This is a genomic window from Micromonospora sp. C51 (genome assembly GCF_018070435.1).
Taxonomy (GTDB): Bacteria; Actinomycetota; Actinomycetes; order Mycobacteriales; family Micromonosporaceae; genus Micromonospora; species Micromonospora sediminimaris.
Map to the genome: position 1 here is coordinate 1 of NZ_JAGPXQ010000033.1, position 55749 is coordinate 55749.

The 55749-nt window shown below is 70.9% G+C and carries 60 protein-coding genes, 1 tRNA gene and 1 riboswitch (1 of these 62 only partly in view); of the genes, 43 read left to right on the plus strand and 18 right to left on the minus strand.

The features are described 5' to 3' along the window. Positions 1-61: 61 nt before the first annotated feature. Complete coding sequence (locus KBX50_RS24805) at positions 62-859, minus strand: alpha/beta fold hydrolase (RefSeq protein ID WP_210940103.1); 798 nt, start codon at positions 857-859, stop codon at positions 62-64. A gap of 156 nt (positions 860-1015) precedes the next feature. On the opposite strand from KBX50_RS24805, the gene KBX50_RS24810 reads away from it, so the two are divergent. Next, the gene (locus tag KBX50_RS24810; RefSeq protein WP_210940104.1) at positions 1016-1219 is read left to right on the plus strand and encodes a hypothetical protein; all 204 of its coding nucleotides are present in this window, start codon (positions 1016-1018) and stop codon (positions 1217-1219) included. Positions 1220-1340: 121 nt separating this feature from the next. After that, entirely contained in the window at positions 1341-1859 is a 519-nt protein-coding gene (locus KBX50_RS24815) for a hypothetical protein (protein WP_210940105.1), read from the plus strand. 230 nt (positions 1860-2089) lie between these two features. Here the strand turns inward: KBX50_RS24815 and KBX50_RS24820 are convergent, their stop codons facing one another. Continuing rightward, a complete protein-coding gene (locus KBX50_RS24820) occupies positions 2090-2671 on the minus strand; it encodes a hypothetical protein (protein WP_210940106.1) in 582 nt (193 codons plus the stop codon). 538 nt (positions 2672-3209) lie between these two features. Between KBX50_RS24820 and KBX50_RS24825 the strand changes: the two genes are divergently transcribed. From KBX50_RS24825 to KBX50_RS24835, 3 genes are all read left to right on the plus strand, one after another. Further along, positions 3210-3677, plus strand: coding sequence for a hypothetical protein (locus KBX50_RS24825; RefSeq protein WP_210940107.1), 468 nt, complete (start codon positions 3210-3212; stop codon positions 3675-3677). Between the two features lie 2 nt (positions 3678-3679). Continuing rightward, positions 3680-4036: a hypothetical protein gene (locus KBX50_RS24830; protein WP_210940108.1), complete on the plus strand. Its 357-nt coding sequence runs from the start codon at positions 3680-3682 to the stop codon at positions 4034-4036. A 646-nt stretch (positions 4037-4682) separates the two neighbouring features. Then, a complete protein-coding gene (locus KBX50_RS24835; RefSeq protein WP_210940109.1) occupies positions 4683-5249 on the plus strand; it encodes an HD domain-containing protein in 567 nt (188 codons plus the stop codon). Here KBX50_RS24835 and KBX50_RS24840 read toward each other — a convergent pair. Both KBX50_RS24840 and KBX50_RS24845 read right to left on the minus strand, forming a co-directional pair. After that, positions 5237-5707 (minus strand): NUDIX hydrolase, encoded by a 471-nt coding sequence (locus tag KBX50_RS24840; protein ID WP_210940110.1) that lies wholly within the window; start codon positions 5705-5707, stop codon positions 5237-5239. The two genes, KBX50_RS24835 and KBX50_RS24840, sit on opposite strands and share 13 nt — an antisense overlap. A gap of 4 nt (positions 5708-5711) precedes the next feature. Then, positions 5712-6470 carry an XRE family transcriptional regulator gene (locus KBX50_RS24845; protein WP_210940111.1) on the minus strand — a complete coding sequence of 253 codons (759 nt, stop codon included), beginning with the start codon at positions 6468-6470 and terminating at the stop codon, positions 5712-5714. A 179-nt stretch (positions 6471-6649) separates the two neighbouring features. Between KBX50_RS24845 and KBX50_RS24850 the strand changes: the two genes are divergently transcribed. The 14 genes from KBX50_RS24850 to xerC all read left to right on the plus strand — a co-directional run bounded on the left by KBX50_RS24850 (position 6650) and on the right by xerC (position 15631). After that, on the plus strand, positions 6650-6967 hold the full coding sequence (locus KBX50_RS24850; RefSeq protein WP_210940112.1) for a hypothetical protein: 318 nt from the start codon (positions 6650-6652) through the stop codon (positions 6965-6967). Positions 6968-7197: 230 nt separating this feature from the next. After that, on the plus strand, positions 7198-7626 hold the full coding sequence (locus KBX50_RS24855) for a DUF3307 domain-containing protein (RefSeq protein ID WP_210940113.1): 429 nt from the start codon (positions 7198-7200) through the stop codon (positions 7624-7626). A gap of 28 nt (positions 7627-7654) precedes the next feature. Next, on the plus strand, positions 7655-7840 hold the full coding sequence (locus KBX50_RS24860; protein ID WP_210940114.1) for a hypothetical protein: 186 nt from the start codon (positions 7655-7657) through the stop codon (positions 7838-7840). A 105-nt stretch (positions 7841-7945) separates the two neighbouring features. Then, positions 7946-8896: a hypothetical protein gene (locus KBX50_RS24865; RefSeq protein WP_210940115.1), complete on the plus strand. Its 951-nt coding sequence runs from the start codon at positions 7946-7948 to the stop codon at positions 8894-8896. A 90-nt stretch (positions 8897-8986) separates the two neighbouring features. Next, a complete protein-coding gene (locus tag KBX50_RS24870) occupies positions 8987-9856 on the plus strand; it encodes an FtsK/SpoIIIE domain-containing protein (protein ID WP_210940116.1) in 870 nt (289 codons plus the stop codon). Further along, positions 9853-10062: a hypothetical protein gene (locus KBX50_RS24875; RefSeq protein WP_210940117.1), complete on the plus strand. Its 210-nt coding sequence runs from the start codon at positions 9853-9855 to the stop codon at positions 10060-10062. The genes KBX50_RS24870 and KBX50_RS24875 overlap by 4 nt, the downstream gene beginning before the upstream one ends. Before the next feature lie 83 nt (positions 10063-10145). Beyond that, the gene (locus KBX50_RS24880) at positions 10146-10586 is read left to right on the plus strand and encodes a hypothetical protein (protein ID WP_210940118.1); all 441 of its coding nucleotides are present in this window, start codon (positions 10146-10148) and stop codon (positions 10584-10586) included. Beyond that, positions 10583-10882: a hypothetical protein gene (locus KBX50_RS24885; protein WP_210940119.1), complete on the plus strand. Its 300-nt coding sequence runs from the start codon at positions 10583-10585 to the stop codon at positions 10880-10882. The genes KBX50_RS24880 and KBX50_RS24885 overlap by 4 nt, the downstream gene beginning before the upstream one ends. Then, entirely contained in the window at positions 10879-11256 is a 378-nt protein-coding gene (locus KBX50_RS24890; protein WP_210940120.1) for an RRQRL motif-containing zinc-binding protein, read from the plus strand. The genes KBX50_RS24885 and KBX50_RS24890 overlap by 4 nt, the downstream gene beginning before the upstream one ends. A 70-nt stretch (positions 11257-11326) precedes the next feature. Beyond that, entirely contained in the window at positions 11327-12082 is a 756-nt protein-coding gene (locus tag KBX50_RS24895; protein ID WP_210940121.1) for a hypothetical protein, read from the plus strand. Beyond that, entirely contained in the window at positions 12079-12348 is a 270-nt protein-coding gene (locus KBX50_RS24900; RefSeq protein ID WP_210940122.1) for a hypothetical protein, read from the plus strand. The genes KBX50_RS24895 and KBX50_RS24900 overlap by 4 nt, the downstream gene beginning before the upstream one ends. Then, positions 12348-14159 carry a replication initiator gene (locus KBX50_RS24905; RefSeq protein WP_247674380.1) on the plus strand — a complete coding sequence of 604 codons (1812 nt, stop codon included), beginning with the start codon at positions 12348-12350 and terminating at the stop codon, positions 14157-14159. Before KBX50_RS24900 ends, KBX50_RS24905 begins: the two co-directional genes overlap by 1 nt. Positions 14160-14189: 30 nt before the next feature. After that, positions 14190-14390, plus strand: a complete 201-nt coding sequence (locus tag KBX50_RS32975) for an excisionase family DNA-binding protein (RefSeq protein ID WP_247674381.1) — start codon at positions 14190-14192, stop codon at positions 14388-14390. Further along, a complete protein-coding gene (gene xerC / locus KBX50_RS24915; RefSeq protein ID WP_210940123.1) occupies positions 14390-15631 on the plus strand; it encodes a tyrosine recombinase XerC in 1242 nt (413 codons plus the stop codon). Before KBX50_RS32975 ends, xerC begins: the two co-directional genes overlap by 1 nt. Before the next feature lie 64 nt (positions 15632-15695). On the opposite strand, the gene KBX50_RS24920 is transcribed toward xerC, so the two are convergent. The 6 genes from KBX50_RS24920 to KBX50_RS24950 all read right to left on the minus strand — a co-directional run bounded on the left by KBX50_RS24920 (position 15696) and on the right by KBX50_RS24950 (position 20974). Further along, positions 15696-15770: transfer RNA gene (locus tag KBX50_RS24920), tRNA-Val, on the minus strand. A gap of 86 nt (positions 15771-15856) precedes the next feature. Beyond that, on the minus strand, positions 15857-16321 hold the full coding sequence (locus KBX50_RS24925) for a peroxiredoxin (protein ID WP_210940124.1): 465 nt from the start codon (positions 16319-16321) through the stop codon (positions 15857-15859). 53 nt (positions 16322-16374) lie between these two features. Continuing rightward, the gene (locus tag KBX50_RS24930; protein WP_093401300.1) at positions 16375-16812 is read right to left on the minus strand and encodes a DUF3052 domain-containing protein; all 438 of its coding nucleotides are present in this window, start codon (positions 16810-16812) and stop codon (positions 16375-16377) included. 109 nt (positions 16813-16921) lie between these two features. Next, a complete protein-coding gene (locus KBX50_RS24935; protein ID WP_247674387.1) occupies positions 16922-19822 on the minus strand; it encodes a transketolase C-terminal domain-containing protein in 2901 nt (966 codons plus the stop codon). Positions 19823-19859: 37 nt separating this feature from the next. Next, positions 19860-20351, minus strand: coding sequence for a MarR family winged helix-turn-helix transcriptional regulator (locus KBX50_RS24945; protein WP_210940125.1), 492 nt, complete (start codon positions 20349-20351; stop codon positions 19860-19862). A gap of 218 nt (positions 20352-20569) precedes the next feature. After that, the gene (locus KBX50_RS24950) at positions 20570-20974 is read right to left on the minus strand and encodes a YjbQ family protein (protein ID WP_210940126.1); all 405 of its coding nucleotides are present in this window, start codon (positions 20972-20974) and stop codon (positions 20570-20572) included. Between the two features lie 175 nt (positions 20975-21149). Here KBX50_RS24950 and aceE point away from each other — a divergent pair, with 175 nt between their 5' ends. The 3 genes from aceE to KBX50_RS24965 all read left to right on the plus strand — a co-directional run bounded on the left by aceE (position 21150) and on the right by KBX50_RS24965 (position 26404). After that, entirely contained in the window at positions 21150-23894 is a 2745-nt protein-coding gene (aceE, locus tag KBX50_RS24955) for a pyruvate dehydrogenase (acetyl-transferring), homodimeric type (RefSeq protein ID WP_210940127.1), read from the plus strand. 297 nt (positions 23895-24191) lie between these two features. Further along, on the plus strand, positions 24192-25481 hold the full coding sequence (locus tag KBX50_RS24960; RefSeq protein WP_210940128.1) for a choice-of-anchor B family protein: 1290 nt from the start codon (positions 24192-24194) through the stop codon (positions 25479-25481). Continuing rightward, entirely contained in the window at positions 25478-26404 is a 927-nt protein-coding gene (locus KBX50_RS24965; RefSeq protein ID WP_210940129.1) for a hypothetical protein, read from the plus strand. Before KBX50_RS24960 ends, KBX50_RS24965 begins: the two co-directional genes overlap by 4 nt. A 98-nt stretch (positions 26405-26502) precedes the next feature. On the opposite strand, the gene KBX50_RS24970 is transcribed toward KBX50_RS24965, so the two are convergent. Beyond that, a complete protein-coding gene (locus KBX50_RS24970; RefSeq protein WP_093401307.1) occupies positions 26503-26949 on the minus strand; it encodes an SRPBCC family protein in 447 nt (148 codons plus the stop codon). Between the two features lie 185 nt (positions 26950-27134). Between KBX50_RS24970 and KBX50_RS24975 the strand changes: the two genes are divergently transcribed. The 3 genes from KBX50_RS24975 to gltX are packed head-to-tail and all read left to right on the plus strand — an operon-like array spanning position 27135 to position 31209. Further along, entirely contained in the window at positions 27135-28481 is a 1347-nt protein-coding gene (locus KBX50_RS24975; RefSeq protein WP_247674382.1) for a GH1 family beta-glucosidase, read from the plus strand. Continuing rightward, positions 28478-29749, plus strand: a complete 1272-nt coding sequence (locus KBX50_RS24980; RefSeq protein ID WP_210940130.1) for an MFS transporter — start codon at positions 28478-28480, stop codon at positions 29747-29749. Before KBX50_RS24975 ends, KBX50_RS24980 begins: the two co-directional genes overlap by 4 nt. 50 nt (positions 29750-29799) lie before the next feature. Then, positions 29800-31209 (plus strand): glutamate--tRNA ligase, encoded by a 1410-nt coding sequence (gene gltX / locus KBX50_RS24985; RefSeq protein WP_307871062.1) that lies wholly within the window; start codon positions 29800-29802, stop codon positions 31207-31209. Between the two features lie 60 nt (positions 31210-31269). Here gltX and KBX50_RS24990 read toward each other — a convergent pair whose 3' ends face one another. Beyond that, positions 31270-31830 (minus strand): copper resistance protein CopC, encoded by a 561-nt coding sequence (locus KBX50_RS24990; protein ID WP_307871063.1) that lies wholly within the window; start codon positions 31828-31830, stop codon positions 31270-31272. A gap of 276 nt (positions 31831-32106) precedes the next feature. On the opposite strand from KBX50_RS24990, the gene KBX50_RS24995 reads away from it, so the two are divergent. Continuing rightward, a complete protein-coding gene (locus tag KBX50_RS24995; protein WP_210940132.1) occupies positions 32107-32754 on the plus strand; it encodes a hypothetical protein in 648 nt (215 codons plus the stop codon). A gap of 63 nt (positions 32755-32817) precedes the next feature. Here KBX50_RS24995 and KBX50_RS25000 read toward each other — a convergent pair whose 3' ends face one another. Beyond that, positions 32818-33183 (minus strand): hypothetical protein, encoded by a 366-nt coding sequence (locus KBX50_RS25000; protein ID WP_210940133.1) that lies wholly within the window; start codon positions 33181-33183, stop codon positions 32818-32820. A gap of 116 nt (positions 33184-33299) precedes the next feature. On the opposite strand from KBX50_RS25000, the gene KBX50_RS25005 reads away from it, so the two are divergent. The 6 genes from KBX50_RS25005 to KBX50_RS25030 all read left to right on the plus strand — a co-directional run bounded on the left by KBX50_RS25005 (position 33300) and on the right by KBX50_RS25030 (position 38937). Next, complete coding sequence (locus KBX50_RS25005) at positions 33300-34598, plus strand: helix-turn-helix domain-containing protein (RefSeq protein WP_307871064.1); 1299 nt, start codon at positions 33300-33302, stop codon at positions 34596-34598. Positions 34599-34676: 78 nt separating this feature from the next. Further along, positions 34677-35666: an ACP S-malonyltransferase gene (locus KBX50_RS25010; RefSeq protein ID WP_210940134.1), complete on the plus strand. Its 990-nt coding sequence runs from the start codon at positions 34677-34679 to the stop codon at positions 35664-35666. Then, entirely contained in the window at positions 35663-36607 is a 945-nt protein-coding gene (locus tag KBX50_RS25015) for a beta-ketoacyl-ACP synthase III (protein ID WP_210826857.1), read from the plus strand. Before KBX50_RS25010 ends, KBX50_RS25015 begins: the two co-directional genes overlap by 4 nt. An 83-nt stretch (positions 36608-36690) precedes the next feature. Next, positions 36691-36930, plus strand: a complete 240-nt coding sequence (locus KBX50_RS25020) for an acyl carrier protein (RefSeq protein WP_007072348.1) — start codon at positions 36691-36693, stop codon at positions 36928-36930. A 2-nt stretch (positions 36931-36932) separates the two neighbouring features. Continuing rightward, positions 36933-38159, plus strand: coding sequence for a beta-ketoacyl-ACP synthase II (fabF, locus tag KBX50_RS25025; RefSeq protein WP_210940135.1), 1227 nt, complete (start codon positions 36933-36935; stop codon positions 38157-38159). 148 nt (positions 38160-38307) lie between these two features. After that, the gene (locus KBX50_RS25030) at positions 38308-38937 is read left to right on the plus strand and encodes a lipoprotein (RefSeq protein WP_210940136.1); all 630 of its coding nucleotides are present in this window, start codon (positions 38308-38310) and stop codon (positions 38935-38937) included. Between the two features lie 11 nt (positions 38938-38948). Here KBX50_RS25030 and KBX50_RS25035 read toward each other — a convergent pair whose 3' ends face one another. Next, positions 38949-40682 (minus strand): glycoside hydrolase family 3 protein, encoded by a 1734-nt coding sequence (locus KBX50_RS25035; RefSeq protein WP_210940137.1) that lies wholly within the window; start codon positions 40680-40682, stop codon positions 38949-38951. Between the two features lie 61 nt (positions 40683-40743). After that, positions 40744-41235 (minus strand): DUF3145 domain-containing protein, encoded by a 492-nt coding sequence (locus KBX50_RS25040; RefSeq protein WP_210940138.1) that lies wholly within the window; start codon positions 41233-41235, stop codon positions 40744-40746. Between the two features lie 305 nt (positions 41236-41540). On the opposite strand from KBX50_RS25040, the gene KBX50_RS25045 reads away from it, so the two are divergent. Next, positions 41541-41870, plus strand: a complete 330-nt coding sequence (locus tag KBX50_RS25045) for a hypothetical protein (protein WP_093401320.1) — start codon at positions 41541-41543, stop codon at positions 41868-41870. Positions 41871-41946: 76 nt separating this feature from the next. Here KBX50_RS25045 and KBX50_RS25050 read toward each other — a convergent pair whose 3' ends face one another. Continuing rightward, a complete protein-coding gene (locus KBX50_RS25050) occupies positions 41947-42603 on the minus strand; it encodes a carbonic anhydrase (RefSeq protein ID WP_210940139.1) in 657 nt (218 codons plus the stop codon). A 148-nt stretch (positions 42604-42751) separates the two neighbouring features. Between KBX50_RS25050 and KBX50_RS25055 the strand changes: the two genes are divergently transcribed. The 6 genes from KBX50_RS25055 to surE all read left to right on the plus strand — a co-directional run bounded on the left by KBX50_RS25055 (position 42752) and on the right by surE (position 50290). After that, positions 42752-43675, plus strand: coding sequence for an alpha/beta fold hydrolase (locus tag KBX50_RS25055; protein WP_210940140.1), 924 nt, complete (start codon positions 42752-42754; stop codon positions 43673-43675). Between the two features lie 88 nt (positions 43676-43763). Next, positions 43764-45878, plus strand: coding sequence for an AAA family ATPase (locus KBX50_RS25060; protein WP_210940141.1), 2115 nt, complete (start codon positions 43764-43766; stop codon positions 45876-45878). Between the two features lie 91 nt (positions 45879-45969). Beyond that, positions 45970-46887, plus strand: a complete 918-nt coding sequence (locus tag KBX50_RS25065; protein ID WP_210940142.1) for a cation diffusion facilitator family transporter — start codon at positions 45970-45972, stop codon at positions 46885-46887. A 152-nt stretch (positions 46888-47039) separates the two neighbouring features. After that, a riboswitch (cyclic di-AMP (ydaO/yuaA leader) is annotated at positions 47040-47171 on the plus strand. 4 nt (positions 47172-47175) lie between these two features. Next, positions 47176-48279: a hypothetical protein gene (locus KBX50_RS25070; protein ID WP_210940143.1), complete on the plus strand. Its 1104-nt coding sequence runs from the start codon at positions 47176-47178 to the stop codon at positions 48277-48279. Positions 48280-48488: 209 nt separating this feature from the next. Next, positions 48489-49469: a 1-phosphofructokinase family hexose kinase gene (locus KBX50_RS25075; protein ID WP_170863262.1), complete on the plus strand. Its 981-nt coding sequence runs from the start codon at positions 48489-48491 to the stop codon at positions 49467-49469. Then, positions 49466-50290, plus strand: a complete 825-nt coding sequence (gene surE / locus KBX50_RS25080; protein ID WP_210940144.1) for a 5'/3'-nucleotidase SurE — start codon at positions 49466-49468, stop codon at positions 50288-50290. The genes KBX50_RS25075 and surE overlap by 4 nt, the downstream gene beginning before the upstream one ends. A gap of 28 nt (positions 50291-50318) precedes the next feature. Here surE and KBX50_RS25085 read toward each other — a convergent pair whose 3' ends face one another. Beyond that, positions 50319-50684, minus strand: a complete 366-nt coding sequence (locus KBX50_RS25085; RefSeq protein ID WP_093401327.1) for an STAS domain-containing protein — start codon at positions 50682-50684, stop codon at positions 50319-50321. 339 nt (positions 50685-51023) lie between these two features. On the opposite strand from KBX50_RS25085, the gene KBX50_RS25090 reads away from it, so the two are divergent. The 4 genes from KBX50_RS25090 (at position 51024) to KBX50_RS25105 (ending at position 53326) form a co-directional block, all read left to right on the plus strand. Further along, positions 51024-51173, plus strand: coding sequence for a hypothetical protein (locus KBX50_RS25090; protein WP_210940145.1), 150 nt, complete (start codon positions 51024-51026; stop codon positions 51171-51173). Between the two features lie 197 nt (positions 51174-51370). Continuing rightward, positions 51371-51784 (plus strand): hypothetical protein, encoded by a 414-nt coding sequence (locus KBX50_RS25095; RefSeq protein WP_210940146.1) that lies wholly within the window; start codon positions 51371-51373, stop codon positions 51782-51784. A 230-nt stretch (positions 51785-52014) separates the two neighbouring features. Beyond that, positions 52015-52704, plus strand: a complete 690-nt coding sequence (locus KBX50_RS25100) for a BON domain-containing protein (protein WP_210940147.1) — start codon at positions 52015-52017, stop codon at positions 52702-52704. 76 nt (positions 52705-52780) lie between these two features. Next, positions 52781-53326 (plus strand): thioredoxin domain-containing protein, encoded by a 546-nt coding sequence (locus KBX50_RS25105; protein WP_210940157.1) that lies wholly within the window; start codon positions 52781-52783, stop codon positions 53324-53326. A 93-nt stretch (positions 53327-53419) separates the two neighbouring features. Here the strand turns inward: KBX50_RS25105 and KBX50_RS25110 are convergent, their stop codons facing one another. Beyond that, positions 53420-55749: the 3' portion of a LuxR C-terminal-related transcriptional regulator gene (locus tag KBX50_RS25110; protein WP_210940148.1), read on the minus strand. Its footprint extends 448 nt past the window's final position; the window shows 2330 of its 2778 coding nt (coding positions 449-2778); its start codon lies off the right edge, out of view; it ends in the stop codon at positions 53420-53422.

The following is a 55749-nucleotide window of genomic DNA, read 5'->3' on the forward strand; positions in this document are numbered from 1 at the left end:
GATGCCGCAACAGCTCCTTGTCCCGCGGCCCGGCGGGCGGCGGGGGGGGGTTGGTGGGGGGTCAGGTGGGCGGGGTGGACACGTGGGTGAGGAAGGGGAGAATCGCCGCGGGGAGGGCGGGCGAGTCGACGATGTCGTAGTGGGTGAGCCCCGGAAGGACGGCCAGCCGGGCGGCCGGACGATCGGTGCCGTCCCACCCGGCGTCCCGATGGCCGCCACCGAGCAGGCCGAAGAACTCCACCATGTGTGCCGGGCGAACCGAGTCGGCGTCGGCGAAGACCAGCATCGTCGGCGTGGTGATCGCAGCGACCTCCGATGACCAGTCGTAGTCGCGGCGCAGCAGCTCACCGGTCCGGACCCAGAGTCGTGGCCAGTCCTGCGGTCGGGGCGCCACGCGCCGGTAGAGCTGCTCGGGCGGCGTGCCGCGCATTCGCTCGGCGGCCGCCTCGTCGGGCTTGGGCATGCCGGCGAGTACCTCGGGAAACCAGCCCTGCCGCCGACACGGCGCGGAGACCACCACCAGACGGCGGAGCAGCTGCCGGTGCTGCACCGCCAACCGCACGGCGACTCCACCGCCGAGGGAGAAGCCGAGCACCTCGGCCTCGACCAGACCAAGGTGAACGATCAGCGCCGCCACGTCGTCGGCCAGCGACTCGTACCGCAGCGGGCGGCCGGCGTCGGCGGTGCGACCGTGGCCCGGCAGATCGACGCTGACGACCAGGCGACGCCGCGCCAACGCCGGCCGGATCGCGGCGAAGGTCTCCGCCGTGCCGAACCCGCCGTGCAGCAGCACCAGCGGTCGACCTTCGCCCTCCGCCTGGTACCAGAATCGAACGCCGTCGAGCTGCGCGTAGCTCATGCTGTTCCTTCCCTACCCCGACGCGGGACCGGATGCCGCCCCGCCGGATGCCGAGCCGCCCGGCGCCGAGCCGCCGGTGCCCGGGGGCACGACACCGATACGATCAGCGAGTCTCGATGGCCGCAGTAGGTACCCGCCCGGATGAGGTGAGGTGCGGTGGCCGTTGTCGTCGACCTGCTCAACATCACGATCATCCTGCATGGGCTGCTGAAGCTGACCGCCATCACGAACGCGATCCGCTGGATCAGCGAACGGGCCGGGACTACCGACTCGCGTACGACCGGATGCCACCCGCCGACGACGCGGCCAAGCTACGCCTCCTGGTCGAGTGCGGCGGCAACTTCTTCCCGTTCGGCGTGAAAGATCACCGGATCCGGCGGCAATACCTACGTTGGCAGCGACGGTCCTGGCGGTGGCGCGCGGCAGGCGTCGCCTTGCGGACCTGGGCCACGGTCTGTCTCACCGCGCCCGGGCTGGTCGCGTGACCGTCTTCGGCACAGCCGGGCCTGCTTTCTTCCTACCCCGGCCGCCCGGCTCCCGCTGGCTCACTCTCGGCGCCGCACTTGTCGCCGCCGCCATCGTCATCGCGATCTTTTTCGAGGCGCTGACCTGGTATCTGACGGTACGCGGCTACGCCCGCCGGTTCCTCACCACGGGCTTCCACCGAACCCGGGTCGACTCGACCGGAGAGAACCTCGCGGAGCTGCGGGTCTACATCTACCTCGCGGCGTCGATGGTGCTGGCCAACTCCATGCTCGGCCTGACGGCAGCCGTCTCCTTCGGCTCCTACCGGTACCTCGACGGCAACGAGGTCGGCTACGGACCCAGCGCCGTTGCCGCAGCCAGCCTGCACACCGCGTCGAGCATGTCCTTCCTGGGAGAGTCGCCCTTCACCACACACAACTCGGTGGGCAGTCTGATCGGCGTACTCGACCTCGGGTCGGGCGTGATGCTGACCCTGCTGCCGGCGATGCTCAACCTGAACGGACGAGACGAGTAGGTGGTGCGTGGTGGGCGCGGCAGGTTTCGAACCTGCGACCCCTCGCTTGTAAGTTCTGGGCGCTCCGTCCGGCCGGGTCCGCCCAGGTCTGCGACCTCAGGCGGCCGTCCGCGTACTACTGCCGAGATCTGTGCATGTCCGAGCACGTTGCTGTCACCGCTGCTGTCAACCCGCACGAGACGCGGAAGGCGTGCCAGAGGCCATAGAGCAGCCGTCCGAGCGGTCGTATGTCATGAATCCTCGTCAGCGGCTACCCTCAGGGTCGCCTGCATCTCCTTGATGGCCCTGTCCAGTTCCACGACGGCGCGGTTGCCTGGATCGAGCCACCTATGGTGCTCGTTCTGGTGGATGTCCCCTTCAAACCACTCCCAGCGGACTCGTGCGATTGCCTGCACGAGGGCGGCCCAACTCTCACCCACCTCAGGCGCTGCGTACAACCTCACTCGCGCTGTCAAGCGATCCGGATGCTGAAGGTCTGGCATTCCATCGCGGCTCTCGCCGTACTCGTCAGTCGTCACCTCTAACGAGGACTCCTGATTTTGCGTGTACTCAGCGAGGTCAACGTAGAGGGCAGCCCTCCGCTCGCGCTGCCGCGCAAGGCGCTCACGATCGTGCCGGATCTGGTCCAACTCGCGCTCGCGCTCCCAGCGGCGGTCCTCGCGTTTCCTTGTCGCCCGTTGAGTAATCCCAGTGCCGGCCAGGGCCCCGAGGATGCCGAGAGCGCCAGAGGCGAGAGGTACCCAGAGAGCTACTTCGGTCGCGGCCACTCGGCAATATTCGCGTAGCTCGCGGCCGTTGTCGCGGTCGGGCACCAACTCTCAGCTTGGGACGCGCCGGAGGAACCTCCAGCCGTCGCCAAGCTGCGCCAGCAGCAGGGTTGAGTCACGGCCCAAGTATCAGACGTTGAAGCGGAACTCAGATCCGCAATCACGCCACCAGCGGCGATGCTGTCCGACGCCTGCTCGGGGCGGAATCTCCAACTGTCATGGTTCCTCGCTGGTTGACGAGGTTCACGGTGTCTTGTGCCCCACAGGTGCCCCACACCGCCGGGAAGCGGGCCGTCGTCGGAACCCCTAACAGACTGTTGTCGCGCCGTCTGAAACGAAGTCGTGGACTCCACGCGGACGGTGGCTGGTGGCCGGCCGCCGCCTACTCCCACGAACCGTCGCTCTACGGAATCCGGCACAAAGGTCGACTTATCCGTCGCCCACCAGTTCAGCCCTCGCATCGTGGGTGGCTGGCCACGTCGGCGGCAGGGAGCTTCACCAAGGGTGCCGTACACTTCTCGCACCAGCGAAGGTAGCGCAAGGGTTCCCACGGGAGCGGCTAGTGTGGAGTACAGCGAATGACGTGCTCGGTCTCCTCATCGGGGTGGTCGGGTTCACCCTCACCATCTGGCAACTTCGCAGGACCGCGCGAGCCGCCGAGGCTACCCAAAAGGCGGTTGAGCGCACCGAGAATCGCATGGCACTAAATCATCTCTTGGTTCTGCTACCGCAATTCCGCGTTCTTGAATCAGAGCTGGATTTTGCTGTTGCAGACGAGGATCGGAAAATGGCAATGCGAGTACTGGCGTCTTATGCACAGATAGCCAGTCAGGTTGCTGGATTGCTAGATGGTCGTGACGGAGTCGATTCGGTTTTGGTCGAGAGGCTGGGGCGGGCCTCAAGGGATGCGTCATTGACAAAAGCACGCATCATCAATGAACCGGCACGCAACGTCAGACTAATAACCAAAGACTTCCGCAGCGCAACGGCCGATCTCGCTGCCTACATTGGAAGTTTGGCGTCGCGGTTTAGCCTTGAGAGCGGGAGGTAAGGGTGGATTTTTTCAGCGATTCCGAGCTGCTAGACCTCCTGCGTTCGTTGACCAACGTGACGAATCATGGCCAGCTCAGTTGGCATAGAGCTGGCAAGTACGAATTCGAGGCCACAGTCGGAGAAAACCATTTTTACCTCGCCAGTCGAGACAATGACGGGTATGAGCCGTACATACTCATCATTTCGCAAAATGGCGATGAGGTCGAAAGGGTGACACAAGAGGAGCTCGGAGATAATTCAAGTCAACAGCTCTCGGAGCTGTATTCGACGGCCAAACGAAAGACCCTCGGAATCGATAGGGTAGTTAAAAACATCTTGGACTCGTTGAAGCAACTCGAAGAGGAACCTCCTTTCTGACCCGCCAGGGCTGCAAACGGGAGAGAGCGTTCCTACCATCCCGTCTGCCGTCGACCCGCACTTCTGTGGAGCGGGCCGCCGCCCGGCCCGCCACGTCAAGACGGCCTTGACGGCTCGTACGGGCGCTGGTGGGTCGGGCGGTGGTCTGCTCGGCTTGCCCGGGTCGATGGCGGGCGGGATGGCCTACCGCAACCACCCACGGACCGCGAGCCGCCGACGGTGCCCCGGCCATCCTGGAGCCGGAGCGCCCCCGCCGGAGGCGCAGTAGCCGCAACCCCGCGACCGCCAGCTCGCCGACGCGGCCGGATTGCGCTCCCTACGCCGCGCGGGGCTGCCGCGCGGCCCGGCCGGCTGTCGGCCCACGACCCCACCGGGCAACGGCCTGTCGTCATCCGGCGGCCCACCGGGCTTCCGCCCTCCGCGCCAGCTGCCGGGCGTGTTGCGTGGCCGGAGTCGGAGCGCCAGCGGAGCGACGGACGCGCGCCCAGGCGGCGGCGCGTGCGGCCCGTTCAGGGCCGCCTTGAAGACGTACAGAAACTTTGAACCACACCGCCGGCAGCCGGCAGCCGGCAGCCGGCCGGCCTCGTGTGGTCGGCCAGCGGACACGGGATGGTGCGGACCGAGCGCGCTCCGTACCCTGGGCGGCATGGCCGCCCTCGTCGATGCCGCTCGGGAAGTCGCGCGACAGCTGTTGGAGACGCCGTTGCCCCGCCGTTGGAGTCACGTCCAGGCCGTCGCTGCCAAGGCGGACCGGATCAGCGCGGCGGTACCGGTCGAGGATCGTGATGTGCTGGTGGCGTCGGCGTGGTTACACGACGTGGGTTACAGCCCGGACCTGGTCGACACGGGGTTTCACTCCCTCGACGGTGGCCGTTGGCTACGGCGTGAGAGGTACGACGAGCGGATTGCCGCTCTGGTGGCTCACCACTCCTGTGCCTGGCTGGAAGCAGAGGAACGTGGGCTCGGCGAGGTCCTGGCCGCCGAGTTTCCTCGGGAGGAAACCGCGGTGACCGATGCTCTCTGCTTCTCGGACATGACGACCGGGCCGGACGGGCAGGACTTCGAGGTTCTGGAACGGCTGGCGGAGATCCGGTCGCGGTACGGGCCGGAGCACCTGGTGACCCGGTTCATCGGTCGAGCAGAGCCGGAGATGGTCGCCGCCGTGCAGCGGACTCAACGGCGACTGGGTGGCAGCGTTCCTCAACCGATATAGGGCTCGTCGCTTCTTTCGTAGCCGTGGGTGATGCGGAGCAGGGTTGACGGGTGGATGTCGTACGCGGCCAGCTCGTCGCGGGCGACCCACCGGACTTCGCGTGACTCGTCGCTCGGTGTCGGGCTCCCGTTGACGGGTAGGGCGCGGAAGCAGAGCGAGAACTGCTGCCGTACTTCGCCGTCTGAGTAGGCGACCACGTGGCCAGGGTCGGAGTAGACACCGACGATGCCGGTCACCTCCACCGTGATGCCGGTCTCCTCGTGGGTCTCCCGGACCGCTGTCTCTGTGACTGACTCGCCGATCTCCTGCCCACCGCCAGGCAGGGACCACAGCCCGTTGTCGGTGCGCTGGATGAGCAGCACCCGCCCTTGCTCGTCTCGAACGAAGACGGAGACGGCCACGACGATGCTGTTGGCCTTCGGCGCGTTCGGGTCGTGGTAGTGCTCGGTCCTCGCCATGGATCTAGGCTGCCACGTCCCCGACCGGCTGCAACTTCGATGCGCGAACCACTCTGTCGAAGCTGTCGGAGTAGGTGCGGAACAGGTCTCCGCCGTTGAGCTTGCGTAGGTGCATCACGGGTGCGTGTGGTGCCGGGATCCCGAGTACGTGCATGTTTACGAGCATCTCGTCATCGAAGCGATAGATCGAGTTGTACAGCGTCGTGTCGTGGTAGAGCACCTTGACCTTGTCGACGCCTTTTAGCTGGTTGTAATACTGCTCAACCTGGCGGATTTTTGCGGCCATGACTCCGGGGCCGCCCTCCTCGACGCTTCTTCGTTCGATCGCGGCGCTGGTCGGGTCACCGAGCAGGATGGTCACCTCGACCCCATCAATAGCCTTCTGACGCAAGGTGTCGATGAGTCTCGGGTCCTGTTCCACGAGGAACAAGCCTGCATAGGCCAGGACGTCGATTCGCTGCTCGGCCCGTTCGATCAGTTGATGCCACAGGTCGTACGGCACCGATGAACGCCGGGAGTAGAGCCGGACCATCTCGCTCTGGCCGATTCTCGACGCCTTCTCCGGGGTCACTGCCTTCGGCCACAGGTAGGGCACGTCTTGTCGCACTATCGCCGCGATGGCGTGCTGGTGACGAGGGTACGGCGTGCGATCCTGCGTGATCCACCGTTCCACCGTCTTCGGGTCGACGCCGATCCGCTCGGCCACCGCGACCGGGGTGAGGCCGTTTCGCAGGATGGCATCGCGTAGCCGTTCGTTCGCCATCGAACCCTCCTCAAGGGACGACTAGGGACAAGTTCATGCTATCGAAGACGTCCTTTAGTCGTCCAGCTCATCGGATGGGTTGTCTCCTGGAATCGAGGATTCTCATTCCCAGAGAGGCCACGAGCACGAGTCCACCGGGGACAAGCTCAACAACTGGCCGAGACACAGGAGGTCTGTAAGTGAAGCTGTACGTGGACACCAAGGCGAAGCAGGTGACGGTGTCGAAGGACCCGGAGCCGAAGAACGACCAGAACGGCAACCAGCGGTCGGAGAAGGGAACGGGCCGGCTCATGTGGTCCACCCAGGTCTTCGTTCTCGACGAGAACGGCGGTGAGGTCATCACCATCACCACGGCAGGTGAAAAGCCGGGCGTGATGGTGGGGCAGCTCATCGAGGTCGAGCAGTTGGAGGCCATCCCGTGGGCGACCAACGGGCGTAACGGCGTCGCGTTCCGCGCGATCTCGCTGAAGCCGAAGGCTGGTTCGGCGGCCAAGTAAGTCCTTCGCACAGCGTGCTGTGTGAAGCCTGCGGTGTCTCCTGAAGCGGCCTACGGTCCGCTGACCTGATCCACCTCGGTCCGGGAATGTCACTGGCTCCTACATTCCTGGCCCTGGCAACCCATGGTTGCCGTTCTCGAAATGTGGCGCGGGGTCGGTACTGGCTCCTACACCTGCCGGCCCCGCCTGCCCTCCAACCCATTCGCCTCCAATTGTGGGGAGTGGTTGTCATGCTCATTTCCGCTGTCGTGTTCGCCGTCGTCGCGGCGACCTTCTACGCCGGTCACCAGGTGGCCGATCACGTGTTCGGCCAGTCCGACAAGCAGGCCGCGCACAAGGCCGCGCCGGGATGGCACGGCTGGCGTCACCTGCTGGGCCACGTCGTGGCCTATCACGTCGTGGTGGTGGTCATGCTGGCCATCACCATCGCGGCGCTGGATCTGCCCGTCACGATGCTTGGCCTCGCCGCCGGGCTGGGCTTCTCCGTGATCAGTCACGCGATTCTCGACCGGCGCTGGCCGGTGCGGTGGCTGCTGACCCACACCGGAAGCGGTGACTTCGCGGACCGGCAGGCCCCCATCTGCGGGATGTACCTCGCCGATCAGTCCCTCCACGCCGCGTGCCTGTGGGTGTCGTCCCTGCTCATCGCCTGCCTCTGAACCCCTCGACCAGTGAAGGGAGCCCGTGATGGGCCGCACGTACCTGTTCAGCGAGGACAGCAACGGCCGTGTCCGTGAGGTCAAGGTCGACCCGAAGCACCTCGACAAGCAGATCCGCGAGGAACGCGCCGCCGGGCGCATCCCGACCGTCCTCGACGAGGACGAACGCATCCGCTTCGGGCAACTCGCTCAGAAGTTGCGGAGCAACGGCTGACCTTCGGTCAGCGTCTCGGAAATCGAGCGCGGGGCCGGTACTGGCTCCTACACCTGCCGACCCCGGGCTCTCCAACCCATCCACCCCAACCAGGGAGGACGTGTCATGTCCAAGTCTAGCCCTCGCCGCCCCTTCGGCGGGAAGTCAACCGGAACGGTGACGGTCATCGAGGCCCGTGTTCACCGGTCCTGGGCTCGGAACGCCCGGATGGCGTTCGTCCTGACGGCGGTCATCGCCGGCATCTTGGCGGCCGTGGTCGCCTCGTCGTACATGCACCCGATCCTGGCCCTGTTCGTCGCCGTTGCTGTCGGCGTGCCCCTGGGCGGCATTGTGTGGGTGCTGGTCCGGATCTGGCCGGTGATCCGGCTGCTGTGGTGGTGGACCCCGGAAATCATCCTCGCCGGCCTGCTCCTGACCGGCTGGGTCCAACTCGCCGCGAACACCCCGACCCTGGTGACCCTGCTCGTCGTCGCCCTGGTCGTCGGCATCCCGGCCGGCGTGACTCCGATCCGCCGCCGGCTGGTGGCGTGGGGATGGTGCCTCGTCGTTCGGCATCGGCTGCGGGTGTGTTTCGCGCAGTTCATCATCGCCAACCAGTCCGGCAGCCTGCCGCTGATCCTGTGGGCCGTCCCGACCCCGGTCGGGGAACGCGTCTGGGTCTACCTGCGCCCCGGACTGTCGGTCAAGGACCTGGAAGCCAGGTTGGACAAGATCGCCGTGACCTGCCACGCCTCCACCGTGCTCATCGAACGGGCATCGGACGGCAACTCCGCCTACGTGCGGTTCGACATCAAACGCCGGGAGGTGCTGACCGCCAACGTCGGTTCACCGCTGGTCGATGTGATCGACCCGGACACCCCCACCGTCGAGCAGGCACCCCCGGTGGTGCCGACCGCTCTGGACCTGCCGGACGTGCAGGCACCCACCATCACTCTGCCCAAGCAGGGCACGGGTGATCGGAAGTCGGCCAAGCCGGCCGCGACCACGACGGCCAACGGCACCAAGCCTGCGGCCACGTCGGCGGATGCCGACGACGACGTCTCCGACTGGATCTAACCCACCCCATCCACCCAAGGGACGCGGGGAGCCATCACGGCTCGTTCGTGTGGCTTCTCGCGCCCACCTATCGCCCAAGGAGGGCATCCCATGGCTACCGCTACCGCCTCCTCCACTGCGGGAGTTCCGGTGGGGCCTGGCCTGTCGATGTTCGACCCGATCTTTATCGGCATCGACGAGTTCGGCCAGCCCGTCTACATCACCCTCGCCTACCGCAACCTCCTCGCCGGTGGTGAACCCGGCGGAGGTAAATCCGGCCTGCTCAACGCCATCGCCGCTCACGCCGCTCTGTCCGTCGACTCCCGCCTCGTGCTGCTGGACGGCAAGCTCGTCGAGCTTGGCCAGTGGGAGGACTCCGCTGACGCGTTCATCGGCCCCGACATGCCCGCCGCCCTCGACGTCCTGCGCCGGCTCCAGCTGGTGATGAACAACCGCTACGCGTGGCTGCGCGCCCACAACCGCCGCAAGCTCACCGCCGCCGACCGCCTGTCCGTGATTACGGTCCTGGTCGACGAAATCGCCTTCTACTCCGCCACCGTCGGCAGCAAGCAGGAACAGGAAGAGTTCGTCGCTCTCCTGCGTGACCTGGTCGCCCGGGGACGGGCCGCCGGCATTCCGGTGGTGGCCGCGACGCAGCGGCCGTCGTTCGACATCATCCCCACCAGCCTGCGGGACCTGTTCGGCTACCGGGCCGCGTTCCGCTGCACTACCCCCAACTCCTCCAACATCGTGCTGGGCCACGGATGGGCCGAGCAGGGCTACTCGGCAACCGACATCGCCCCGACCAACCAGGGCGCGGCGTACCTCATCGCCGAAGGCGGTGTTCCGCGTCGGATCAAGGTCGCCTACCTCACCGACGCGCAGATCGCCGGCATCGCGGACTACGCCGCCTGGGTCCGCCGACCCGGCACCCCCGTCACCCCTGCCGGCTCTCCCGCTGATTGGGGGATGGCGGCATGACCACCCGCGAACGCGCCTACACCAAGGCGAACAACCAGCGGGCGAACCAGTACACGGAGATCTGGGTCGTCGGCAATCCGGAAGACCTGGCCGTGATGATCCAGGCCGCCCGCGCTACGGGCCGGCTCGTCTACGTCTCCGCCCCACACCTGATGGGCGGCGACGACACCCGACACCGCCGCTACCTGCGGCTCCGCAACCACTAGCAGTCGACAGGACCGGAATCGGCCTCGCAAGCACACCGGTCCTGCCGACCTCCACCAAGCCCTTCTGAAAGGACGTGGCTGCCATGAAGGCTACCCAAAACCCACCCACCGCAGTCCAGGTCACACCCGCTGACCTGCTGCGGATGGCCGCCCTCTACCTACGCCGGCACGGCTGGCACCAGGGCACCTACTACCACCCCACCACCGACACCCCCACCCCGCCGGCCTGCGCCGCCGGGGCCATCGGCATCGCCACCGCCGGCCACACCGTGGAGCACTTCTCCCACCTCGCCCCGGACGCCCTGGGCGACTACCTCGCCGCACTCGCCGCGTTCGTCGACTACCTCGACACCACCGAACCGCTGTTCCTCGTCGACGAAGACGGCTTCGTCATCGACGAACACACCTCCCCCTACTCGTGGAACGACGACCCGGCTCGTACCGCCGAGGACGTCATCGCCGCTCTTGAGACCGCCGCTGACGAGTGGGACCGCCTCCACACCACCGGAGGTGAGAACCGATGAACACCGTCAAGAAGTCCTTGACACCCCGCGTTCCGGCGCACAAGCGACGGGACGTCGTCGAGAACACCGAGTTCGCCGGCTTCGCTCGGCGCATCATCCGCGCCCACGGCCGCCGCGTCGCCACCGGAGACGTCGAAGCGCTGCGCGACCTCGTCAACCTCTCCTCCGCCATCGACGAAGCGATAGCCGATGCCGTGATCGGCCTGCGCCAGTTCGGCTACTCCTGGGCCGAGATCGGCTCCCGCCTCGGCATCTCCCGACAGGCCGCCCAGCAGCGCTGGGGTGATCGGCCGTGACCGACTTCGCCGATCACATCGGCCTGCGGGTCCGCTTCTACGACCCGCTCGGCACCCGCCACGGGTTCCCCACCTTCCCCTATCTGATGGCCCCGACCGGCCTGGCCACTCGCCGTCAACTCCGCGCCGCCGGCCTTCGTCCCGGCGGTAACGACCCGGTGGCCCAGGTCCTCTGGCGACGCGGCAAGCGGGTCGCCTACCTCTATCGCCTCGACCTCGCCGCACCCAAACGCACCGCCACCACCGCCCAACGGGCCGCTATCGCGAAGGCGCTGCGTGCCCGCCGGACCTGCCGGGACTGCGGCCAGGTCAAGCCCTACTACATCCCGCGCCGCTACGGCTGCTGCCTCGACTGCCACGAAGGAGACTCCTGATGGGCGTCTTGATCACCTTCGCCGTCATCCTGCTCACCGGCATCGCCATGGCCTACATGGGCGGTGTCCGATGAACCCTCAACCCACCACCGGCACCCGCATCGAGGGCCTGGTCCTGGTCCTCATCCTGCTCACCGTCGCCGGCTTCGCCGGAGCCGCCTCGTTCACCCACGTCAAGGACTGGACGCTTGCCAACTCTCCGACCGGCACCGGGGAATGGTTCGGCTGGGCCAACGCCGTCATCTCCGAACTCGTCCCCATCGCCTGCCTGCTGACCATCCGCCGACGCCGCCGCGTCGGTGCTCCCATCGGCTACCCACTGTTCCTGCTCATCGCCGCCGCCAGCCTGTCGCTGGCCGCGCAGTTGGCGGTTGCCAAGCCTGGCGTCTCCGGATGGCTCCTGTCCGCCGTCCCCGCCCTGGCCTTCATGGCCCTGGTCAAACTCGTCCTCGCCCCCACCAAGGGCAGCACCACCCCGCCGTCGACGCCGGTCGAGCCGGTCGAGCGGGCCGAACCCATCCACGTTCAGGCCGCCGAACAGGCCACCACCGAACCGCCGGCCGCGATCACCGCATCCGACCCGACACCAGCACCGACCCCGGTCCCTACGGTCGAGCCGCTTCCCACGCCGGAGCCTGTCACCGTGCCGGCTGTCGAGCCGGTCGACGTCCCCACTCACCTGCTGCCGATGGCTCGCTTCTCGGCCGTGCAGCACGAGCAGGCCACCGGACGGCCCATCACCGCCGACGAGCTGGCCGACCGACTCGACATCACCCCCACTACAGCCGGCTACCTGCTGGCCGCTCTCAACGGCGGTGCGCAATGACCATCGTTCTCGTCGACGTCGAGCACGTCACCCACACCTGCCCCGCCGACCCGGAACCACACCCGTTCGACACCCGCCGCACCGTCATCGACGTCATCCCCGGCGGTCCCTGCCGGACACCGGTCACCATCCGCTGCGGCAACGTGACCACCCAAATTGCCTGTCACCGGCATGAGCCGGCCAAGCGCCAGTGCGGCGCCTGCCGCGTCATCGTGCGCGAACGCACCATCACCACCCGCCCCCACACCATCGGGGTTGCGGCTTGATGGCGTCGACGCTGGACCTCACACCCCGCGCTTCGGCCCGGGGTGTGGGCTCGAACGCCGACACCACCCCACCCGTGTACGACTACACCGCCGCCGGCTCCGCCTACCTGCGTGCCACCCGCCCGGACTACTTCGGCTGGCTGGAACACGTCCGCGCCGCCGCCGGCTGCACCCGCCCGATCCGCCTCGCCGGCCAGCTCCTCACCGTCGAGCAGTCCACGGGCCGGGTGCTGGAGCAGCGGCACACCGACGCCATGCCCGACGCCGCCATCTACACCGCCTGCGGCAACCGCCGCGCCACCGTGTGCCCGTCCTGCGCGCACACCTACCAACGCGACGCCTTCCAACTCCTACGCGCCGGCCTCGTCGGTGGGAAGGGTGTGCCGGAGACGGTTGCCGGGCATCCGACGGTGTTCGCCACCTTCACCGCGCCGTCGTTCGGATCGGTTCACGCTCGGGTGGTCAAGCAGCACACCTGCGCCAACCGGCGTCGCTGCGACTGCCGCGCCGAACCGTGCCACCCCCGCCGCAACGCCGGTCTCTGCCCTCACGGCCGGCCGGCTGCGTGCTGGGCTCGGCATGAGGCTGGTGACGCGGTGCTCGGGCATCCGCTGTGCCTGGACTGCTACGACCACGACCACCAGGTCGTCTGGAATATCTTCTCCGGCGAACTCTGGCACCGCACCAAACAAGCCGCGGAACGCTGGCTCGCCAAACTCGCCCGCCGCCGCGGCATCCCCCGCGTCGAAGTCGTCACCGCCTCCGGGAACATCCGCAAGGTTCCTCCGGTGCGGCTCTCGCCGGGCAAGGTGGCGGAGTTGCAGGCACGGGGAGCGGTGCACTTCCACGCCATCGCCCGCCTCGACGGCGTCGACGGCCAGGACCCCGACGCCATCGTGCCCCCACCCGCCGGATTCACCGTCGACGACCTCGTCGACGCGCTCCAGCGCGCCGCTAGGCAGATCGCCTTCCACACCCCGGCGCACCCGGACCGGCCCGAAGGCTGGCCGATCGCCTGGGGCGAGCAGGTCGACCTGGAGCCCATCACCAGCGACGGCGCTGGTGAGGTCACCAGCGACGGCGCTGGTGAGGTCACCGATGGGATGGTGGCCGGTTACCTTGCCAAGTACGCCACCAAAAGCACTGAGGCCACCGGGCATACCTCCACCCGCCTGACCGCCGATTCGATCGGGGACTACGCCGACCCTGACGGCGACCACACCGCCCGCCTCATCGACGCCTGCTGGCGCATCGGCCGACCCACCGGCACCCCCGTGCCCTTGTCTGAGCGGGCTCGTGACGACCGGCCCCGGCCCGGCTTCGTCCCGCGCTGGGAGTGCCCCGACTGCGGCACCCACACCCGCTACGCCGCCTGCCCCACCTGCGTCGCCCACCGTCAAGCCGCCCTTGACACCGCACCCACGAAACCGGCCACCGGCAACCCGTACGCCCGGCTACGCCGATGGGCGCACATGCTCGGCTATGGCGGCCACTTCCTCACCAAAGGCCGCCGCTACTCGGTCACGTTCCAACTTCTGCGCGACACCCGCGTGAGCTTCCGGCGGCACGAGCACCACGACCAGGGCGACGAGCAGACCGGCGCGCTTCGCGTCGTCGAGCACCACGACGACGACACGACCCTGATCGTGGGCACCCTCACCTTCGCCGGTGTCGGCTGGCACACGTCAGGTGACGCCCTGCTCGCCGCCACCGCCGCCGCCATGGCGAGAGAGCGACGCAGCGCCGGGCGCGAAGAACTCGCCCACGAACTCAGCACCGCCCCGGCCGGCACTGCGCCGGCTGCCGCTTGATTTCTGTCCCGTCGCACGAGGAAGGCTCCGTTGGACACCACCCCTACCCCGATCGCTCCTCGCGTGCTGCGCGTCGAGGAAGCCGCCCAAGCGCTCGGCATCGGCCGCTCGCTCGTCTACGACCTGATCCGTTCCGGCCGGCTGCGCTCTTTCAAGGTCGGTAGCCGCCGTCTCATCCCTGCCGCCGCGATCGACGAAACGATAGCCACGCTCATGAAAGAAGCCGCCTGATGTCCAAGAAGCCGAAGCCACGCCAGTCCGCCGCCCGCCGTAACCCGAATGGGGAAGGCTCCATCTATCAGCGTGCCAGTGATGGCCGTTGGGTCGGGCAGGCGTACGTCCTCACCACCGACGGCACCCGCAAGCGCAAGTTCGTCTACGGCGCGACCTGGGAGGATGCTCATGCGAAGCTCATCGAGCTGAAGTCTCGATCTCAGCGCGGAATACCCGTGCCCGACCGCGCCTGGAAAGTCGCCGAATTCCTGCCGTACTGGCTGGCGGCCTACGTCACCGACCTCAAGCCCACCACCGCCCGAGGTTACGAAAGCGCCGTCCGGCTGCACCTGATTCCCGCGCTCGGCACCAAACGCCTCGACACGTTGCAGGTGAAGCACGTCAAGGCGTTCATGGATGAGTTTCGCCGTAAGTGCCTCTGCTGTACGGCTGGGCTCGACGCCACCCGCCGGCCTGACCGGCAGTGCTGCTCGGTTGGCAAGTGCTGCCAGCATTACCCCAGCGCGCGACAGATCCAGTACGTACACGCGGTGCTGCGCAACGCGCTGCAACACGCCATGCGGGAGGAGCTGGTGTCCCGCAACGTCGCCAAGCTGGTTCGCGTCCCGTCGCCGCGCTACAAGGTCGGCAAGGGCCTTTCGGTCGACCAGGTACGCAAGCTCATCGCCGCTACGGAAGGGCACCGCCTGCACGCGCTTTACGTGGTGGCAGCAACCCTCGGGCTTCGGCGCGGTGAGCTGCTCGGGCTGCGCTGGTCAGATCTCGACCTCGACAACGGCACCGTTGCCGTCGATCAGACCGTTCAGCGGGCCGGCGGGAAGTTGCACCTGCAAGACACCAAGACCGAGGAATCGGACGGCATCCTTCCCCTGCCTGACTGGACCTGGGTTGCGCTGCTCGACCATCAGAAGCGCCAGCAGCAGGAACGGGAGCGGCTGGCCGAGGTCTGGCAGGATCACGGCCTGGTCTTCCCCTCCGAGGTCGGCACGCCGATCGAGCCGCGCAACCTCAATCGCCACTTCGCGGCGCTGCGGGTGAAGGCCGGCTGTCCCGATGTGCGGCTACATGATCTGCGGCACACGGTCGTGTCGCTGCTGATGGAGCTGGGCGTACCGCCGCACGTTGTCCAGGCCGTCGCCCGGCACGCGGACGTGAAACTGACTCTGAAGGTCTATTCGCACGCCAACCTTGACGCTATGCGCCAGGCGCTCGGCAAGCTCGATGGCCGGCTCTCGTAACCACCGTTGCTGTCACCGTTGCTGTCACGGCCCGGAGAACTGCTCTCCGGGCCGTTGTTTGTGCTGGTGGGCGCGGCAGGTTTCGAACCTGCGACCCCTCGCTTGTAAGGCGAGTGCTCTCCCGCTGAGCTACGCGCCCGGAACGCCGTACGGCGGGCCGGCGGTTGGCAAGCTTACCCTGCCACCCGCCGGCCCCGGCGGACGCCTCGCGACCGGTGGGCCGGGTCAGGCCGCGGCCTCCGCCAGGGCCTTGCGCCAGCCCTGCTGGTCGCGGGCCTCACCGGGCATGTTCATCTCGGCGAAGCGGACCACGCCGGACCGGTCGATGACGAAGGTGCCCCGGTTGGCGATGCCGGCGACGTCGTTGAAGACGCCGTACGCCTGAGCGACGGCGCCGTGCGGCCAGAAGTCGGACAGCAGGGGGAACTGGTAGCCCTCTTGCTCCGCCCAGATCTTGTGGGCGTACACCGAGTCGACGCTGACGGTCAGCACCTGGACCTCGTCGTTGACGTACTCGTCGACGTTGTCCCGTACCTCGGTCAGCTCACCTTGACACACCCCGGTGAACGCCAGCGGGTAGAAGACCAGCAGGACGGTACGCCGGCCCCGGAAGTCGGAGAGTCGGACCTGCTGGTTGTTCTGGTCCTTCAACTCGAAGTCGGGCGCCTCGACGCCAACCTCGATGGGCATGCGAACTCCTCGGATCGGTTCGGGACGGCCTCGGTCGCTCGCCGTGGCTCGGGCTACTTCTTGCCCTTGGCGCCGCGACGTAGCACGAGTCGGGCACCGCTCCAGTCCTTGCCGGCGTTGACCGTTGACGTCTGCTGGAGACCAGCGGTGGGTGCCGACTCGGCAATCTCGCTCGGCTCGACGTGGCCGTCGCGGCCGGCCTTGGGCGTCAGCAGCCACACGACCCCATTGTCGGCCAGCGGGCCGAGTGCGTCGACGAGTAGCTCGAAGAGATCACCGTCGCCGTCCCGGTACCAGACCAGCACCGCGTCGACCACCTCGTCGGTGTCCTCGTCGACCAGATCTCCACAACGGTCGGTCAGGGCGTCTCGGAGATCGGAGTCGACGTCGTCGTCGTAGCCCATCTCCATGACGACCATCCCCGGCTCGATGCCGAACCGGTCCGCCAGGCTGCGTACCCCGTCAGCAGCCTGACCAGCGGTCGCGCTCACTGTCGCGTGCCTCCTCATCTCGTCCGAGCCGGCGTCTGCTCGACGCCGTCAGGCAAAGTCCACACAGTTGTTCCCTCCTGCGCAAGTGGCGCACCGGGTGGAACGAAATTTACCGTGCCAGCAGCGTACGGGCACCCTGGGTGATGGCCTCCTCGGACACCAGGACCTGTCGGGCGGCCGGGCCCAGCGGCACAAAAGAGTCAACTGCGGCCACCCGGCGTGCCGCACCGACATATCCGGCGTCCACCAGCGCGGCGATCACCCCCTCGCCCACCCCGCCGGACCGGCGTGTCTCGTCCACCACCAGCACCCGGCCGGTCGCGGCGGCCTCCCGGATGAGGTCGGCCACCGGCAGCGGCGCAAGCCAGCGGAGGTCCACGACCCGGCTGCCGATCCCCTCGTCGGCCAGCGCCGACGCCGCCCGCAACGACATTCGTACGCCGTTACCGAAGGTGATGATGGTTACGTCCTCGGCCGAACCGACCCCGTACACGCGGGCCCGTCCCACCGGCACGTGGCCGCCGGCCCAGGCACCTGGATCGGCGTAATCGGCCAGCCACTCACCATCACCGTCGGTGTAGAGGTCGCGGGTGTGGTACAGCGCGATCGGCTCCAGGAACACGCAGACGCTGCCGTCCACCGTCGCGCTCGCCAGACAGGTCCGCAACATCGCCGCCGCGTCGTCCGGCCGCGCCGGCACGGCGATCACCAGGCCCGGCACGTCCCGCAGTACGGCCACCGAGTTGTCGTTGTGGAAGTGCCCGCCGAAGCCCTCCTGGTACGCCAGTCCGGCCACCCGCACCACCATCGGATTGCGCAGTGCGCCCTGCGAGAAGAACCGCATGGTCGCCGCCTCGCCGCGCAGCTGGTCTTCGGCGTTGTGCAGGTACGCCAGGTACTGGATCTCCGGCACCGGCAGCATTCCGGCCAACCCCGCGCCGAGACCGAGGCCGAGGATCGAGGTCTCGTCGAGCAGCGTGTCGAACACCCGGGCGGCACCGAACCGGTCCCGCAGCCCCTTGGTCACCCCGTAGACCCCGCCCTTGGCGGCGACGTCCTCACCGAAGACCGCCATCTGCGGATGGCTGAGCAGCCCGTCGGTGAGCGCCGCGTTGATGCTCTGCGCGAGGGTGAGCGGCCCGGCCAGTTCCGGCGGCTTGCCGCCGAACGCCTCGGCCCGCGTCACGGCGTCGGGCCCGCCGACGCGGGCGCCCGCGTCGGCGACCGCCAGGGCGACCCGCACCGGGCGACGCGGTGCCAGCGGGGCGATCACCTCGGCGGCGTCGGCCAGCTTCGGCTCGTCGAGCACCTCCTCGGCGATCCGGCGGACCTGCCAGCCGATCTCGTCGTAGCGGTCCAGCAGTTCCGGGCCGCCGGCCAGGCCCGCGTCGACCAGCCGCCGGGCGGTGGCGACCACCGGATCGCGGACCACGTCAGCGGTGATCTCCGCGGCGGGGCGGTACGCGCTCTCGGCGTCCGCACCGGCATGGCCCATCAGCCGGACCGTGGTCAGGTGCAGCACGGCCGGGCGGCGGTGCCGGCGTACCCAGGCCGCCGCCTCGACCGCCACCTCGTAGGTGCCGACCAGGTCGGCGCCGTCGGCGGCGAAGTATCGGATGCCGGGCTTGGACCGCAGGGCCGTCGCCACCCACCCCTGCGGCGACCGGACACTGATGCCCAGCCCGTTGTCCTCGCAGACGAAAAGCACCGGGATGCGCAGGCCGGTGTGGTCGTACCAGCCGGCGGTGTTGAACGCGGCCGTGGCGCTGGCGTGGTTGATCGAGGCGTCCCCGAACGAACAGACCACGATGGCGTCGGCCGCCCAGGGCGCGGGTTCGGGTTCCTCGCCGGCTCGGTTCGCTTCTCCTCGGGCGTCCAGCCGACGCAGCCGCTCCACGGCGAGCCCCATCCCGACCGCGCGGGGCAGGTGCGAGGCGATGGTCGAGGTCGTCGGGACCACCGCGAGGTCGGCGCGGCCGAACACCTTGTGCCGGCCACCGGCGATCGGCTCCTGGCTGGAGGCCACCATCCCGCGCAGGACGTCCCGGGCGGCGTCGGCGTACGCCCGGGGCAAGGGCCGCTTGACCCCCGTCATCCGGATTCCGTCGGGCCCGACGCCGTCGCCGGATCCGTGGGCCGGCACGGTCACGGTGGCTGGTCGGGAGTCGGCCAGTGGCACGGCCGCCGGTTGGTCCCCGGCGACGGTCGCCTGCCCCTCCGGGTTCGCGCCGGCGTCGGCGGTGTCACCGTCCCTCCGGTCGATCGCCGCCGCGCCGGGCGAGCCCACTCCGTTTGGCAAACCCGTACCGCCGAACGAGCCCGCGCCGCCCGGCGAGTCGGTTCCCTCCGTGACCGGACCGCTGGCCGGCTCGCCCGGCGTGCCGGGGGCGGCCTCCTCTTCGCTGGTTTCCGGCAGGTCCGGAACGGGCGGCGCGCCGGACCGGCCGGAAGGGCCGGCCTCGGCGGAGTGGCCGGCCTCCGCAGCGTCCGTCGGCTGGCCGGCCCGGGCCACCGGATCGGTCTCGGTGGCCGGCGCCCGCGACGGCACGGCCGACGCGGAAGGTGGCACGGCCGGCACGGACGGCGCGGACGGCGGAGCAGTCTCGGCGGCCGACTCCCCCGACGGCACGGCCGACGCGGACGGTGGCACAGCCGGCGCGGACGGGTCGGCCTGGGCGGCGCGGACGCAGTAGAAGGCGCCGGAGCGGTAGTGCAGCAGGGCCGGGTCCGTGGGCCGCAGCGCCGCCGCCACCGCGGCATTGCCCTCGTGACCGGCGGAGCCGATGGTGTAGTAGCCCTCGCCGAAGCTGCGCAGCCAGCGGCCAGCCAGATCGAGTTGCCGGCTGGTGACCTGGGCGTCGAAGAGGTCCAGCAGCTGGGCACCGGTCAGCGTGCTGTCCTCGGCCACCGGCCGCGCCGGGTCGCTCCGATGCGACGGCGCGGCGAGGGCGGCCAGGGACTCCCGGAACCGGTCGTCGAGATCCTGCGGGGTGGTCACGTCCGACAGCATTACCGACCGGGGCACGCCTCGCACAGTCGAGTGTCTCTCACGCCGGCCCGGTCTGGACGCAGTCCTCCGGGCAGCCGCCGTCGGAAACCTTCCACACCAGATCACGCAGTGCGGCGAGTTCTTCGTTGTCGAGCCTTGTCAGCAGCCGGGAGTCGGAGAGCACGAGATGGACCCGCTCGCGCATCCGCCGGCCGGCGTCGGTCACCACCAACGTCTTCTGCCGCCGGTCCGTCGGGTCGACCCGACGCTCGACCAGCCCGGCCTGCTCCAGCTTGTCGACCAGCGCGGTGACGTTGGACCGGTCGCAGCGCAGCTGGTCGGCAAGCTCGCGGGCAGGCAGCGGACGGTCCGGGTCGAGCTGGTACAGCGCGCGGGCCACGGCCGGAGTCAGGCCCAGCGTGGCGATGTCGAGATCCTGGTGGTGCCGCAGGGCGGAGGCGACGTGCATGATCCGGCGTACCGCGTCACCGGCCAGCCGGGCGCGGTCGGCCGGTTCCGGGCCGGCCGGGGCGATGATCGGCCGTGACATGGTCACATCCTAGGGCGGCGGTCGCTGCGACCGCGTCTGACCGGCGACGCGTCGGACTGCCGAGAGTTCGTCGGGTCAGCTCCGCTCGGCCCTGTTCGGGCGATAGCGGCGGGAAAGGATCCGTTCTCTCACCCACGATTCATCGACGGAAGCCGCGAGTCTCCCCGTGGACCGCTGTACCGACCCGGGGAAGGGTGAGCGGGGGCGAGGGGACGGACTCAGCCGGGCAGGAAGGAGAAACGGACCTGCCGGGTGGGATTGTCGCCGTTGGTGTCGACCAGGCAGATCGACTGCCAGGTGCCCAGGGCCAGCCGCCCACCGAGCACCGGCAGCGTCGCGTACGGGGCGACGAAGGCGGGCAGCACGTGATCGCGGCCGTGTCCCGGCGAGCCGTGCCGGTGCCGCCAGCGCCCGTCCGTGGGCAGCACGGCATCCAGGGCGGTGAGCAGGTCGTCGTCCGAGCCTGACCCGGTCTCGATGATGGCCACACCGGCGGTGGCGTGTGGCACGAGGACGTGCAACAGGCCGTCACCCGAGCCGGCGACGAACTGTTCGGCCTCGGCCGTGATGTCCCGGACGGTCGGCCGCGAACCGGTCCGGACGGTGATCAGCTCACTGCGCACACCCGCATTCTTCCCCACCCGGCCGCAGCCCGCCGAGACCACCACCGACCGACAAAGTTACTGGTTGGTACCTGTGTCGAGCGTCGCCCTTAGGCCGGGTGGACGTGACGGCGAGTGCCACGACGGGGCAGGATGGCGCTAGAGACCTATCCCACACACAACCGAGGGAACGCCTGTGGCTACGGAACGCAAGCGCCCGGTGATCACGGCCGGCCTGCCGAGCCAGCTTCCGGACATCGACCCCGAAGAAACCAGCGAGTGGGTCGAGTCGCTCGACGGTGTCATTGGCGAGCGTGGCACCAAGCGAGCCCGCTACGTCATGCTGCGGCTGCTGGAGCGCGCCCGGGAGCGTCAGGTCGGCGTGCCGTCGCTGACCACCACCGACTACATCAACACCATTCCGCCGGAGCGTGAACCGTGGTTCCCCGGCGACGAGCACGTCGAGCGCCGGATCCGGGCGTACGTGCGGTGGAACGCGGCGATGCTGGTGCACCGCGCGCAGCGGCCGGAGATCGGCGTCGGTGGCCACATCTCGACGTACGCCAGCTCGGCCTCGCTCTACGAGGTCGGCTTCAACCACTTCTTCCGGGGCAAGGACCACCCGGGTGGCGGCGACCACATCTTCTACCAGGGGCACGCCTCCCCCGGCATGTACGCGCGGGCGTACCTGGAGGGCCGGCTCAGCGAGAACCAGCTCGACGGCTTCCGGCAGGAGCTGTCCCACCCCGGCGGCGGCCTCCCCTCGTACCCGCACCCCCGGCTGATGCCGGGCTTCTGGGAGTTCCCCACGGTCTCCATGGGGCTGGGCGGTCTGAATGCCATCTACCAGGCCCGGTTCAACCGGTATCTGCAGCACCGGGGCATCAAGGACACCTCCGACCAGCACGTCTGGGCCTTCCTCGGCGACGGCGAGATGGACGAGCCGGAGACGCTTGGCGCGATCGGGGTGGCCGCCCGCGAGGAGCTGGACAACCTCACCTTTGTGATCAACTGCAACCTGCAGCGCCTGGACGGGCCGGTACGCGGCAACGGCAAGGTCATGCAGGAGTTGGAGGCGTTCTTCCGGGGCGCCGGCTGGAACGTCATCAAGGTGGTCTGGGGCCGGGAGTGGGACCCGCTGCTCGCCGCCGACACCGACGGCGCGCTGGTCAACCTGATGAACACCACGCCCGACGGCGACTACCAGACCTACAAGGCGGAGTCCGGGGCGTACGTGCGGGAGCACTTCTTCGGCCGTGACCCGCGCACCCGCAAGATGGTCGAGGGGCTGACCGACGACGAGATCTGGAATCTCAAGCGGGGTGGGCACGACTACCGCAAGCTCTACGCGGCCTACAAGGCGGCGACCGAGCACACCGGCCAGCCGACCGTGATCCTGGCCAAGACGATCAAGGGCTGGACGCTCGGTTCGCACTTCGAGGGCCGCAACGCCACGCACCAGATGAAGAAGCTGACGCTGGAGGACCTGAAGACCTTCCGCGACCGGCTCTACCTCGACATCCCGGACTCGGCGCTGGAGGAGAACCCGTACCTGCCGCCGTACCTGCGGCCAGACGAGAAGTCCGACGAGATGCAGTACCTGCACGAGCGGCGCAAGCAGCTCGGCGGCTACCTGCCGACCCGGCGGACCAGCGCCAAGCCGCTGGCCATCCCCGGCGCGGAGCGCTTCGCCGACGTCAAGCGCGGTTCGGGCAAGCAGAAGGTGGCCACCACGATGGCCTTCGTCCGGTTGCTCAAGGACCTGATGAAGGACAAGGAGTTCGGCAAGCGTTGGGTGCCGATCATCCCCGACGAGGCGCGCACCTTCGGTCTGGACTCCATCTTCCCGACCGCCAAGATCTACTCGCCGCACGGCCAGCGGTACACCTCGGTCGACCGGGAGCTGTTCCTGTCGTACAAGGAGTCGACCGCCGGGCAGATCCTGCACGAGGGGATCAACGAGGCCGGCTCGGTGGCCTCGTTCACCGCGGCCGGCTCGTCGTACGCCACCCACGACGAGCCGATGATCCCGATGTACATCTTCTACTCGATGTTCGGGTTCCAGCGCACCGGCGACGGCTTCTGGGCCGCCGCGGACCAGATGGCCCGGGGCTTCGTGCTCGGCGCCACCGCCGGCCGCACCACGCTCAACGGTGAGGGGCTCCAGCACGAGGACGGCCACTCCCTGCTGCTGGCCGCCACCAACCCGGCGGTGGTCGCGTACGATCCGGCGTTCGCGTTCGAGATCGCGCACATCATGGAAAACGGCCTGCACCGGATGTACGGCGAGGAGCCGGAGAACGTCTTCTACTACCTCACCGTCTACAACGAGCCGATCCACCAGCCGGCGGAGCCCGACGGCGTGGACGTCGAGGGCATCGTCAAGGGCATCCACCGCTACTCCCCCGCGCCGTCGCTGGACGGTGACGCTCCCCGGGCGAACCTGCTGGCCTCCGGCACCGGCGTGCAGTGGGCGCTCAAGGCGCAGCAGTTGCTGGCGCAGGACTGGGGGGTGGCCGCCGACGTCTGGTCGGTCACCTCGTGGACGGAGCTGCGCCGCGACGCGGTGGAGTGCGAGGAGTACAACCTCCTGCACCCGGGCGCCGAGCAGCGGGTGCCGTACATCCAGCGCAAGCTGGCCGACGCCGACGGCCCCAAGGTCGCGGTCAGCGACTGGATGCGCGCAGTGCCGGACCTGATCTCCCGCTGGGTACCGGGCGACTGGACCTCGCTGGGCACCGACGGCTTCGGGCTCTCCGACACCCGGCACGCGTTGCGGCGGCACTTCCACGTCGACGCCGAGTCGGTAGCGGTCGCGACGCTGCGGCAGCTCGCGCTGCGTGGGGCGGTGCCGGCTCACGTGCCGGCCGAGGCGGCCAAGAAGTACGCGATCGACGACGTCAACGCCGCCCCGGTCGGCGAGACCGGCGGCGACAGCTGACCCTGGGGCAGTAGTCCCGATCGAACGGGCCCGGCGCGGTGTGACACCGCGCCGGGTCCTTTCGCGTGCGGTGCCCGCGCCCTGGCGCGCTGGGCCCCACCGAGCCAGTCCGCAGGTATGACCCTTCCGGTATCGACGAGCATCTTTTTCGTGTAACACAACGCATCCACAATTGCCGATAGGTGTTTCAGCTTGCCCCAGGGACACCAGGCCGGCCGGTGAATTCACCCCGTCGCGCCCGTCCACCGCCGGCCGGGACGTCACCGCCGCACCGGCGCGCGACGGGAGGGAGCGTTCATGCGAATCGTCCGGATCGGTCTCACCCTGGCCGTCGGCACCCTGGTGGTGTCGATGCTCCCGGCGAGCTCGCCGTCGGTGGCCCACGACCCGGCCACCCCGGCCGGGCGCGCGTCGGCGCAGGAGTTCATGGCCCAGCGCGAACCCACTCAGCAACTCGTCGCGGCTGCCGCCGCGACCTGCACCAACGGCCAGGCGGCGGGCTACCCCTGCCGCAACGTGGACCTGCTGTCGTTCCTGCCGCTGTCCAGCATCGGTGGCAGTCAGGCCAACGACATCTGGGGTTGGACCGACCCGCAGACCGGCAAGGAGTACGCGCTCGTCGGTCGACGCAACGGCACCTCGTTCGTGGACGTGTCCAACCCGACCGCCCCGGTCTACCTGGGCAACCTGCCCGCATACCAGAACCGCACCGCCATCTGGCGGGACATCAAGGTCTACCGGGACCACGCGTACGTGGTGGCGGACGTCTCCGGGCACGGCATGCAGGTGTTCGACCTGACCCGGTTGCGTGGCGTCACCACGCCGCAGACCTGGACGGCCAACACGCACTACAGCCGGTTCGGCAACTCGCACAACATCGCCATCAACGAGCAGACCGGATACGCGTACGCGGTCGGCACGAACACCTGCAGCGGCGGCCTGCACATGGTCGACATCCGCACCCCGAAGTCGCCGGTGTACGCCGGCTGTGTCAGCAACGACGGTTACACCCACGACACCCAGTGCGTGGTCTACCGGGGTCCGGACACCACCTACACCGGGCGGGAGATCTGCGTCAGCTCCAACGAGGACACGGTGACCGTGGTCGACGTGACCACAAAGTCGGCTCCCCGGCAGCTGTCCCGCATCGGCTACAGCGGGCGGGCGTACACCCACCAGGGCTGGTTCACCGACAACCAGCGGTACTTCCTGCTCGACGACGAGTTGGACGAGACCCGGCGCGGGGTGCGGACGCAGACCTACATCTGGGACCTGGCCGACCTCGACGCACCTCGGCACATCGGCACCTACAGCGCCCCGTCCGGGGTCCAGGCCACCGATCACAACCAGTACGTCAAGGGCAGCTACAGCTACCAGGCCAACTACCGGGCCGGGTTGCGCATCCTGGACCTGCGTAACGTGGCCAGCGGTCAGGCCACCGAGGCCGGGTACTTCGACATCTATCCGTCGAGCAACAGCGCCTCGATGAACGGGGCGTGGAGCACCTACCCGTACTACCCGAGCGGCATCGTGGTGGTCAGCGGCATCGAGCAGGGGCTGTTCGTACTCCAGCCGCGCTTGTCATGACCACCACCGACCATCGGCCGGGGGGAGCCGCCGGCCAGGTCGAGGGGGCGTCCCCGCCGGGGCGCCCCCGCCCCGACCCGGTGCCGCCCGGCGGCACCGCGTGGCGGTACGCCGCCGCCACGCTGGTGCTCGGCCTGACCCTGGCCGTCGGCTTCTTCGCCGGTCGCGCGGGTGCGCCGGCCTCCGCTCCGACACCGCAGGCGGCGTCCACCGCGCACCTCGGTCACGGCCCGGGCGGGCTGGAGGTGTCCCGCGACGGCTGGACCCTGACCCTGGACACCCCGGGCCTGACCGCCGGCCGGCCGGGCGAACTGGCCTTCCGGATCACCGACGCGGCCGGCGCGGCCCTCACCACGTTCCAGGAGAACCACGAGCGCCGGATGCATCTGATCCTGGTCGGTCGGGATCTCTCCGGCTATCAGCACGTGCACCCGGAGATGTCGGCCGACGGCACCTGGCGGGTCACTGTCACACCGACCGCGCCCGGCCCGCTCCGGGCCATCGCGGACTTCTGGCCGCAGGGGGCACCGGCGGGCGTCACGCTCGGCATCGACGTGCCGGTTCCCGGCCGGTACGCCTCAGGTCCGCTGGCTCCGCCCGAGGAGACGGTCCTGGTGGACGGCTACACGGTCACCCTCGACGGTGGGCTGCGGGCGGGCGAGTCCAACCAGGTGCTCGTGTGGCTGGGGCATGACGGGCAGCCAGTCAACGACCTGCAACGGCACCTGGGCGCGTACGGGCACCTGGTGGCGTTGCGCCAGGGCGATCTGGCGTACCTGCACGTGCATCCGGCGGCGGCCAGCCAGCCCAGCTCGGTGGTGGCGTTCGGCGTCACCGTGCCGTCGGCCGGCACCTACCGGCTGTTCTTCGAGTTCCGGCACCTCGACGAGGTACGCGTCGCCGCCTTCACCGTGGTCGTGTGACCTGTCGCGCCGGGTACCGACGAGCGGTGGCGGCCCGGGTGCCCCTGGAGGGGACACCGGGGCCGCCACCTTCGCGGGTGACGCCGGGACGCGGCCCGTCAGCCGACGGCGGCCAGATCGGTCAGCCGGGCCAGCGAGTCCTCCAGGTCGGCGCCGACCCGACGCAGGCCGAGCCGAAGCAGGGCAGCCTTGACCGGGCCGGCCGGCCAGCGAACGACGATGAGCCGCACGACCGTGCCGCCCTCCTGTTCGTCGGGTGTGAGCTGGACGTATATCTCGGTGCGCGCCTCCGCTCGGGCACCGGCGCCCTTGGCGCGTTCGCGCCAGCCGATCAGGGTCGGCTCCTGATAGGCGATCACCTCGGCCTCATGCGCGGCACCGCGTCCGGCCTGGACCAGCTGCCGCCGACCGAAGCCCTCCCCCGAGAGGACCTCGGCCGCACGGACCCCGGCCAGCCAGGCCGGCAACTGCTCGGCCCGCTGCACCACGTCCCAGACCGCTTCCACCGGCGCCGCCACGTGCGCGCTGCGTTCCACGAGGATCATTTCCGTCTTCCTCCAGTGAGGACATCCCACAATATTCGGCACTCTATGCGCAAAAACGGACGTATATGGACGGGTTCGTAAAAGACACGCCGAAAGGTATTGCTCTTGGCCGCTCGGGAGCCTATGGCGCACCGCCTCACCGCCCCCTAGAGTTCCGAGCACGTTTCGCGTTTATCGGAGGGCGTATGTCGATCGCACCGATGCCCGAGTTCCCCACCGGCTTCCGCTGGGGCGTCTCCACCTCCGCGTACCAGATCGAGGGCGCCGCCGGCACCGACGGACGTGGACCGTCCATCTGGGACACCTTCGCCCACACCCCCGGCCGGATCATCGACGACAGCAGCGGCGACGTGGCCTGCGACCACTACCACCGGTACGCCGAGGACGTCGCCCTGATGGCCGGGCTGGGGGTCAGCGCCTACCGCTTCTCGGTCGCCTGGCCCCGGGTGCTGCCCAGCGGCACCGGCCGGGTCAACCCCGCCGGGCTGGACTTCTACGAGCGGCTGGTCGACGAGTTGCTCGCGCACGGCATCGATCCGGTCGCCACTCTCTTCCACTGGGACCTGCCCCAGCCGTTGGAGGACGCCGGGGGGTGGCTCAACCGGGACACCGCGCACCGCTTCGCCGAGTACGCGGACGTGGTCGCCGCCCGCCTCGGTGACCGGGTCCGGCTCTGGATCACCCTCAACGAACCCTTCATCCACATGAGCCTCGGACACGCCACCGGCGTCCACGCCCCCGGCCGGATGCTGCTCTTCGACGCCTTCCCGGTCGCCCACCACCAGTTGCTCGGCCACGGGCTCGCGGTCGCCGCGCTACGTGCCCGCAGCACCAGCCCGGTGGCCATCGCCAACAACTACTCGCCGGTGCGCGTCGTCGGGGGCAGCCGGGCCGACGCCGCCGCGGCGGCGACCTACGACGCCCTGCACAACCGGCTCTTCACCGACCCGCTGCTCGGTCGCGGGTACCCGGCGGAATTGGGCTTCGACACCGCCGTGGTCCGCGACGGCGACCTGGACGTGATCGCCGCGCCGATCGACGTGCTCGGCGTCAACTACTACAACCCCACCGCGGTACGCGCTCCCGAGGAGGGATCGCCGCTGCCCTTCGAGTTGGTGCCGCTCACCGGATACCCGCGTACCGCCTTCGACTGGCCGGTGGTCCCGGAGGGACTGCGTGAGCTGCTCGGCTGGCTGCGGGACCGCTACGGCAGGGCGCTGCCGCCGATCCAGGTCACCGAGAGTGGCTGCGCCTACGACGACGCGCCCGACGCCGACGGGCAGGTGCCCGACCCGGACCGGATCGCCTACCTGGACGGCCACCTGCGGGCCGTCCGCGCCGCCATCGACGACGGGGTCGACGTGACCGGCTACTTCGTCTGGTCGCTGCTGGACAACTGGGAGTGGGCCGAGGGCTTCACCAAGCGATTCGGCCTGGTGCACGTGGACTACCGCACCGGGCAGCGCACGCCCAAGTCCTCGTACGCCTGGCTGCGCGAGGTCATCGCGACCGCCCGGCGGGAATCTCGGTGACCACCGTCGACCCCACCCCGGCCTCGCTGCCGGCCGCGCTCGCCGAGCCGACCGTGCCGGTCCGGCGCGGATGGATCGCGCTACTGTTCGCCGCCAATCTCGGCGTCTGGATGGCCTTCTTCACCCCGATCCAGGTACTGCTGCCGCAGCAGATCGGGCAGATCGCACCGACGGAGAAGGAGACCATGCTGGCCGTGGTCACCGGCTTCGGCGCCCTCGCGGCGGTGCTCGCCAACCCGCTCGCCGGTGCCCTGTCGGACCGCACCTGCCTGCGACTGGGCCGGTGGGAGTTCGGCCGTCGGCACGTCTGGACCCTCGGCGGGGCGGTGCTCGGCGCGCTGGCGCTGGCCTTGCTGGCTCAGGCCCGCACCGTGCTCGGGGTGACCGTCGGCTGGGTGGCCGCGCAGGTCTGCTTCAACGCGATGCTGGCCAGCCTGACCGCCGCGGTACCGGACCGGGTTCCGGTCGCGCAGCGGGGCGGCGTCTCCGGCTGGGTCGGCATCCCGCAGGCGCTGGGGCTGGTCCTCGGCGTCGTCCTGGTCACCGTCCTGGTCACCGGCAACACCGCCGGCTACCTGGCCGTCGCCGCCGCCGTACTGCTGCTCGCCCTGCCGTTCGCCCTGCGCACGACGGACGATCCGCTACCCCGCACGCACCGGCCGGTGCTGCGCGGCATGCTCGCCGGGATGTGGGTCTCACCGCGCCGTCACCCGGACTTCGGCTGGGCGTGGATCACCCGGTTCCTGGTGCAGCTCGGCAACGCCTTCGGCACGCTCTACCTGCTCTACTTCCTCACCGACGAGGTCCGGGTCGCCGACCCCGAGGGCGGGCTGCTGGTGCTGATCCTGCTCTACACCGCCGGTCTGATGACCACCACCGTCATCGCCGGTCGGCTCTCGGACCGCTCCGGCCGACGGAAGGTCTTCGTGATCGCGGCGGGCGTGGTGATGGCCGCGGCGGCGCTGCTGCTGGCTGCCGCCCCCACCTGGCCGGTGGCGGTGATCGCCGCGCTGGTCCTGGGCGCCGGCTACGGCGTGTACCTGTCGGTCGACGCCGCGCTGATCACCCAGGTGCTGCCGAGGGCCACCGACCGGGCCAAGGATCTTGGTGTGATCAACATTGCCAACTCCGCGCCCCAGGTGCTCGGTCCGGCCGTCTCCGCCCCGATCGTGGTGCACCTGGGCGGATACCCGGCGCTCTACGCGACCACCGCCGCGGTGACCCTGCTCGGTAGCGTCCTGGTCCTGAAGATCCGCTCGGTGCCCTGAGGCGTACCCCTTGGCCGAATGCGGTAGCGCGTCGCCGTAGGCTGGAGGTCGTGACGGTACGTGTGCGCTTCGCCCCTTCCCCGACCGGTATGTTCCACGTCGGTGGTGCCCGTTCGGCACTCCAGAACTGGATCTACGCCAGGCAGCAGGGCGGGGTGTTCGTGCTGCGCATCGAGGACACCGACGCGGCGCGCAACAAGCCGGAGTGGACCGAGGGCATCCTCTCCGCGCTGGACTGGATCGGTATCGAGCGGGGCAGCTACGAGGGGCCCTACTTCCAGTCCTCGTACGCCGGTGAGCACCGGGCCGCCGCGCGGCGGCTGTACGAGGCGGGCCGGGCGTACTACTGCGACTGCACCCGCGAGGCGGTGCAGGCCCGCACCGGTAACCAGTACACCGGTTACGACGGCTACTGCCGCGACCGGGCGCTGTCCCCCGGTGAGGGCCGGGCGCTGCGCTTCCGCACCCCCGACGAGGGCGCCACGGTGGTGACCGACCTGATCCGGGGCGAGCCGACCTTCGAGAACAAGCTCATCGAGGACTTCGTCATCGCCCGAGGGGACGGCTCGCCAGTTTTCCTGCTGGCCAACGTCGTGGACGACATGACCATGGGGATCACGCATGTGATCCGGGCCGAGGAGCACCTGCCGAACACCCCGAAACAGCAGTTGCTCTGGGACGCGCTCGGGGTGAAGCCGCCGATCTGGGCGCACGTGCCGGTGGTGGTCAACGAGAAGCGGCAGAAGCTCTCCAAGCGCCGCGACAAGGTCGCCCTGGAGGCGTACCGCGACGAGGGCTACCTCGCCGAGGCCATGCGCAACTATCTGATGCTGCTCGGCTGGGCGCCCTCCGGTGACCGGGAGATCGTGCCCTGGTCGGTCATCGAGGACGAGTTCCGGCTGACGGAGGTCAACCCGTCGCCCGCGTTCTTCGACGAGAAGAAGCTGCGCGCGTTCAACGGCGAGTACATCCGGGCGCTGCCCGTGGCCGAGTTCATCGAGGCGTGCCAGCCCTGGCTGACCGGCACCGGCACCATCGCGCCGCCGCCCTGGCAGCCGGCCGAGTTCGACGCGGCCGTGTTCGCCGCGGTCGCCCCGTTGGCACAGACCCGGATCGCGGTGCTCAGCGAGATCGTGCCGAACGTCGACTTCCTCTTCGTCGACTCCCCGCTGATCGACGAGGCGGCCTGGACCAAGGCGATGAAGGAGGGGTCGGCGGAACTGCTCGACGCCGCCATCGCCGCCTTCGAGGCGGTCGATTCGTGGGACGCGGAGACGCTCAAGGTCACGCTGGAGGCGGTCGGCGCGGAGCGCGGCCTCAAGCTCGGCAAGGCCCAGGCACCGGTACGCGTCGCGGTCACCGGCCGTACCGTCGGCTTGCCGCTGTTCGAGTCGTTGGAGGTGCTCGGGCGGGAGCGCGCGCTGACCCGGATACGCGCGGCCCGGGTCCGCCTGGTCTGACCGTCCACGCCGGCGCGCCGGGGCCTGGCGCACCGGCCGGCGTGGCCGGACCGTCAGCGTTCAGCCACGCCGGGCGGCGCGGCGGCGGATCAGCCGGGCAGCGGCCAGGACGGCCAGCAACAGCAGCACCGCGACGGCCGCCCACAACCATCCGCCGCCGGAGGACTCGTCCGACCGGGGCACCGGGCTGACGACCGTCGGCGTGGTCGGTGCCGGAGTGCTCTCCGCCGTACCGGGATCCGTCGGATCGGCGGCGGTGGGTTCCGGGGTCGGGTCGGCGGGCGTGTCGGTGGTCAGCGTGAACCGCACCTCGCCGGTGATCGGGTGACCGTCGGCGGACACCAGCCGGTAGCCGACGATGTACAGCCCCGCCGCGCCGGGAGTGAACGGCACGCTGACCCGGTTGCCGGAGAAACGCGGCTGCCCACCGGCCGCGTCGACATTGTCCGGCCCGGTGACCGTGACCTTCGTCGTGTCCTCGTCGAGCCGGGCCAGAAAGCGCAGCTCGACGCGCTCCGGCGCCTCAGCCACCCGGGCACCCTCGCGCGGGCTGCTGCCGGTCAGCTGGTTGTGCGCAGCCGCCGGCACCGCCGGCATCAGCAACGACACGCCGAACGCCACGCCGAACACCGCTGCCCCGAAACGCGTCAGACGCGCTATCCTGCCCCCCATCATGGCCTCCGCAAAGGTAAAATCCGCCCGCTGCTTCGCGGCTGGTCGTTGGTCGGGTCGCAATCGCAGATAGCTCCAATTAGTGTTCCATCAGCTGCAACCGATCGGCGTTCCGCGGAGTCTTTGAGTGGGTACCTGTCCTGTGGGCACGGTCACCACCGTCGGCCTTCCAACGTGTGTGACCCCTGCAGCACGGCCACCCATCGAACGGGGCGAGGAGGCGGCATGGTCCGACGGATGAGGCGACTGGCCGGAGCGACGGCAGGTGCGGTGGCGGCGCTGCTGCTGTCGCTCACTTCTGCCGAGGTGGCCGGGGCGGCGCCGAAGACGCCACCGGCTGGCGTGGACATCACCGGGCACGGGCTGGCCGAGCCGTTGCGCCTGCGCGCCGACACCCACCCCACGCATGTCGTCGCCGTCATCGAGCAGGTCAACCACAAGGGCCTGGTCCGCCAGTCCGGCGGTCCGAAAAAGGACGACCTCGGTCCGAAGTACACAGTCCTGGTGCTGGCCGGTGACGCTCCGAAGCAGACCTACGACCTCTACCCGAAGGCGGTCGGCGGGCCGCGGGTCTACCGCCCGGCGAAGCAGCCCGAACGCAAGGTCAGCGCGGCCTGGTACCTCGGCCGGGTCAGCATGTCCGAGACGCTGCGCACCGCCGGTGTGCCGCTGGAACGGACCTACGAGGCGGTCAGCGGAGGTGCCGGCGGCGGTGAACGCATCATCCCGGAGGAGGCGCTCAACCCCGCACAGGACATCAACGAGGCGTTCAGCGAGTTGCGCCGCCTGCTCCTGCTGAACGTCGCGGTGGTGCTGGTGATCACCCTCGGGCTCGCCGGGATCGCCCTACTGATCCGCCGCCGTACCAACTGACGCCACCTCCGGGCGCTCGCCCCGCGAACGCGCCGCCGCAGCCTGGCTGGCCTGTCCCGCCGCTCAGCACCAACGACCCGGCGGGCGTTCCCGCCGCAGGCTGCGGTGGGCCGGGCGAACCGGACCGTGCCGGTGCGCTCCGGCCCAGCCGGGCAGGTCACTGCGGCACCCGCTGGCCGTCGGGTCGGTCTGCCCGGCCGTGGACGGCTCTATGGTGCGCTGGCGGGGCACCGGTGGCTCGCCGCCGCGCTGCCGGGCGGACGCGGGGTCGTCCTCAGGGCGTTCCGCCATCCGACCGGTGCCCGGCTCGACCGGATGCGCAAGGCCGGGCGGCCTGCGGTGGTGCTTGGCGAGGGCCGGCTGCTCGTGCGGGCCCGGTCGGCACGGCTCCCCCTGGGCACAGCCGTGGTCGGCCTCCCCGTACGCCATCGGCGTCTCCTCACGCTCGCCCTCACCCGCCGGCGCCCACCCGACGTGCCCTGTCACCGTACTGGCCGGTTCTGACCGGCCGCGCAGCGCGTACCGGTTCGCCCGCCGGCGTACCGGTGCCGACGCCTGCCGTCGAGGTCCAGGTCAGCGCATGTCAGGCTAGGCGGGTGAGCGAGTCGGGCAGCACGGACCTGTCAGCCACGCTGCGCCGGATCGAGCGGGCGGCCGGCGCGCTGGCCACCGCGAGCGTGGTCCGGATGGACGAGACCCTGCCCTGGTTCCGGGAACTGCCGGCCGACCAGCGCTCCTGGGTGATGCTGGTGGCCCAGGCCGGCGCCCGCTCCCTGGTCCAGTGGTTGCGCTCCGGTGGCGGGGCCGCCGAGGGCACCCAGGAGGTTTCCGACGAGGTGTTCGCCACCGCGCCGCAGGCGCTGGCCCGCTCGATCACCCTCCAGCAGACCGTCGCCCTGATCAAGGTGACCATCGACGTGGTGGAGGAGCAGGTCAGCGACCTCGCCGCCCCCGGTGAGGAGCCGCAACTGCGGGAGGCGGTGCTGCGGTACTCCCGGGAGATCGCCTTCGCCGCCGCCCGGGTCTACGCCCGGGCCGCCGAATCGCGCGGTTCCTGGGACGCCCGGTTGCAGGCCCTGCTGGTGGACGCGCTGCTGCGCGGCGACTCGCCGGACGTGCTGGCCAGCCGTGCCGCCGCGCTCGGCTGGACGGACGCGCCACCGGTGGCGGTGGCGGTCGGCCCCTCCCCCGGCGGCGAGGTCGCCGCGGTCCTGCACACCGTCTACCGACAGGCCCGGCGGATCGGGGTCGAGGTGATCGGCGGCGTACACGGCGACCGCCTGGTGATCGTGCTCGGCGGGGCGGCGGACCCGGTCGCGGCGACCGGCAAACTGCTCACCGCCTTCGGCGAGGGACCGGTGGTGGTCGGTCCGGCAGTGCCGAGCCTGGACGAGGCGACCGAGTCCGCCCGGGCGGCGTTGGCCGGTTACCGGGCCGCTCCGGCGTGGCCGGCGGCACCACGTCCGGTGCACGCCGGTGACCTGCTGCCCGAACGGGCCCTGGCCGGCGACGCCGAGGCCCGTCGGCGGCTGCGCCATGACGTGTACGCGGTGCTGGTCCGCGCGGGCGGTGAGCTGCTGGAGACGTTGGACGCCTTCTTCGCCGCCGGTGGCACGCTGGAGAGCGCCGCCCGGGCGCTGTACGTGCACCCGAACACGGTGCGCTACCGGCTGCGGCGGATCTCCGAGGTGACCGGCTTCAGTCCCCTGGCGCCCCGGGACGCCTTCGCGCTGCGGGTCGCGCTGACGGTCGGCCGGCTCGATCCGGTGGTACCGACCCAGACATTGGCCCCACCAGTCAGTAAAAGATCACAGCATGGTGATGACCAGCGTCAGTCTTTGTAGGATCCCTCCAACTGACCTAGTGCGGTTTGGTGCCAGCCGGCACAGCGCAACCCATGGGTATCCAGGAGAGTCATAGACGTGCTCGCCGTACTCTGCCCCGGCCAGGGTTCCCAGAAACCCGGCTTTCTGACCCCCTGGCTCGACCTGCCCGACGCCGAGGCCCGACTGCGCTCGTGGTCCGAGCTGGCCGGCGTCGACCTGGTGCACCTGGGCACCACCGCCGACGCCGACGAGATCCGGGACACCGCACGCACCCAGCCGCTGCTGGTCGCCGCCGCGCTGCTCGCCGCCGAGCAGTTGCCGATGCGCCAGGTCGCGGTGACCGCCGGGCACAGTGTCGGTGAACTCGGTGCGGCGGCGCTGGCCGGGGCGCTACCGGCGACGGCCGCGATCACCCTCGCCGGCGTACGTGGCCGGGAGATGGCCGCCGCCTGCGCGCTGGAGCCGACCGGCATGGCCGCCATGCTCGGTGGCGACCCGGACGAGGTGACCGCCGCGATCGGTGCACACGGGCTGTCAGCCGCCAACCGCAACGGCAAGGGCCAGGTCGTCGCCGCCGGCGCGCTCGACGGGCTGGATAAGTTGGCTGCCGAGCCCCCGGAGCGGGTCCGGGTCGTCCGGTTGCAGGTGGCCGGCGCGTTCCACACCCCGTACATGGCTCCGGCGGAGGCGGCGTTGGCCACCGTCGCCGCCGGGATCACCCCGAGCGATCCGGACCGGATCCTGCTGTCCAACCTCGACGGGACGGCTGTCGACAACGGCCAGGAGCTGCTCGAACGGCTGGTCCGCCAGGTCACCGCCCCGGTCCGCTGGGACCTCTGCATGGCCACCCTCGCCGCCCTCGGCGTGACCGGCGTGATCGAGCTGCCGCCCGCCGGCACGCTCGCCGGCCTGGTCAAGCGCGAGCTTGCCGGTGCCGGTGCGCCGGAGATCGTCACCTTGAAGACTCCGGACGACCTGCCCGCCGCCCGGGAGCTCATCGCCCGGCACGGCACGACGGCGGGCGGTCCGGTCAACGGAACCACTTCACTCACGTCTCGCGACCATGCTGGGGAGGCCTCGTCATGACGGGCAGCCGGATCCTGTCCCTCGGGCACTACCAGCCGTCCCGGGTGGTGACCAACGACGAGATCGCCCAGCTGGTGGAGACCAGCGACGAGTGGATCCGGGACCGGGTCGGCATCGCGACCCGCCGGATCGCCGGTGACGAGACGGTCGCCGACATGGCCGCTGCCGCAGCGGACAAGGCGCTGGCGAACTCCGGCCTGACCGCCACCGACATCGACCTGGTGGTGGTCGCCACCTGCACCTCGATCGACCGTAGCCCGAACGTGGCCTGCCGGGTGGCCGCCAAGCTGGGGATCAACGTCCCGGGGGCGTTCGACGTGAACACCGCCTGCTCCGGCTTCGCGTACGCGCTGGGCACGGTCGACCACGCGATCCGCGCCGGCGCGTCCCGCAACGCCCTGGTGATCGGCGCGGAGAAGCTGTCCGACTTCACCGACTGGACCGACCGCTCCACCTGCATCATCTTCGGCGACGGCGCCGGCGCGGCCGTGGTCACCGCTGCCGCCGAGGACGAGCCGGCGGGCGTCGGTCCGGTGGTCTGGGGCTCGGTGCCGGAGCGCGGCGACGCGGTACGCATCGAGGGTTGGCGGCCGTACGTCGCCCAGGAGGGTCAGACGGTGTTCCGCTGGGCCACCACGGCACTGGCGCCGCTCGCCCTACAGGCGTGCGAACGCGCCGGTGTCGACCCGTCGGAGCTGGCCGCCTTCGTCCCGCACCAGGCCAACGCCCGGATCATCGACGGCATCGCGAAGCGGTTGAACATCCCACAAGCGATCATCGCGAAGGACATCGTCGAGTCCGGCAACACCTCCGCGGCCAGCATTCCGCTGGCCCTGTCCAAGCTGGTGGAGCGTCGCGAGGTGCCCTCCGGCGCCCCGGTGCTGCTGTTCGGCTTCGGCGGCGGCCTGACCTACGCCGGTCAGGTCGTCCGCTGCCCCTGAGACCCCCACGGCGCCCGGCGCCGAGGAGCGACGGGTGGCGTCGCCGCCCCGTCGAGAGAACCCGATGAGAGGAACCCACCGCAATGACCCGTGACGAGATCACCGCCGGCCTCGCCGAGATCCTCGAAGAGGTTGCCGGGGTGAACCCGGACGACGTGGCCGAGGGGAAGTCCTTCACCGACGACCTGGACGTCGACTCGCTCTCCATGGTGGAGGTCGTGGTCGCCGCCGAGGAGAAGTTCGGCGTCAAGATCCCTGACAACGAGGTGCAGAACCTCAAGACCGTCGGGGACGCCGTGAGCTACATCGAGGCGCAGTCCTGATCATGAGTCGCATCGACGTCGTCGTCACCGGGCTCGGCGCGACCACCCCGCTGGGCGGGGACGTCGCGTCGACCTGGGACGCCATGCTCGCCGGCCGCTCCGGGGTGAGTTCGCTCGCCCAGGAGTGGGCCGCGCAACTGCCGGTCCGGATCGCCGCTCAACTCGCGGTCGATCCGGCCGGCCTGCTGGACCGGGTGAAGCTGCGCCGGTTGGACCGTTCCGAGGCGATCGCGCTGATCGCCGCCCATCAGGCCTGGTCGGACGCCGGCCTGGCCGACTCCGGGCTCGACCCGGAGCGGCTCGGGGTGAGCGTCGGCTCGGGCATCGGTGGGGCGCTGACCCTGCTCGCCCAGGACGACGTCCTGGAGTCGTCCGGTCCGCGGCGGGTCTCCCCGCACACCATCCCGATGCTGATGCCGAACGGCCCGGCCGCCTGGGTCGGCCTGGAGTTGGGCGCCCGCGCGGGCGTACACTCCGTGGCCAGCGCCTGCGCCACCGGTGCGGAGGCGATCGCGCTCGGCCTGGACATGATCCGTGCCGGCCGCGCCGACGTGGTGGTGGCCGGCGGCACCGAGGCGGTCATCCACCCGCTGCCGATCGCCGGCTTCTCCTCGATGCGGGCCATGTCGACCCGCAACGACGAGCCGGAGCGGGCCTCCCGCCCGTGGGACAAGGGCCGCGACGGCTTCGTGCTCGGCGAGGGGGCCGGCGTCATCGTGCTGGAGCGCGCCGACCACGCCGCCGCCCGGGGCGCCCAGGTGTACGCGAGGCTCGCCGGCGCGGGCATCACCTCCGACGGCTTCGACATCGTCCAGCCGCACCCGGAGGGGGCCGGCGCGATCCGGGCGATCGCGAAGGCGATCTCCGACGCGGATGTGGCCAAGTCCGACATCGTCCACGTCAACGCGCACGCCACCTCCACCCCGGTGGGCGACCTGGCGGAGATCACCGCGTTGCGGGCAGCGCTGGGCGACCATCCGGTGCTCACCGCCACCAAGTCCATGTCCGGTCACCTGCTCGGCGCGGCCGGCGCGCTGGAGTCGATCGCCACCATCCTGACGATCCGCGACAGCGTGGTGCCGCCGACGATCAACCTGGACGACCCGGACGACGGTCTCACCCTGGAGGTGGCGGCCAACAAGGCACGGCACATGGACGTGCCCGCCGCGCTGAACAACTCGTTCGGCTTCGGTGGTCACAACGTGGCGCTGGTCTTCACCCGGCCCTGAGTCGACGCGGGTGTCGGGGAGCCCGCCTCTGATCGCGGTGTTTCCCGGCATGCTCTGACCGGCGAGCAGCGCCGGCACGACGACTTGACTTCTGCTCGGCGCACCGCTTTGCTGGCTCCCTTGTCGATCATTGACGGGGGTTGGGCACGTGGGACGACGGATCATCACAGCGGCGCTGACCATCGGGCTGCTCGGCGGCTGCGGCGGCACCGAGCAGGGTGCCGGCGGCGCGACCGGAGAGCCGTGGCACGACGAGGTGACCGCCGCGGCCCCCGCCGGCACGGTCGGCGGCGGTGCGCCCTGCCCGCTGCCGGTCACCTTCGAACTGGCCGAGGGCTGGGAGGCGGAGCCGATCGAGACGCCGGACCCCACCGACGAGCTGGGTGACGCGGTGGCTGCGGCGCTGACCGGGCGCGGCGGTTCGACCGTGCGCTGCGAGGTGGACGGCCGTGCCGTGGTACCGGGCTTCCTGCGGGTCTGGACGGCCGACGGCGCAGGCACTCCGGCCCGGCAGGCGTTGCAGGCGTTCGTCACCGCCGAACCGGAGTCGAGCGGCCAGCAGTACCGCGAGACCCGGGCCGGTGACCTCGACGTGGTGGAGGCGACCTGGCTCAGCCGGCGGGCGTTGACCGACTCCGACGTGCGGGAGTGGGCGTTGGCCGTGACGGTGGCCGACCGGACGGTCCTGATCGAGGCGAGCAGCACCAGCCTCGGTGAGCCGCTCGACGTGCTGCCCGCGTACCGGCTGGCCCGCGACACCCTCGTCGCGGCACCCTGACCGCGGCGGGGTCAGTCCGCGCAGGTGGTGGCGGGCAGCCCGGGCACCTTGACCGGGGAGCGGCCCGTCGGGCGGGTCTCGCCGGCAAGCACGTCGGCCAGCGCGGTCATCGAGGCTCGGCTTGACGAGTAGGTGGCCAGCAGCGTGTCCGACTTCGCCTGGGCCAGCACGTACGGGGTGTCCATGGCGACGGTGACGGCCGCGTCGCTCCGCAGGTCCTTCGAGCCGTCGCCGTAGCCGACCAGATGCACGACGGTGCCACCGCTGGGCACCACCTGCACGCCGGCCGAGGTCAGCGCCTCGGTCAACGCCGCCCGGGTGTGCGCCCGCCCGCCCGACGAGGTGACGGTCACCGGACCACGGACGCCGGTGGTGTCGCACCGGCCGCGCAGCACGGTCACCGCGCCAGCGGCCAGCGCGGTGGCCGCCTCGCGATGCGCCGTCGCGCCCAGCGTGGACAACTCCGGTGCGGGTGCGTCGCCCAGGGTGAATTTCATGGTCAGCACGCGGGTGGCCGCCTCGACCAGCCGGCTGCGGGGCAGCGTGCCGTCGCGCAACGCGGTCAGCAGCCCCTCGTACGCCTGGCCGACGTGCGGCGGCATGAGGATCAGGTCGTTGCCGGCCTTCAGCGCCCGCACCGCCGCCTCACCGGGCGGGAAACGACGGGCCGGCGGCATGTTCATCCCGTCGGTGATCACGACGCCCTGGAAGCCGAGTTCCCCGCGCAACACCTCGGTGAGCAGCTTGTACGAGAAGGTGGCGGCCACGCCCGGGTCGACCGAGCGCACGTCGAGGTGGGCGGACATCACGGCCAGCGCGCCGGCCTCGATGCCGGCGGTGAACGGCGGCCACGCCTCGGCCGCCAGCTTGGCCCGGGACTGCGGGAGCCGGGGCAGGTCCTTGTGCGAGTCGACGGCGCTGTGGCCGTGACCCGGGAAGTGCTTGAGAGTGGCCGCCACCCCGGCGGTCTGCAACCCGCGTACCGCGCCGCCGACCTGGTCGGCCGCCCGCTGCGGATCCGAGCCGAACGAGCGGGACCCGATCACGGTGCTGCGGGTCACCAGCACGTCGGCCACCGGCGCGAAGTCGACGTTGATGCCCATGGCGGTCAGTTCGGTGCCGGCGGCACGCCAGGCGGCCTCGGTCAGGTCCGGGTCACCGGCGGCGCCGGCGCCGAGCGCGCTGGGCAGCATGGTGACCCCATCGGTGATCCGAGTGACCACCCCGTACTCCTGGTCGGTGCCGATCAGGAAGGGCGCCGCGCCGGCGGGCAGCCGCCCGGCGGCCTCGCGCAGCCCGGTGGTGAGCCTGCGAACCTGCTTCGGGTTGTCGACGTTCGTGGTCTCCTGGTTGCCCTGGGTGGGGTCGTCCGCGCTGAAGCCCACCAGGATCAGCCCACCCAGGCGGTACTTCTCGACCATTTCGGCGGGTGTGTCCACCCCGGCCAGCGCCCGGTTACCGGCCGCCGAACCGGTCGACACCTTCGTCGCGTGGTCGCCGTACGCGTACGGCATCAGCACCTGGCCGACCAGGTCCTCGTCGGCAAGATCGGCGACGAGGGCGGCGGCCCGGGTGGCCGGGTCCTCGGGCGGGACGCTCGACGGCGGCGCGGGCTCCGTGACCGGGGTCGAGGCGGGGCCCGCCGAGGGGCGTTGGCCGGCCTCGGAACAGCCGGCGACGAGCAGCGCGGTCACCAGGACGAGCGCGGTGGCGACGCGCCGAGGGGTAGTCGACACGCGGACCATCCCACCAGTTCACCGCGTACCGGGCAACTCGACCGCGGCCCGCGCGGCCGGCCGGATCTGCCTATCCGACCCGGGTGAGCAGGGTCACCGGCGCCCCGTCCCCGGCATGGCGGTACGGCTCCAGTTCGGCGTCCCAGGCGGTGCCGAGCGCCTTGTCGAGGGCGTGTGCCAGGGCCTCCGGCGCCCGCGCGCCGGCCATGATGCTGCGCAGCCGGTCCTCGCCGAGCTGAATGTCCCCGGCGGCCCCCACGGTCGCCCGGAACAGGCCCCGGCCCGGCACGTGCATGAAGCGCTCGCCGTCGACCCCGGGACTGGGCTCCTCGGTGACCTCGAAACGGATCATGGGCCACTGCCGGAGGGCAGCGGCCAACTCGGCGCCCGTTCCCGGGCTACCGGACCACCCGCACTCGGCCCGGCGGGCGCCGGGATCGACGGGCTGAGCCGTCCACTGAAGATTGACCGGCGCGGCGAGGACGCGCGCGATCGCCCACTCGACGTGCGAGCACACGGCGAGCGGGGTCGAGTGGACGTATACGACGCCACGCGTTGGCACGGTGACCTCCCGGAGTGCGAGGTGCGTCTTCCCCTACGACCTCGCCCGACCCGGGCTTGTGGAACACATGATGACTGGTGTGACGGATGGTACGCCAGGGAATCGGAAAATCCGCCGCTCGGAATACCCGGACAGGTGACCACGGTTCCACCTCGTGACGCCGCGATGACCAGCCGGCATCGTGGGTCGTGTACAGTTCCATCGGCGGCCTGTGCCGCGTAAGCCTCCGCGGGTCCCGCCTCTGACGGCCCCCGCAACAGCCCCCGGACGTTCCGTCCTCCGTACGTCTTGCAAGGAGTACCTCCGTGGCGAGCAACACCTCTAAGACCGCGCGCGCGTCAGTCCGGGCCGGCCAGGCTGGCCAGGGTGGCGCCCTCAGCGTGCTGGGCGAGTTCAAGTACGTGATCCCGCTCAACGGCGGCAAGCACGCCTACGTGCGGAACCTCACCAACGGCAGGACGGCGCACCTGCGCACCGACTCCGAGGCCTTCATCGAGGAGATCCGGGTGCTGGCTGCCGCCGGCCACGCCGCCAAGATCCGGGCCGAGCTCAACGGTCTCAACGCCGCCCACCCGGGTGACGGCTGGGACGCCACCGAGAAGCGCCTGGTCGAGGCCGGCGTCTTCGAGGCCTGATCGGCCGCGGGCGCCGCGCCCGCTGCGTACCACCTGTGAACGCCCGTCGGGTCGCGCCCGGCGGGCGTTCGCCGTCTCACGCCCGGTCCGGCGGATCCAGCAGGGCGACCTCGCCGGTGGCGAGGTCGTAGACGGCTCCGCTGACGGCGACCCGGCCGGCGGCGACCGGCGGCGCCAGCCTCGGATCGGCGCGCAGCGCGGCCACGGTACGGACCACGTGCCGGCGGACCGCGAGGGGCAGCAGGTCCGGTTCGTCCAGCCCCACCTCGGTGACCGCCGGCGCGATCCGGTCGACCAGATGGGCCAGCGCGCCGGCGGGGCGCCGGCCGGCACGCAGCGACTCGGCGGTCGCCTGCACCGCGCCGCACCGCTCGTGGCCCAACACCATCACCAGCGGTACGCCCAACACCTCGACCACGTACTCGATCGAGCCCAGCACCGCCCGGTCCAGCACGTGCGCTCCGGTGCGGATGACACAGATCGAGCCGAAGGTCTGATCGAAGATCGCCTCCAACGGCACCCGCGAGTCGATGCAGCCCAGCACCACGGCGTACGGCTGCTGGTCGCCGGAGGCGGTCGCGGCCGCCGCGGTCACGTCGTGGCCGTGCACCGGTTGGCCGCTGACGAAGCGCCGGTTGCCGGCGAGCAGTTCGGCCAGAGCCGCGTGCGGCGTGCCCGCGCGGGCCTGGCCGGCCAGCGCGGAACCGGCGGGTACTCCCCCCGTGGTTGCCATGTCCTCAGCCTGGCCGCGCCGTTGCCCGGGCGGAGCCGATCGACGAGATCTTCTCAACAGCCCGGTTGGCGTGTTGTCATGACGGGTAGCCGGTGTTACCACCGGGTATCCCCGGTGTTACGCATCCGTGCGCCGTGGGGAGGTGGCGATGCCGGAGCCGACCGAGGTACGGCTGGGCGACGACGTACGCCTGCACGTCGAGACTGCCGGGCCAGCCGACGCCGAGGTGACCGCTGTGCTGCTGCACGGCTGGACCCTGGACGGGCGCAGTTGGCACCGACAACTGAACGCCCTCCGCGAGACGTTCGGCTCGGTCCGGGTGGTCACCTACGACGCACGTGGGCACGGTCGGTCCAGCTGTATGGCGCTGCCCACGGCGACCCTGGCCCAGCTGGGCGACGACCTGGCCGCGGTGCTGGACGCGGTGGCGCCCACCGGCCCGGTGGTGCTGGTCGGCCACTCGATGGGCGGCATGACGATCATGGAGTACGCGCACCGCCACCCGGACCACTTCTCCCGACGCACCGCCGGTCTGGTCTTCGTCTCCACCACGGCCGAGGGGCACACCCACACCGTCTACGGCCTTTCTCCCCGGATCGCCCGGATCATCCGGCTGGCCGAGACCACCGGCGCCGGGGTTCTCGCCCGCTGCGGCGCCTGGCGACCGCCCCAGGCCCTGTTGCGCGCGCTCCGACCGAGCATCCGGTGGATGCTGTTCGGGGACCGGTGCGACGCCACGGACATCCGACTGGTCACCTCGGCGGTGGCCCGCGCCTCACTACGGTCGATCGGTGGGTTCCGCGCCTCCATCGGCACCCAGCACCGACTGGCCACCCTCACCGCGCTGGCTCACCTGCCGGCGGCGGCGCTGGTCGGCGACCGGGACCGGCTCACCCCGCCGCCGTGCGCGGAGTCCATCGCCGCCGCGCTGCCCGCCACCGAGCTGACCGTCTGCCCCGGCGCCGGGCACATGTTGATGATGGAGCGGCCCGAGGAGGTCAACGCCGCCCTGGCCGGCGTGTTGCGCCGAGTCCTGGACGACCTTCCGACCCAGCGGCGCGTCCACGCCTGACCGTCCCACCCAATGCCGTTCCGCCCAGCTCCGCGGCGGGGCGTAATCTCGTGCGGTTGGCCAGGCGGCGTCACGAGGAGAGCGAGCGGTGGACCAGAGCACCCTGGATCAGGAGATCGCCGCCGAGCAACGGCATCTCGACCGGGTGTACGCGCGACTGGCCGAGCTGCGCCGATCCGCCGTTCGCGCGGAACGGGAGGGCTACCGGCTGGCCCGGGTCGGCAACTTCGGTGCGCTTGTCGAGCGGGACGCGATGGTCTTCCACGCCGCGCAGCGACGCCACCTGCTCGACGCCGAGTACGAGGGGTTGGTCTTCGGCCGACTCGACCTGCGTGACGGGCAGACCCTGTATGTCGGGCGACTCGGTATCCGCGACGAGGACGCCACCACACTGGTGGTGGACTGGCGGGCCCCGGCTGCCGCCGCCTTCTACCGGGCGACCCCGGCCGAGCCGCTGGGCGTCGTCCGGCGTCGGACGATCCAGTCCAGCGGGGAGCGGGTCACCCGGATCGAGGACGACCTGCTGGATCCGGACGCCGCCCCGCCGGAGATGGCGGTGGTCGGCGACGGTGCGCTGCTGGCCACCCTGTCCCGGACCACCGGTCGGGGCATGCGGGACATCGTGGCCACCATCCAGCGCGAGCAGGACGAGGCGATCCGCTCCCCCGGCTCGGGCGTGACCCTCGTCTCCGGCGGCCCGGGCACCGGCAAGACGGCGGTGGCGCTGCATCGCGCGGCGTACCTGCTCTACGCCGACCGCAGCCGGTACGCCGGAGGTGGCATCCTGGTGATCGGCCCCTCCTCGGTCTTCGTCGAGTACATCGCCTCGGTGCTGCCGTCGCTGGGCGAGGACACCGCCACCCTGCGCTCACTGGGCACCCTCTTCCCCGGGGTGGTGGCCACCCGCACCGACCCGCCCGAGGTGGCGGCGATCAAGGGTTCGCTGCGGATGCGCCGGGTGCTGGAACGGGCGGCCCGGGACGCGGTGCCCGACTCCCCGACCGAGTTGCGCCTGCTGTACCGGGGCACGCTGCTGCGGCTGGAGCAGGCCGAGCTGGACGCCGTCCGGGATCGCGCGCTGCCCCGTGGCGCCCGCCGCAACGAGGTGCGTCGGGCCGGCTTCGACGGCGTGCTCGCCGCGCTCTGGGCGCAGGCCCGCCGGCTGGGCATCACCGGGCTGCCCGAGCAGCGCGCCTTCGAGGACGAGCTGATCGACCGCACGGACTTCCGCGACTTCCTGAAGGCCTGGTGGCCACGGCTGCATCCGCGGCACGTGCTCGCCTGGTTGGCCGATCCGCAGCGGTTGCGCCGGTACGGCGGGGGCCTGCTCTCCGGTGCCGAGATCCGGCTGCTGGGTGCGGCGTACCGGGGGCTGGCCACGGACGGCCCGACCGTCGCCGACGTTGCGCTGCTGGACGAGTTGGACGCGCTGCTCGGCAAGCCGATGCGCCCCGCCCGCCCCAAGCGGGACCCGTTCCAGTTGGCCGGTGGGGTGCGTGAGCTGAGCACCTTCGCCGACCGGCAGCGGGCCGCCCGGCAGGCCGCCCGGGAACGCCCCGAGGACTACCGCGACTACGCCCACCTGGTGGTCGACGAGTCCCAGGACGTCTCACCGATGCAGTGGCGGATGGTGGGCCGGCGCGGGCGGCTGGCGTCCTGGACGGTGGTGGGTGACCCGGCGCAGACCGCGTGGACGGGAGATCCGCAGGAGTTGGCCCGGGCCCGCGACCAGGCGCTGGGGCGCCGCCGCCGGCACCGGTTCACGCTCACCACGAACTACCGCAATTCGGCGGAGATCTTCGCGGTGGCGGCGGCCGAGATCCGGCGGGCGTACCCGGAGCTCGCGTTGCCCACCGCGGTCCGTTCCACCGGCATCGATCCACTCCAGCTCGAGGTACCGGCGCCCGAGTTGGAGACCACCGTCGTGACGGCCGCCAGCGCCCTGCTCGGCGAGGTCGAGGGCACCGTCGGAGTGATCACTCCGGTGCCCCGACGGGATCAGGTCGCGGCCTGGCTGGGGGCGCTGGGCGGGCAGCGGTTGCAGGTGGTGACCAGCCTCGAGGCCAAGGGCATGGAGTACGACGGTGTGGTGCTGGTCGCCCCGGCGGAGATCCGGGCGGAGCCCGGCTCCGGGGTCCGTACCCTCTACGTCGCGCTGTCCCGGGCCACCCAGCGGTTGACCACCGTCGACCCGGCCGGTTGAACCCGAACACCGCGACCCGCCAGACGGTTGCATACATAGCGATGTTGGCATAGCTCCGTCCCCGGTCCGACGGACGTCGCAAGGTGTCTGGGTGGGCGCCGGCCATGACCACCACCACGCTGCGGTGTCGAACGCCGCCCACCGCCACTCCGGCCGGCTGTGGGCAGCGTTCGCCCTGCTCAGCGTGCTGATGGCGATCGAGGCAGTCACCGCTCTGCGGACCGGTTCGCTGGCCCTGCTCTCCGACGCCGGGCACATGTTCACCGACGTGCTGGGCATCGGGATGGCCCTCGCGGCCGTGGCTGCCACCCGTCGGGCCGACACGGACCCGCAACGCACCTTCGGGCTCTACCGACTGGAGGTGCTCGCGGCCCTGGCCAACGCCGTATTGCTCTCCGGCGTCGCGGTGTACGTGCTGGTCGAGGCGGTACGCCGCTTCGGCGATCCGCCCGAGGTGCTCGCCGGTCCGGTCCTGGTGGTGGCCGCACTCGGCCTGCTCGCCAACGTCGTCGCGTTCGCTCTCCTGCGTCCAGGGGCGCGGGAGAGCATCAACCTGCGCGGGGCGTACCTGGAGGTGCTGGCAGACCTGCTCGGTTCACTGGGCGTGATCGCGGCCGCCCTGCTGATCGCCGTGACCGACTGGTGGTGGGCCGATCCTCTGGTGGCCGTCGCGATCGCCACGTTCATCCTGCCCCGGACGTGGCGCCTGGGCCGGGCGGCGGTGCGCATCCTGGTCCAGGCCGCTCCGGAACACCTTCAGGTCACCGCGGTGTACGACCGGCTGGCCGCGGTGCCGGGCGTGGCCGACGTCCACGACCTGCACGTCTGGACGTTGACCTCCGGCATGGAGGTCGCCTCGGCGCACCTCACCGTCAGACCGGGCGCCGACGTCGGCGCCGTGCTGGCGGCGGCCCGCTCGGCGCTGCACGAGGACTTCCAGATCGAGCACGCGACCCTCCAGATCGAGCCGCGATCGGATCCCGGGCCCTGCGGGGCGGCACAGTGGTGACCGGAAGAATCGGGTAAAAGGGGTTATTGTCCGCTTTTGATCTGTTCTACTAGTCAACAACTGAACACCAGCAGTAACAGCAGCTGCACCGGTCACATGGGCACCGGTAGGCTCGGACCCGGCCTCCGCCAGGCGGCACCCACCGGTGCCGGCGGCGGCCGCCGCCTAATCGCCCGCCAGGGCGAACCGGGGAACCATGTTCCTGGGGTGTATCCGCGTCAGCGGTAGGGATCTTCCGTCCCGAACCCGTCAGCTAACCCGGTCGGCGGCTGACGGAAGGAAACGTGCATGCCAGCAGTGGCAACGGTAAGACCGGCCGCCCGTACGGCGGCCCTGATCGCCGCCGCGCTCGCCCTCACTCTTGGCGTCGCGCTGGCCCCCTTCACCCCCGCCGCCGCGGCATCGCCGCCATTGCGGGCGGCTGCCCCGGGCGATGTGGACGACGAGGGTGGCACGCCGGCGCTGCGGGCCCAACTGGAGGCCGCCAGCAAGGGCTACCTCGACGCCAAGACCGCGCTCGGCCGCTCGGTCAAGCGCCAGAAGAAGCTTGCCGAGCAGCTCAAGACGACCGAGAGCCAGGTCGCCGAGCGCGGCACCAAGGTCGCCGCGATCGCCGCGCAGGCGTACCGCACCGGGCGGCTGGGCGCGGCGTCGGCGCTGCTCAACAGCGGTTCACCGGCCGGCTTCATGGACCGGGCGGCGGCGCTGGACGCGGTCGCCGCCAACGAGGACCGCGCACTGCGCGAGCTCCAGGCGGCCCGCGACGAGGTCAGCGCCACCAAGCAGGCCCTGGACGTGGAGATCCAGGAGCAGCGCAAGCAGGTGGCCGTGATGGCCAAGCGCAAGGACCAGGCCGAGCGGGCGTTGACCGTGGCCATCGAGCGGGACGAGGCGGCCGAACGGGCCAGGGCCGCCGAGCGGGCCGCCCGGTCACCGTCGCGCAGCAGCGGGTCGAGCCCCACCGCCAAGCCCGCCCCCCGCAACTCGGACGGGTCGTGGCCCTCGGAGTCGTGCAGCGTCAACGACCCGACCCCGGCCAACGGCTGCATCACCCCACGCACCCTGCACGCGCTGAAGCAGGCCAAGTCGGCCGGCTTCACCCGGTACGTCTCCTGCTACCGCTCCGGCGGCTCGGGCGAGCACCCGAAGGGTCGGGCCTGCGACTTCGCCGCCCAGAAGAACGGCTTCGGTGGGGACGCGACCGGAGGCGACCGGACCTACGGCAACAACCTGGCGGCGTACTTCGTCAAGAACGCCGACCGGCTCGCGGTGCTCTACGTGATCTGGTACAGGCAGATCTGGCTGCCCAGCAGCGGCTGGAAGTCCTACAGCGGCGCCCGCGGTGACCCGTCCAGCGACCACACCAACCACGTCCACCTGTCGGTGTACTGACCTCCTCGTCGCGCCGGGTGAACTGCTCTTCACGAGCGGTTCACCCGGCGCTGCGTTTCACCGTTGGCCGGCGGGGCACCGTCCCTTCGGCGCGCATCGACGCGTCCCCTTGGTTACCGTCGTACCAGGAAGCGGTATTTGTCCGCTGACGGGAGGAACGCCATGAACGAGCGAATCGCCAGGCTCGGCGGTACGAACAGGGTACGGTCATGACCGGCCGCGTCATGATCTTCGCACCGACACCGCTGCTGACCGTGACCATCGACCAGCCGAGCGACGCACCCGAGTTGCACCTGCACCCGGGCGGGCAGGGGGTGTGGCAGGCCAGGATGGTGCTGTCCCTCGGCGTCGACGTGGTGCTCTGCGCGGCGCTCGGCGGTGAGGTCGGGCAGGTACTGCAACCGTTGCTGGTCAGCGAGGGAGTCGACCTGAAGGTGGTGGCCCGCGACTCCGGCGGCACCGGCGGGTACGTGCACGACCGCCGCGAGGGGACCCGCCAGGAGATCGTCGACGTCATCGGCCAGCCGTTGAGCCGGCACGAGCTGGACGAGCTGTACAACCTCGCGCTCGGCGAGGGCCTGCGCGCGCCGGTGAGCGTGTTGAGCGGGCCGAACCATCCGTCACTGGTCCCCGCCGACCTCTACCGGCGTTTCGCGGCGGATCTCGGTGCCAACGGTGGTCGCGTGGTGGTGGACCTCTGCGGCGAGCACCTCGCCGCCGTCCTGGAAAGCGGTGTCTTCTTTCTCAAGGTCAGCCACGAGGAACTGATCGCCGACGGGCGGGCCGACGGCGACGACGAGGAGGAGCTCACCCGCGCGATGTACGACCTGCACGCCTCCGGTGCCGAGAACGTGGTGGTCAGCCGGGCCGACAAGCCCGCGTTGGCGCTTGTCGACGGCGAGGTGTTCGAGGTGCGGATGCCGCGGCTGGAAGCCGCCGACCCGCGCGGGGCGGGCGACTCGATGACCGCCGGGGTGGCCGCCGTGGTGGCCCGGGGCGGCGACGTCCGCACGGCGATCCGTACCGGCGCGGCGGCCGGCGCGCTCAACGTCACCCGACACGGTCTCGGCACCGGCCGTCTCGACTCGATCAACGGCCTCGTCGACCGGGTCCGGTTGGAACCGGCGGGCAGCCGTCCCCAGGAGCGGACCACCCCTGACGAACTGGCGCAACGGGCGGGTGGCCGATGACGCTGCGGGTGCTGATCACCAACGACGACGGGATCGCCGCGCCGGGCATCCAGGCGCTGGCCCGGGCGGCCGTCGACCGGGGCCTGGACGTGGTGGTGGCTGCCCCACTGGAGGAGGCGAGCGGCACCAGCGCCGCGATGAGCGCCATGGAGCAGGACGGGCACGTGGTGGTCCACGACCATCCGTTACCGGAACTCGACGGGGTGCCGGCGTTCGGCGTCGGTGGCTCGCCCGGGTTCATCGCGCTCATCGCCGTGCACGGTGCCTTCGGACCGCCGCCGTCGGTGCTGCTGTCGGGCATCAACCGGGGCGCCAACGCGGGCCGCGCGGTGCTGCACTCCGGCACCGTCGGGGCCGCCTTCACCGCTGCGGCCAACGGCTGCCGGGCGATGGCGGTGTCGCTGGACGTGCTCTCGGCCGGTGAGGCGACCGCGGCCAGCGGAGGTGCCGCGGTGGCGGCTGCCGCCCGGGTTCGCGACGCCGAACGGAACTGGGCCACTGCCGCCCACGTCGCCCTGGAATTGCTGCCCCGACTGACCGCCGCGCCGACGGAGAGCGTGCTCAACGTCAACGCGCCGGATCTACCGCTGGGTCGACTGCGTGGGGTACGCCAGGCCACCCTGGCGACCTTCGGCCAGGTGCAGATGACCGTCGCCGAATCCGGGCACGGCTTCGTGCGTACCTCGTTGGAGGAGCCGGGACAGGCGGTACAGCCCGGCACGGATCTGGCTCTGCTCGCCGACGGCTACGCGTCGGTGACTGCGGTCCGGGCGGTCACCGAGGTGGCCGACGTGGACCTGTCCGGCCTCGACCGGGAGTGACCAGGGGCCCCTGCGATGGTCGAGGCGGTCAGGCCCCGGGGAGCACCTCGGGAGCCGTGGCCGCCCCGGCGTAGTAGGGCTCCGGCGCGCCGAAGAGGCCGAGCAGGCCGGTCACCCAGAGCTGCCGGTGGACGAACCGGCTCGGCTCGGTGACGATCAGCTTCACCCCGCTGACCTCGGCGGTCTGGAACCCGGCGACCATCGCGCTGATGCCCACCGAGTCGATGAAGGTGACCAGCCGCATGTTGAGCTCGATCCGGGCCGGCCGCCCCTTGGCCAGCACCTCGGCGATGGCCTCTTTCACCTCGTACGCGGTGTCGACGTCGATCTCCCCCCGAGGGGCGATCTCGATGACACCACCGGGCCGAACCGTCTGCAGGATCGACAGGCTCACGCGAGCACCTCCACTCGCCCGTACGACGGGCGCCTCATCAGTACGCGGGCCGCGACCGACAGTATTCCTTCAACCGCCTCGGTCGCCACCCCTCGGGATGAGCAATTCACGGATGCGGGCACAACAAATCACCCATATCCGAACTTTATTGGCCTTATCACTCAGCGTTCAGCCTCCGCCGACGCCGCCGAACCAGGGTAGCGGGCCGACGCCATCCCCGTCGTTTTCCAGCACTGTCGGCGTGCCCCATGAACAACCGGCCTGACCTGCGCTGGATGCGCGAGAGTGGCGCGGTGTGCCTAGCATCACGAGTGACCCCTATGACGGGAGGACCACCTCATGCTCCGCAGACTCGCCGCGCTCGCCGGTGTCAGTGCCCTACTCGCCCTCGTACTGGCCTGCGGTCTCGGTGGCGGTGGCGGTGACGACGACGATGACGATGACGACGACTTCGCCCGCGCCGCAGCGGTGGCGGTCGCCGTCCGCTAGCCCGGTGCGGCGAACCCGGTGCGGTCCCGGACCGCACCCTGGGGGAGCACCTGCCCGTCCGGTCGGGGCGAGCGTTTCGGTGGTTTGCGTCCGGGTCGGTGTGGGCACAGCCTCCGATGCGAACCGCCCACCGGCCGGACAACGCCGCCGACAGCTGATGCGTGCACCGGCTCCGGCACTGTCGAGGAGGGAACCACATGTTCGGAACACATCTGCTGGAGCGCCGCAGCAAGCCGGAGCGAATCGCGGACCAGGCCTGGCAACACCTCGTCGCGGCGGTGAACAACGCCGGCGACAGCATCCGCGACACCGCCCGTACCGCCCGCCACAGTTCCGCCGGTCTCGCCGGCGACGCCGGTGACCTGGTCGAGTCGGCCGCCGAGGAGGCCCGTCACCGGGCCAGCCGCGCCTTCGACGCGCTTGCCGGACGCCGCCCGGCGTTGCCGTGGACATTGCTGATCGGCGCCGCCCTGGTCGGTGCCGCGGTCGGCTGGGCCGCCGGCACCGCGGCACGCGCCGCCGGGAGCCGGGACCGGGCCCTCGAGGACATCGAGTTCGTCGACGTGGACCGACCCGACTCCCCCACCGACCCGACCAATCCCGTCAGCTGACGGTCTCCGCGACGACGGGCTCCACCGACCGAGGGGTCGGGCGGGGCCCGTCGTGCTGTCATCCATCAGCCGCGCACCCACCGGAACTTCTGGGCGGTTCCAGTCCGGGCGGCCGACCTCGTCCGATCCGGGTGAGGCCAATTCACCCGGACGGTCACCAGGCTCGGTCGCGGCGAACCTGGCGGGCCGGCCCGCCGGTCCGCGCCGCCGTGGTGAGAAGGGAGCGACCGATGGCCAGTATCTCGACGATCAACCGCACCGACCAGGACATCCAGTCCGCGGTGCTGGACGAACTCGACTGGGAGCCCCGGGTCCGGCCGCACGAGATCGGGGTGGCCGTCACCGAGGGCGTGGTGACGTTGACCGGGCAGGTGGACAGCTACGCCAAGAAGTGGGCGGCCGAACGCGCCGCGCACCGGGTCACGCAGGTGCGGGCGGTGGCCAACGACCTCGCGGTGCGCCTGGTGACCGGCGCGGAACGCACCGACCCGGAGATCGCCGCCGCGGTCCAGCACGCCCTGCAATGGCAGGCGTTCGTGCCGGTCGACGCGCTCGACGTGACGGTCTCCCAGGGCTGGGTCACCCTGCACGGCGAGGTCGAGTGGGAGTACCAACGCCGCGCCGCCGAACAGGCAGTCGGTCAACTGAAGGGCGTACGCGGGGTCAGCAACGGCATGAGCGTCCGGCCGTCGATACGTCCGGACGGCGCCCTGCTGGCCCGGCGCATCGTCGACGCGCTGGCCCGCAACCGCGCCACCGACGCGGAACAGGTGACGGTACGCGTACACGGCGACACGGTGCTGCTCGGCGGACTGGTGCACTCGATACCCGAACGCGCCGAGGTGGAACGGGTCGTCTGGTCCGCTCCCGGCATCCGGGAGGTGCAGAACCACATCGCGGTCGCCCCGGTGCTCCGCTGAGTCGCTTGGAACCACCCGGGTCGGGTGAGTCGCGCTCACCCGGCCCGGTCCGAGGCTGGGGGGTATGACCGATCAGCTGACCACGCCCCTACAGGTCACTGCGCGACTCCGCACACCCGTCACCGAGCACGACCACATCCGTGGTCCGCTGAACGCACCGGTGACGATCGTCGAGTACGGCGACTTCCAGTGCCCCTTCTGCGCCCTCGCCCACGCCAATCTGACGGAGGTGCTGCGGCAACGCGCCGACACCGTCCGCCACGTCTACCGTCACTTCCCGATCACCAACCTGCACCCGTACGCCGAACGGGCCGCCGAGGCCGCCGAGGCCGCCGGACGGCGGGGTCGGTTCTGGGAGATGCACGACTGGCTCTACGAGCACCAGGACCAGTTGGATCCGGTGCACCTGACGCTCGGTGTCGAACAGCTCGGCCTGCCGGTCGACGAGGTGGAGGCGGAGATCGGACGGCACGCCCACGGCGACCGGATCCGGCACGACTTCGTCGGTGCCATCCGCAGCGGAGTGGCCGCCACCCCCACCCTCTTCGTCAACGACGTCCGCCACGACCGTGACTTCACCCCACCCACCCTCCTCACCACCATCGACACCGCCACCCCCTGACCCTCGTTGATCATGAAGTTGTAGTCGCGCCACGTCGGGGCGGGGCACAACAACTTCATGATCAACAGGAACGGGCCCGGGGGGTCGGGGAGGTCAGATGAGGTGGAGTTGGCGGGCGCGGCGGACGGCGTCGCGACGGCGGGTGGCATCGAGCTTGCGGTAGATGTTGCGGACGTGGGTCTTGACCGTGTTGACGGAGACCGACAGTTCGGCGGCGATCTCCACATTGGACAAAATGCTCTGCAGGTACCGCAGGATCGTCAGCTCCCGCTCGGTGAGCGGCTCGTCCAGCGGTGGCACCGCCGCGTCGGCGGCGCCTGAACCGCCCGCCTGTCCGGTTTGCGCGTCGACGGCGCGGACCAGGTCACTCACCAGCGACCAGTGGGCGGTACCGGAGTCGAGGTGGGCGGTGAGCAGTTCCCGCAGTCCCGGCTCGGCCTGTCTGAACGGGCGACGGTAATCCTCCGGTGCGGCCAGGTCGAGCGCCTCTTCCAGCATCCGGCCCGCCCGACGGTCGTCACCGGCGCGGATGGCCAGCGCCGTGGCCAGCAGCGCGGCGTCGAGGCGTACCGGCAGCGGCCAGTCGGCCGCCGGTGCGGCGGTCCAGTCCGGCAGCAGACGGTCGGCGGCACGTGGGTCACCGGCCCGCAGTTCGGTCCGGGCCGCCGCGACGGCAAGCGCCGCCGCCGCACCGGTCATCGGCCCGACCGGCGGCTCACCAGCCAGTTCCCGGGCGGTCTGTACGTCGCCCCGCGCGCTGTGCAGGTCCAGTTCGGCGGCGCGCAGCCACGCGCCCAGCTCACCGCCACGCGCGCCCCACCCGGTGCGGGCCTCCACCAGCAGCCGGTGGCCGACACTCGGCTCACCCTCGTCGAGGCGCAGGTACGCGCGGCACCAACCGGCCACCGCGCCGGGCACCGGTTCCGCACCGGCCGGCGCGGCCAGCCCCAGGTGTGCCTCGGCCTCCGCCGGCTGGTTGCGGTGCAGCGCCACGACGGCCAGCGCCAGATGCGCGTACCCGCAGTCGAGCAACGCGGCCCAGCCCTGGCAGGCCGGCAGGGCCAACGCCGCCCGGGCCAGTTCCTCGGCGGCGCGCAGCTGTCCACGCAGCGCCGCCACCAGGGACCCTCGGCTGGCACAGATCAGTTCGGTGCGCGGACGTGCCGCCTCGCGGGCGGCCGCCAGCGCTTCGGCGAAGCCGGTCGCCGCCCCGGTCAGGTCGCCGTCGTCAAAGGCGAGCAGGGCGAGCGCGGTGCCGGCCACGGCCCGTACATCGGCGTCCTCTCCGGCGTGGCCAGGCGTCCCGGCGACACTGCTGCCGGCCGCCGTTGCGACGGCGGATACGGGCGGCGGGTCGCCGGTCGGGTGTCCACCGTCGGTGGCGAGCAGGCGGGCGGCGGCGTCGCGTACCGGCGGTGGGTCACCCGCGAGTCGGGCCAGGGTGAGTTCGACCGCGGCGACCAGCCGGCCGAACCGGGACCGGCGCGGTTGCGGCAGCCGCCGGAGGTGCCCGCCGGCCAGCCGCAGGTAAGCCTCGGCCGCCCCGGTGTCGCCGTCGAGGGCCCGTTCGGCGGCGCAGGCCAACGCGAGTTCCGGGTCACGTTCCACCGCCTCCGGCGGGGGTGGCGCGGGCACCGGCCCGACGCCGGCCGGCCGCTCGTACGGCACCAGTTCCGGCCAACTGATCACGAACAGATCGGTGGCGGCGGTCCAGTCACCGGCGGCGAGCGCGTGGCGCAACGCGTCGGCGGGTCGGCCGTTGCCGGCGTACCATCCGGCCGCCCGCAGGTGCAGGTCGCGCAGCTCCGCTGCGGGCAGCCGGACCAGTTCGCGGTGCAGCAGGTCGGTCAGCAGCGGATGGCACCGGTACCACACCGGCCGGCTGCCGTCGTGGTGGAGCAGGCCGCTGTCGTCGGCGAGTGTACGCAGGCGTTCCTCGGCGTCCGCGTCGCCGCTCAGTGCGGCGGCGAGGCCGGCGCAGACGGCATCGACGATCGCTGCGCGGCGCAGCAACTCACGGTCCGTCGGCTCCAGCCCGGCCAGCGGCTCCGCCCGCAGATAGCCGGCGATCTCCGGCTGGTCGGCGCCGAGTTCGCCGATCCAGCGCTCCGGGTCCGGTTGGTCGCGCAGGGCGAGGGCGGCGATTCGCAGTACGGCCGCCCACCCCCCGGTGCGCTGCCGCAGCCGGGCCACCGCGGCGGCCGGCACCGCCACCCCGTGCGCGGTGAGCAGGTCGGCGATCTCGTCGCCGGTGAAGGCCAGGTCGTCCGGGCCGATCTCGGTCAACTCTCCGGCCAGCCGCAGCCGGTGCACCGCCAACGGCGGACCGGTCCGTCCGGCCGCCACCAGCCGTAGCCGCTGCTCGCTGTGGCGGAGCAGGAACTCCAGACCGGCCAGCGCCGCCGGCTCCGTGATCAGGTGCA

Excerpts from the sequence above, each read along its gene's own strand:
- KBX50_RS24935 (WP_247674387.1), bottom strand. The coding sequence starts at position 19,822 with ATGCTGTCGGACGTGACCACCCCGCAGGATCTCGACGACCGGTTCCGG.
- KBX50_RS25015 (WP_210826857.1), top strand. The coding sequence starts at position 35,663 with ATGACGGGCAGCCGGATCCTGTCCCTCGGGCACTACCAGCCGTCCCGG.
- xerC (WP_210940123.1), top strand. The coding sequence starts at position 14,390 with ATGTCCAAGAAGCCGAAGCCACGCCAGTCCGCCGCCCGCCGTAACCCG.
- KBX50_RS24855 (WP_210940113.1), top strand. The coding sequence starts at position 7,198 with ATGCTCATTTCCGCTGTCGTGTTCGCCGTCGTCGCGGCGACCTTCTAC.
- KBX50_RS25000 (WP_210940133.1), bottom strand. The coding sequence starts at position 33,183 with ATGGCGTACGGGGAGGCCGACCACGGCTGTGCCCAGGGGGAGCCGTGC.
- surE (WP_210940144.1), top strand. The coding sequence starts at position 49,466 with ATGACGCTGCGGGTGCTGATCACCAACGACGACGGGATCGCCGCGCCG.
- KBX50_RS25090 (WP_210940145.1), top strand. The coding sequence starts at position 51,024 with ATGCTCCGCAGACTCGCCGCGCTCGCCGGTGTCAGTGCCCTACTCGCC.
- KBX50_RS24860 (WP_210940114.1), top strand. The coding sequence starts at position 7,655 with ATGGGCCGCACGTACCTGTTCAGCGAGGACAGCAACGGCCGTGTCCGT.
- KBX50_RS25075 (WP_170863262.1), top strand. The coding sequence starts at position 48,489 with ATGACCGGCCGCGTCATGATCTTCGCACCGACACCGCTGCTGACCGTG.
- KBX50_RS24805 (WP_210940103.1), bottom strand. The coding sequence starts at position 859 with ATGAGCTACGCGCAGCTCGACGGCGTTCGATTCTGGTACCAGGCGGAG.
- KBX50_RS24970 (WP_093401307.1), bottom strand. The coding sequence starts at position 26,949 with ATGATCCTCGTGGAACGCAGCGCGCACGTGGCGGCGCCGGTGGAAGCG.
- KBX50_RS25100 (WP_210940147.1), top strand. The coding sequence starts at position 52,015 with ATGGCCAGTATCTCGACGATCAACCGCACCGACCAGGACATCCAGTCC.
- KBX50_RS24895 (WP_210940121.1), top strand. The coding sequence starts at position 11,327 with ATGAACCCTCAACCCACCACCGGCACCCGCATCGAGGGCCTGGTCCTG.
- KBX50_RS25070 (WP_210940143.1), top strand. The coding sequence starts at position 47,176 with ATGCCAGCAGTGGCAACGGTAAGACCGGCCGCCCGTACGGCGGCCCTG.
- KBX50_RS24995 (WP_210940132.1), top strand. The coding sequence starts at position 32,107 with ATGGTCCGACGGATGAGGCGACTGGCCGGAGCGACGGCAGGTGCGGTG.
- KBX50_RS24885 (WP_210940119.1), top strand. The coding sequence starts at position 10,583 with ATGAACACCGTCAAGAAGTCCTTGACACCCCGCGTTCCGGCGCACAAG.
- KBX50_RS25055 (WP_210940140.1), top strand. The coding sequence starts at position 42,752 with ATGCCGGAGCCGACCGAGGTACGGCTGGGCGACGACGTACGCCTGCAC.
- KBX50_RS24835 (WP_210940109.1), top strand. The coding sequence starts at position 4,683 with ATGGCCGCCCTCGTCGATGCCGCTCGGGAAGTCGCGCGACAGCTGTTG.
- KBX50_RS24945 (WP_210940125.1), bottom strand. The coding sequence starts at position 20,351 with ATGTCACGGCCGATCATCGCCCCGGCCGGCCCGGAACCGGCCGACCGC.
- KBX50_RS24975 (WP_247674382.1), top strand. The coding sequence starts at position 27,135 with ATGTCGATCGCACCGATGCCCGAGTTCCCCACCGGCTTCCGCTGGGGC.
- KBX50_RS24870 (WP_210940116.1), top strand. The coding sequence starts at position 8,987 with ATGGCTACCGCTACCGCCTCCTCCACTGCGGGAGTTCCGGTGGGGCCT.
- KBX50_RS24840 (WP_210940110.1), bottom strand. The coding sequence starts at position 5,707 with ATGGCGAGGACCGAGCACTACCACGACCCGAACGCGCCGAAGGCCAAC.
- KBX50_RS24960 (WP_210940128.1), top strand. The coding sequence starts at position 24,192 with ATGCGAATCGTCCGGATCGGTCTCACCCTGGCCGTCGGCACCCTGGTG.
- KBX50_RS24900 (WP_210940122.1), top strand. The coding sequence starts at position 12,079 with ATGACCATCGTTCTCGTCGACGTCGAGCACGTCACCCACACCTGCCCC.
- fabF (WP_210940135.1), top strand. The coding sequence starts at position 36,933 with ATGAGTCGCATCGACGTCGTCGTCACCGGGCTCGGCGCGACCACCCCG.
- KBX50_RS24925 (WP_210940124.1), bottom strand. The coding sequence starts at position 16,321 with ATGCCCATCGAGGTTGGCGTCGAGGCGCCCGACTTCGAGTTGAAGGAC.
- KBX50_RS25020 (WP_007072348.1), top strand. The coding sequence starts at position 36,691 with ATGACCCGTGACGAGATCACCGCCGGCCTCGCCGAGATCCTCGAAGAG.
- KBX50_RS25050 (WP_210940139.1), bottom strand. The coding sequence starts at position 42,603 with ATGGCAACCACGGGGGGAGTACCCGCCGGTTCCGCGCTGGCCGGCCAG.
- KBX50_RS24875 (WP_210940117.1), top strand. The coding sequence starts at position 9,853 with ATGACCACCCGCGAACGCGCCTACACCAAGGCGAACAACCAGCGGGCG.
- KBX50_RS24965 (WP_210940129.1), top strand. The coding sequence starts at position 25,478 with ATGACCACCACCGACCATCGGCCGGGGGGAGCCGCCGGCCAGGTCGAG.
- KBX50_RS24845 (WP_210940111.1), bottom strand. The coding sequence starts at position 6,470 with ATGGCGAACGAACGGCTACGCGATGCCATCCTGCGAAACGGCCTCACC.
- KBX50_RS24880 (WP_210940118.1), top strand. The coding sequence starts at position 10,146 with ATGAAGGCTACCCAAAACCCACCCACCGCAGTCCAGGTCACACCCGCT.
- KBX50_RS25035 (WP_210940137.1), bottom strand. The coding sequence starts at position 40,682 with ATGGTCCGCGTGTCGACTACCCCTCGGCGCGTCGCCACCGCGCTCGTC.
- KBX50_RS24865 (WP_210940115.1), top strand. The coding sequence starts at position 7,946 with ATGTCCAAGTCTAGCCCTCGCCGCCCCTTCGGCGGGAAGTCAACCGGA.
- KBX50_RS25095 (WP_210940146.1), top strand. The coding sequence starts at position 51,371 with ATGTTCGGAACACATCTGCTGGAGCGCCGCAGCAAGCCGGAGCGAATC.
- KBX50_RS24905 (WP_247674380.1), top strand. The coding sequence starts at position 12,348 with ATGGCGTCGACGCTGGACCTCACACCCCGCGCTTCGGCCCGGGGTGTG.